Annotated in this window: 56 protein-coding genes (2 of these 56 running past the window's edge); 32 read left to right on the forward strand and 24 right to left on the reverse strand. The window is 54.5% G+C overall.

The features are described from left to right. Both ybiB and AC1RKG_RS04875 read left to right on the forward strand, forming a co-directional pair. Nucleotides 1-762: the 3' portion of a DNA-binding protein YbiB gene (gene ybiB / locus AC1RKG_RS04870; protein WP_493182245.1), read on the forward strand. Its footprint begins 198 nt before the window's first position; the window shows 762 of its 960 coding nt (coding positions 199-960); the start codon falls outside the window, past its left edge; its stop codon occupies nucleotides 760-762. Nucleotides 763-811: 49 nt separating this feature from the next. After that, a complete protein-coding gene (locus tag AC1RKG_RS04875) occupies nucleotides 812-2668 on the forward strand; it encodes a M3 family metallopeptidase (protein WP_130015993.1) in 1857 nt (618 codons plus the stop codon). A 62-nt stretch (nucleotides 2669-2730) separates the two neighbouring features. Here the strand turns inward: AC1RKG_RS04875 and bhsA are convergent, their stop codons facing one another. Then, nucleotides 2731-2991 carry a multiple stress resistance protein BhsA gene (gene bhsA / locus AC1RKG_RS04880; RefSeq protein WP_020825899.1) on the reverse strand — a complete coding sequence of 87 codons (261 nt, stop codon included), beginning with the start codon at nucleotides 2989-2991 and terminating at the stop codon, nucleotides 2731-2733. A 165-nt stretch (nucleotides 2992-3156) separates the two neighbouring features. After that, entirely contained in the window at nucleotides 3157-3795 is a 639-nt protein-coding gene (locus AC1RKG_RS04885; protein ID WP_046374129.1) for a flavin reductase family protein, read from the reverse strand. Between the two features lie 119 nt (nucleotides 3796-3914). On the opposite strand from AC1RKG_RS04885, the gene rlmF reads away from it, so the two are divergent. Together rlmF and AC1RKG_RS04895 are read left to right on the forward strand one after the other, a co-directional pair. Then, entirely contained in the window at nucleotides 3915-4880 is a 966-nt protein-coding gene (rlmF, locus tag AC1RKG_RS04890) for a 23S rRNA (adenine(1618)-N(6))-methyltransferase RlmF (protein ID WP_493182247.1), read from the forward strand. 305 nt (nucleotides 4881-5185) lie between these two features. Then, nucleotides 5186-6490 carry a methyl-accepting chemotaxis protein gene (locus AC1RKG_RS04895; RefSeq protein WP_493182249.1) on the forward strand — a complete coding sequence of 435 codons (1305 nt, stop codon included), beginning with the start codon at nucleotides 5186-5188 and terminating at the stop codon, nucleotides 6488-6490. Nucleotides 6491-6563: 73 nt separating this feature from the next. Here AC1RKG_RS04895 and AC1RKG_RS04900 read toward each other — a convergent pair whose 3' ends face one another. Next, entirely contained in the window at nucleotides 6564-6845 is a 282-nt protein-coding gene (locus tag AC1RKG_RS04900) for a FaeA/PapI family transcriptional regulator (protein ID WP_493182251.1), read from the reverse strand. A gap of 676 nt (nucleotides 6846-7521) precedes the next feature. On the opposite strand from AC1RKG_RS04900, the gene fimA reads away from it, so the two are divergent. The 8 genes from fimA to AC1RKG_RS04940 all read left to right on the forward strand — a co-directional run bounded on the left by fimA (nucleotide 7522) and on the right by AC1RKG_RS04940 (nucleotide 14705). Continuing rightward, on the forward strand, nucleotides 7522-8070 hold the full coding sequence (fimA, locus tag AC1RKG_RS04905; RefSeq protein ID WP_493182253.1) for a type 1 fimbrial major subunit FimA: 549 nt from the start codon (nucleotides 7522-7524) through the stop codon (nucleotides 8068-8070). A 69-nt stretch (nucleotides 8071-8139) separates the two neighbouring features. After that, on the forward strand, nucleotides 8140-8679 hold the full coding sequence (fimI, locus tag AC1RKG_RS04910; protein ID WP_493182254.1) for a type 1 fimbrial minor subunit FimI: 540 nt from the start codon (nucleotides 8140-8142) through the stop codon (nucleotides 8677-8679). A 117-nt stretch (nucleotides 8680-8796) separates the two neighbouring features. Next, on the forward strand, nucleotides 8797-9468 hold the full coding sequence (locus tag AC1RKG_RS04915; RefSeq protein WP_493182562.1) for a fimbria/pilus periplasmic chaperone: 672 nt from the start codon (nucleotides 8797-8799) through the stop codon (nucleotides 9466-9468). 119 nt (nucleotides 9469-9587) lie between these two features. Further along, nucleotides 9588-12179 carry a fimbrial biogenesis usher protein gene (locus AC1RKG_RS04920; RefSeq protein ID WP_493182564.1) on the forward strand — a complete coding sequence of 864 codons (2592 nt, stop codon included), beginning with the start codon at nucleotides 9588-9590 and terminating at the stop codon, nucleotides 12177-12179. Between the two features lie 21 nt (nucleotides 12180-12200). Then, on the forward strand, nucleotides 12201-12725 hold the full coding sequence (gene fimF / locus AC1RKG_RS04925; protein WP_493182256.1) for a type 1 fimbrial adaptor subunit FimF: 525 nt from the start codon (nucleotides 12201-12203) through the stop codon (nucleotides 12723-12725). A gap of 33 nt (nucleotides 12726-12758) precedes the next feature. Then, on the forward strand, nucleotides 12759-13241 hold the full coding sequence (gene fimG, locus AC1RKG_RS04930; RefSeq protein ID WP_493182565.1) for a type 1 fimbrial minor subunit FimG: 483 nt from the start codon (nucleotides 12759-12761) through the stop codon (nucleotides 13239-13241). A 17-nt stretch (nucleotides 13242-13258) separates the two neighbouring features. Continuing rightward, nucleotides 13259-14221 (forward strand): fimbrial protein, encoded by a 963-nt coding sequence (locus tag AC1RKG_RS04935; protein ID WP_493182258.1) that lies wholly within the window; start codon nucleotides 13259-13261, stop codon nucleotides 14219-14221. Nucleotides 14222-14564: 343 nt separating this feature from the next. Next, on the forward strand, nucleotides 14565-14705 hold the full coding sequence (locus AC1RKG_RS04940) for a hypothetical protein (protein ID WP_493182260.1): 141 nt from the start codon (nucleotides 14565-14567) through the stop codon (nucleotides 14703-14705). A 3-nt stretch (nucleotides 14706-14708) separates the two neighbouring features. Here AC1RKG_RS04940 and ybiO read toward each other — a convergent pair whose 3' ends face one another. The 6 genes from ybiO to dps all read right to left on the reverse strand — a co-directional run bounded on the left by ybiO (nucleotide 14709) and on the right by dps (nucleotide 20608). Then, on the reverse strand, nucleotides 14709-16922 hold the full coding sequence (gene ybiO / locus AC1RKG_RS04945) for a mechanosensitive channel protein (RefSeq protein ID WP_262259272.1): 2214 nt from the start codon (nucleotides 16920-16922) through the stop codon (nucleotides 14709-14711). Between the two features lie 160 nt (nucleotides 16923-17082). Continuing rightward, nucleotides 17083-17805: a glutamine ABC transporter ATP-binding protein GlnQ gene (gene glnQ, locus AC1RKG_RS04950; RefSeq protein ID WP_020825913.1), complete on the reverse strand. Its 723-nt coding sequence runs from the start codon at nucleotides 17803-17805 to the stop codon at nucleotides 17083-17085. After that, a complete protein-coding gene (gene glnP, locus AC1RKG_RS04955) occupies nucleotides 17802-18461 on the reverse strand; it encodes a glutamine ABC transporter permease GlnP (protein ID WP_020825914.1) in 660 nt (219 codons plus the stop codon). The genes glnQ and glnP overlap by 4 nt, the downstream gene beginning before the upstream one ends. A 105-nt stretch (nucleotides 18462-18566) precedes the next feature. Continuing rightward, nucleotides 18567-19310 carry a glutamine ABC transporter substrate-binding protein GlnH gene (gene glnH, locus AC1RKG_RS04960; protein ID WP_046374121.1) on the reverse strand — a complete coding sequence of 248 codons (744 nt, stop codon included), beginning with the start codon at nucleotides 19308-19310 and terminating at the stop codon, nucleotides 18567-18569. 357 nt (nucleotides 19311-19667) lie between these two features. Next, a complete protein-coding gene (locus tag AC1RKG_RS04965) occupies nucleotides 19668-19934 on the reverse strand; it encodes a DksA/TraR family C4-type zinc finger protein (RefSeq protein WP_020825917.1) in 267 nt (88 codons plus the stop codon). Nucleotides 19935-20104: 170 nt separating this feature from the next. After that, nucleotides 20105-20608: a DNA starvation/stationary phase protection protein Dps gene (gene dps, locus AC1RKG_RS04970; RefSeq protein ID WP_020825918.1), complete on the reverse strand. Its 504-nt coding sequence runs from the start codon at nucleotides 20606-20608 to the stop codon at nucleotides 20105-20107. A 393-nt stretch (nucleotides 20609-21001) separates the two neighbouring features. On the opposite strand from dps, the gene AC1RKG_RS04975 reads away from it, so the two are divergent. After that, on the forward strand, nucleotides 21002-21541 hold the full coding sequence (locus AC1RKG_RS04975; protein ID WP_122077820.1) for a P-loop NTPase family protein: 540 nt from the start codon (nucleotides 21002-21004) through the stop codon (nucleotides 21539-21541). A 61-nt stretch (nucleotides 21542-21602) separates the two neighbouring features. On the opposite strand, the gene nanQ is transcribed toward AC1RKG_RS04975, so the two are convergent. Then, on the reverse strand, nucleotides 21603-22070 hold the full coding sequence (gene nanQ, locus AC1RKG_RS04980) for an N-acetylneuraminate anomerase (protein WP_493182262.1): 468 nt from the start codon (nucleotides 22068-22070) through the stop codon (nucleotides 21603-21605). A gap of 145 nt (nucleotides 22071-22215) precedes the next feature. After that, nucleotides 22216-23103, reverse strand: coding sequence for a threonine/homoserine exporter RhtA (gene rhtA / locus AC1RKG_RS04985; protein WP_201895581.1), 888 nt, complete (start codon nucleotides 23101-23103; stop codon nucleotides 22216-22218). A gap of 396 nt (nucleotides 23104-23499) precedes the next feature. Between rhtA and ompX the strand changes: the two genes are divergently transcribed. Continuing rightward, a complete protein-coding gene (gene ompX, locus AC1RKG_RS04990; RefSeq protein ID WP_020825922.1) occupies nucleotides 23500-24018 on the forward strand; it encodes an outer membrane protein OmpX in 519 nt (172 codons plus the stop codon). Between the two features lie 101 nt (nucleotides 24019-24119). Here the strand turns inward: ompX and AC1RKG_RS04995 are convergent, their stop codons facing one another. Beyond that, nucleotides 24120-25103, reverse strand: a complete 984-nt coding sequence (locus AC1RKG_RS04995; protein WP_020825923.1) for a nitrilase family protein — start codon at nucleotides 25101-25103, stop codon at nucleotides 24120-24122. A 94-nt stretch (nucleotides 25104-25197) separates the two neighbouring features. Here AC1RKG_RS04995 and AC1RKG_RS05000 point away from each other — a divergent pair, with 94 nt between their 5' ends. Continuing rightward, the gene (locus tag AC1RKG_RS05000) at nucleotides 25198-26085 is read left to right on the forward strand and encodes a LysR family transcriptional regulator (RefSeq protein WP_128864010.1); all 888 of its coding nucleotides are present in this window, start codon (nucleotides 25198-25200) and stop codon (nucleotides 26083-26085) included. Here the strand turns inward: AC1RKG_RS05000 and AC1RKG_RS05005 are convergent. The 6 genes from AC1RKG_RS05005 to ltnD all read right to left on the reverse strand — a co-directional run bounded on the left by AC1RKG_RS05005 (nucleotide 26080) and on the right by ltnD (nucleotide 31724). Continuing rightward, a complete protein-coding gene (locus tag AC1RKG_RS05005; RefSeq protein ID WP_020825925.1) occupies nucleotides 26080-26610 on the reverse strand; it encodes a GNAT family N-acetyltransferase in 531 nt (176 codons plus the stop codon). The genes AC1RKG_RS05000 and AC1RKG_RS05005 overlap by 6 nt on opposite strands. A 52-nt stretch (nucleotides 26611-26662) precedes the next feature. Beyond that, on the reverse strand, nucleotides 26663-28033 hold the full coding sequence (locus tag AC1RKG_RS05010) for a GntP family transporter (RefSeq protein ID WP_493182264.1): 1371 nt from the start codon (nucleotides 28031-28033) through the stop codon (nucleotides 26663-26665). Between the two features lie 105 nt (nucleotides 28034-28138). Beyond that, a complete protein-coding gene (locus AC1RKG_RS05015; RefSeq protein WP_122077828.1) occupies nucleotides 28139-28915 on the reverse strand; it encodes an HPr family phosphocarrier protein in 777 nt (258 codons plus the stop codon). Nucleotides 28916-28918: 3 nt separating this feature from the next. Then, nucleotides 28919-29551 carry a 3-oxo-tetronate 4-phosphate decarboxylase gene (otnC, locus tag AC1RKG_RS05020; protein ID WP_122077830.1) on the reverse strand — a complete coding sequence of 211 codons (633 nt, stop codon included), beginning with the start codon at nucleotides 29549-29551 and terminating at the stop codon, nucleotides 28919-28921. Next, nucleotides 29548-30810: a 3-oxo-tetronate kinase gene (otnK, locus tag AC1RKG_RS05025; protein ID WP_493182267.1), complete on the reverse strand. Its 1263-nt coding sequence runs from the start codon at nucleotides 30808-30810 to the stop codon at nucleotides 29548-29550. The genes otnC and otnK overlap by 4 nt, the downstream gene beginning before the upstream one ends. Further along, a complete protein-coding gene (gene ltnD / locus AC1RKG_RS05030) occupies nucleotides 30810-31724 on the reverse strand; it encodes an L-threonate dehydrogenase (RefSeq protein WP_041414346.1) in 915 nt (304 codons plus the stop codon). Before ltnD ends, otnK begins: the two co-directional genes overlap by 1 nt. A 285-nt stretch (nucleotides 31725-32009) precedes the next feature. Between ltnD and ygbI the strand changes: the two genes are divergently transcribed. Continuing rightward, nucleotides 32010-32780: a DNA-binding transcriptional repressor YgbI gene (ygbI, locus tag AC1RKG_RS05035; protein ID WP_020825931.1), complete on the forward strand. Its 771-nt coding sequence runs from the start codon at nucleotides 32010-32012 to the stop codon at nucleotides 32778-32780. 77 nt (nucleotides 32781-32857) lie between these two features. On the opposite strand, the gene AC1RKG_RS05040 is transcribed toward ygbI, so the two are convergent. Genes AC1RKG_RS05040 through AC1RKG_RS05050 form a run of 3 tightly spaced genes read right to left on the reverse strand, consistent with a single transcriptional unit; the run spans nucleotide 32858 to nucleotide 34864 of the window. After that, nucleotides 32858-33625 (reverse strand): molybdopterin-dependent oxidoreductase, encoded by a 768-nt coding sequence (locus tag AC1RKG_RS05040; RefSeq protein ID WP_020825932.1) that lies wholly within the window; start codon nucleotides 33623-33625, stop codon nucleotides 32858-32860. Next, complete coding sequence (locus AC1RKG_RS05045) at nucleotides 33615-34223, reverse strand: cytochrome b/b6 domain-containing protein (RefSeq protein WP_020825933.1); 609 nt, start codon at nucleotides 34221-34223, stop codon at nucleotides 33615-33617. Before AC1RKG_RS05045 ends, AC1RKG_RS05040 begins: the two co-directional genes overlap by 11 nt. A 14-nt stretch (nucleotides 34224-34237) precedes the next feature. Continuing rightward, complete coding sequence (locus tag AC1RKG_RS05050) at nucleotides 34238-34864, reverse strand: hypothetical protein (protein ID WP_493182269.1); 627 nt, start codon at nucleotides 34862-34864, stop codon at nucleotides 34238-34240. A 140-nt stretch (nucleotides 34865-35004) separates the two neighbouring features. On the opposite strand from AC1RKG_RS05050, the gene AC1RKG_RS05055 reads away from it, so the two are divergent. The 9 genes from AC1RKG_RS05055 (at nucleotide 35005) to AC1RKG_RS05095 (ending at nucleotide 46011) form a co-directional block, all read left to right on the forward strand. Next, nucleotides 35005-35676, forward strand: coding sequence for a heavy metal response regulator transcription factor (locus tag AC1RKG_RS05055; RefSeq protein ID WP_020825935.1), 672 nt, complete (start codon nucleotides 35005-35007; stop codon nucleotides 35674-35676). Further along, nucleotides 35673-37097, forward strand: coding sequence for a heavy metal sensor histidine kinase (locus tag AC1RKG_RS05060; protein ID WP_130015999.1), 1425 nt, complete (start codon nucleotides 35673-35675; stop codon nucleotides 37095-37097). Before AC1RKG_RS05055 ends, AC1RKG_RS05060 begins: the two co-directional genes overlap by 4 nt. A 531-nt stretch (nucleotides 37098-37628) precedes the next feature. Then, nucleotides 37629-38468 (forward strand): winged helix-turn-helix domain-containing protein, encoded by an 840-nt coding sequence (locus AC1RKG_RS05065; RefSeq protein ID WP_142815646.1) that lies wholly within the window; start codon nucleotides 37629-37631, stop codon nucleotides 38466-38468. Nucleotides 38469-38672: 204 nt separating this feature from the next. Next, nucleotides 38673-39302, forward strand: coding sequence for a LuxR C-terminal-related transcriptional regulator (locus tag AC1RKG_RS05070; protein ID WP_493182271.1), 630 nt, complete (start codon nucleotides 38673-38675; stop codon nucleotides 39300-39302). A gap of 468 nt (nucleotides 39303-39770) precedes the next feature. Then, entirely contained in the window at nucleotides 39771-40358 is a 588-nt protein-coding gene (gene ecpA, locus AC1RKG_RS05075) for a common pilus major fimbrillin subunit EcpA (protein ID WP_020825939.1), read from the forward strand. A 79-nt stretch (nucleotides 40359-40437) separates the two neighbouring features. Further along, a complete protein-coding gene (locus tag AC1RKG_RS05080; protein ID WP_493182272.1) occupies nucleotides 40438-41106 on the forward strand; it encodes an EcpB family pilus assembly chaperone in 669 nt (222 codons plus the stop codon). A gap of 79 nt (nucleotides 41107-41185) precedes the next feature. After that, nucleotides 41186-43711, forward strand: a complete 2526-nt coding sequence (locus AC1RKG_RS05085; RefSeq protein WP_493182566.1) for a CS1-pili formation C-terminal domain-containing protein — start codon at nucleotides 41186-41188, stop codon at nucleotides 43709-43711. Continuing rightward, nucleotides 43701-45335: a fimbrial adhesin EcpD gene (gene ecpD / locus AC1RKG_RS05090; protein ID WP_115059434.1), complete on the forward strand. Its 1635-nt coding sequence runs from the start codon at nucleotides 43701-43703 to the stop codon at nucleotides 45333-45335. Before AC1RKG_RS05085 ends, ecpD begins: the two co-directional genes overlap by 11 nt. A gap of 10 nt (nucleotides 45336-45345) precedes the next feature. Beyond that, on the forward strand, nucleotides 45346-46011 hold the full coding sequence (locus AC1RKG_RS05095) for a fimbria/pilus periplasmic chaperone (RefSeq protein WP_041414348.1): 666 nt from the start codon (nucleotides 45346-45348) through the stop codon (nucleotides 46009-46011). 7 nt (nucleotides 46012-46018) lie between these two features. Here the strand turns inward: AC1RKG_RS05095 and AC1RKG_RS05100 are convergent, their stop codons facing one another. After that, nucleotides 46019-47485: a sensor histidine kinase gene (locus tag AC1RKG_RS05100; RefSeq protein WP_020825944.1), complete on the reverse strand. Its 1467-nt coding sequence runs from the start codon at nucleotides 47483-47485 to the stop codon at nucleotides 46019-46021. Nucleotides 47486-47488: 3 nt separating this feature from the next. After that, complete coding sequence (locus tag AC1RKG_RS05105; protein WP_020825945.1) at nucleotides 47489-48202, reverse strand: response regulator transcription factor; 714 nt, start codon at nucleotides 48200-48202, stop codon at nucleotides 47489-47491. Between the two features lie 150 nt (nucleotides 48203-48352). On the opposite strand from AC1RKG_RS05105, the gene AC1RKG_RS05110 reads away from it, so the two are divergent. The 4 genes from AC1RKG_RS05110 to AC1RKG_RS05125 all read left to right on the forward strand — a co-directional run bounded on the left by AC1RKG_RS05110 (nucleotide 48353) and on the right by AC1RKG_RS05125 (nucleotide 50683). Then, nucleotides 48353-48964, forward strand: a complete 612-nt coding sequence (locus AC1RKG_RS05110; protein ID WP_493182275.1) for a cytochrome b/b6 domain-containing protein — start codon at nucleotides 48353-48355, stop codon at nucleotides 48962-48964. A 10-nt stretch (nucleotides 48965-48974) separates the two neighbouring features. Then, on the forward strand, nucleotides 48975-49763 hold the full coding sequence (locus AC1RKG_RS05115; RefSeq protein ID WP_020825947.1) for a molybdopterin-dependent oxidoreductase: 789 nt from the start codon (nucleotides 48975-48977) through the stop codon (nucleotides 49761-49763). Nucleotides 49764-49821: 58 nt separating this feature from the next. Continuing rightward, nucleotides 49822-50142, forward strand: a complete 321-nt coding sequence (locus AC1RKG_RS05120) for a pentapeptide MXKDX repeat protein (RefSeq protein ID WP_142815641.1) — start codon at nucleotides 49822-49824, stop codon at nucleotides 50140-50142. A gap of 70 nt (nucleotides 50143-50212) precedes the next feature. Continuing rightward, nucleotides 50213-50683, forward strand: coding sequence for a YkgB family protein (locus tag AC1RKG_RS05125; RefSeq protein WP_493182277.1), 471 nt, complete (start codon nucleotides 50213-50215; stop codon nucleotides 50681-50683). A gap of 47 nt (nucleotides 50684-50730) precedes the next feature. On the opposite strand, the gene AC1RKG_RS05130 is transcribed toward AC1RKG_RS05125, so the two are convergent. Continuing rightward, nucleotides 50731-52770 carry a choline transporter gene (locus AC1RKG_RS05130; protein ID WP_020825950.1) on the reverse strand — a complete coding sequence of 680 codons (2040 nt, stop codon included), beginning with the start codon at nucleotides 52768-52770 and terminating at the stop codon, nucleotides 50731-50733. A 413-nt stretch (nucleotides 52771-53183) separates the two neighbouring features. On the opposite strand from AC1RKG_RS05130, the gene betI reads away from it, so the two are divergent. The 3 genes from betI to betA form a co-directional block, all read left to right on the forward strand. After that, nucleotides 53184-53780 carry a transcriptional regulator BetI gene (gene betI / locus AC1RKG_RS05135; protein WP_493182278.1) on the forward strand — a complete coding sequence of 199 codons (597 nt, stop codon included), beginning with the start codon at nucleotides 53184-53186 and terminating at the stop codon, nucleotides 53778-53780. Nucleotides 53781-53800: 20 nt separating this feature from the next. After that, nucleotides 53801-55273: a betaine-aldehyde dehydrogenase gene (betB, locus tag AC1RKG_RS05140; RefSeq protein ID WP_020825952.1), complete on the forward strand. Its 1473-nt coding sequence runs from the start codon at nucleotides 53801-53803 to the stop codon at nucleotides 55271-55273. 219 nt (nucleotides 55274-55492) lie between these two features. Continuing rightward, nucleotides 55493-56927: the 5' portion of a choline dehydrogenase gene (betA, locus tag AC1RKG_RS05145; RefSeq protein WP_197820385.1), read on the forward strand. The gene runs 233 nt beyond the window's last position; 1435 of the gene's 1668 nt are visible here — the first part of the coding sequence; its start codon is at nucleotides 55493-55495; its stop codon lies off the right edge, out of view.

The following is a 56927-nucleotide window of genomic DNA, read 5'->3' on the forward strand; positions in this document are numbered from 1 at the left end:
CAGCAACAGGTGATGCGTCTGCAGGTGCCGCAGGGGCGGCCGATGCCGGTGGTGCTGCCAAGCTATAACGGAGCGCGCAAGCAGGCGAATCTGACACCGCTGTTGGCGTTGTTGCTGACGCGCGTCGGGTTGCCGGTAGTGGTGCACGGCGTGCTGGACGACAGTACCCGGGTTACCAGCGCGGAAACTTTTCAGGCGCTGGGCCTGCCCTGGTCGCAAGATGCTGCCCATGCCCAACGGCGTTTGGATAACGGCGAAACGGTGTTTATCCCTGTCTCGGCGCTGTCTGCCCCTTTGGATCTGCAACTTGGCCTGCGCTGGCGCATGGGGGTACGTAACAGCGCCCATACGCTGGCCAAACTGGCAACGCCGTTTGGTGAACAGGATGTGTTGCGCATTGCCAGCGTGTCGCATCCGGAATACGTCGGTCGGGTGGCTTCTTTCTTCCGTCAAATTGGCGCCCGTGGCTTGCTGATGCACGGCACCGAAGGGGAGGCGTACGCCAATCCTCAGCGCTGCCCGCAGATCCATTACATCGTTAACGGCGAGCAGCAAGTGTTGCTGGAGCGTCCGGAGCAGGATCCCACGCCGGAGCTGCCGGCAGCCAAGGATGCAGAAACCACCGCTCGCTGGACTGAGCGTTGCCTGGCGGGGGACGTGGCGATCCCGCTGGCGATCCAACGCCAGATCGCCTGCTGCCTGTTGGCCGCCGGTGAAGTCGACACCCTGGAACAGGGACTTGAACGTTTACGCAGCGCGTAAAACCCTTGGCTATACTGGAATATTTCGCTAATCGGCTGAAAGGATGGTTATGCAACAGGCTCTCGATTACTTCAATCAATTGAATCAGGACTATCTTGAGGTGCACCGCACCAAAGAAGATTTGTTTTGGCAAAACTATATGGGCATTGGCGGTGAGGGCGTTTCGGCCCGCTTCTCGGCGGCGGAAAGCGCCTATAAGCGTTTTATCGCCGAGCCGCGTCGGTTAGCGGAAATTCGTCAACTGTTGGCCGGGCTGGAGGCCCTGCCGCAGGATGCTCAGCGAGATGCGCTGCAGCACGGGCTGAACGGTTGGCTACGCTTTTTTGATTGCAACGCGATTGAAGATGCCGAGGCTCAAACGCTGTTGGATCAAATCATCAGCGCTGAGGCGGATCTTTATACCCGCCGCAAGGCTAACCCGGTCAGCCATCTGAATGCCGCCGGGCAGCGGGTAAATGCCTCGCTCGGCGAGCTGTTGACCAATCAGGCGACCAATGAAAATGAAGAGTATCGCCGCAGCTCGCAGAACGCGCTGCGTGAACTGGAGCAGTGGCTGTTGCATAACGGCCTGCCGGAGCTGATTAGCCTGCGAAACCGTTTTGCTCGCCAGATGGGCTTTCGTAACTATTTTGACTACAAGGTGAACAAAACCGAGCGTATGACGCCGGAACAGCTGTTCGCCATCCTTGATCGCTTCGAGCAGCAAACTCGCGAAGCCAACTCACGCAGCCTGCAGCAGTTGGCGGCGGAGAAGGGTGAACAGGCGCTGGAACCCTGGAACGTACGTTTTGCCAGCGCCGGTGATGTGACCCGCCAACTGGATCCATACTTCCCGTTTGCCCAGTCGCTGGAGCGTTGGATCAACAGCTTTAAACGGCTGCATATCGGATTTCGCGGTGCGCAGATGGATCTCGATCTGCTGGTGCGCGAGGGCAAGTATGAAAACGGGTTTATGCATGGGCCAGTGCCGCCGTTTATCCAGCAGGGAAAATGGTTACCGGCACGCATTAACTTTACCAGCCTGGCGCAGCCGGATCAGGTCGGCAGCGGGGCTCATGGTTTAAATACCTTGTTCCACGAAGGCGGTCACGCCGCGCACTTTGCCAATATCTGCCAGAATGCGCCCTGTTTTTCGCAGGAATTCCCCCCGACCTCGATGGCCTACGCCGAAACCCAGTCGATGTTCTGTGACAGCCTGCTGGACGACGCCGATTGGTTGAAACGCTATGCGAAAAACGCGGCGGGTGAGGCCGTGCCGGATACGTTGATCGAGGCCAGCATCGCTGCGCGTCAGCCGATGCGTGCGTTCAACGAACGTCATATTTTACTGGTGCCTTACTTTGAGTGGGCGTTGTATCAGTGGGATGACGAACAGCGCACCCCGGAAGCGATAACCGCACTGGCACGTGAAGTTGAGCAAAAAATATTGGGCATCAGCGGCAGCCCGCGGCCGACGCTGGCGATCCCGCATTTGCTGTCGCTGGAATCGGCCTGCTCATATCAGGGCTATCTGCTGGCGCTGATGGCAGTTGAGCAGACGCGACACTTCTTCTTGCAGCGCGACGGTTACCTTACCGATAACCCGGCAATTGGTCCGGATCTGGCGCGTCATTACTGGCTGCCGGGTAACGGTGTCAGCCACGATGACACGCTGCGTAGCTTGACCGGTGAAGGTTTCAACCCGGACTATCTGGCGCAGGCCTGCAACCAGACGGTGGCGCAGGCCTGGCAGGCTGCACAGCAAACCATAGCGGCTGCGGTTGCCCGGCCACAGCCGGCGGCAGACTTCGATTTGGCGGCACATATCCGCGTGGTGGATGGCGATCGCGTGCTGGCCGATAACGCCGAAGGCGATGAAAAGATGTGCCGTGATTTCGCCGCGGCGATTAATGCCCGCCTGAATTAAATAGCCATAAAAAAGCCCGCCGATAGCGCGTATCGGCGGGCTTTTTCATTGTAATCCGTTAATTACTTGTAGATTACCGCGGTGCCGTGCATCAGGTTGTTGCCGCCAGCGGAGGTAATGGTGAACGCTTTGGCACCGGCCGCATCGGCTTTGGCGGACAGTTGCGCTTTCAGGCTGCTCAGGTCGGTCGCGCCACTGGCAGAGATCACACCGGCCTTCTCAAACTGTGTGGCATCTTGTGCGCTGACGTAGTCGGCAGCAAAAGAAGTGAAAGAGACGGCGCTCAGAGCGATAGCAGCAGCAAAAGTTTTGATGTTTTTCATGATGGTCATTCCTGTCTGGTTTTTAAGGGAGAAAGGCGCTTGCCTTTCGATGGAGTGATTATTGCGCAGTGACAGGAAGGATGAAATCGGAGAGTATTGATAATATCATTCAATTTATTTGATTATTAATTGCACCCTCCCTTCAGAGGAAGAAAGGGCCGTTTATTATCGTTTTTGCGCATCCGGGCGAACCAGATCGAAACGGTGTTGCTCCGAGATGCCATAGTAGGCCGTCGGCCCGCCGGCGCGCAGGATAGGCTCGGCAGCAGCGGTTTGATAAACGCCGTGTTGGTCCAGCAGTGACGAATCGATATGTACCGCGACCACTTCTCCCAGTACCAGCCAGGTATCCACCTTTTCCCCGGCGGCGCTTTGCAACTGAATGCACTGTGACAGGCGGCATTCAAAGTTCACCGGGCTTTCCGCCACCCTTTCCGCTTTCACCCGACGGCTGGGCAGCGGCGTCACGCCGGCAAAGGCAAATTCATCTTCACCGCGGGCCAGGCTGGCCGAGCTGTTGTTCATGGCATCGGCCAGCGGGCGCGTCGCCAGATTCCAGACAAACTCCCCGGTTTCGACGATGTTTGCCACGCTGTCTTTCCAACCGCTGCTGGCGAAACCGATGATCGGCGGGCGGTAGTTGAAGCAGTTGAAAAAGCTGTAGGGGGCCAGATTGCGCTGGCCGCTCGCGCTGACCGATGAGATCCACCCGATGGGGCGTGGGCCGATGATGGCGTTCAGGGGATCGTGCGGCAGACCATGGCCTGTCGCGGGTTCGTAGTAATATCGGGACTGACTGCTCATAAGTGACCTGGGGTGGCTAAACGGAACTTTTATTCTGACGGGTTTCCCGTCGGCTGCAAGTTTGCCGCTGCTTTATGGTATCTTACGCGCCAGAAATACCTTTAAGAGAGCCCGTCACGGTGGAAAAAAAGAAAACCTTCCCGCAGCAGAAAAGCGGCCTGCACCCGCGTAACCGTCATCGCTCGCGCTATGATTTCCCGGCGCTGATCGCCAGCTGCCCTGCGCTGGAGCCGTTCGTCAAGCCGAATGCCTGGGGCGATATTTCGGTAGATTTTGCCGATCCGGCGGCGGTTAAAATGCTCAACCGTGCGTTGTTGCAACATTTTTATGGTATCGAACATTGGGATATCCCCGCCGATTATCTGTGTCCGCCGATCCCAGGGCGCGCCGACTATTTGCACCACCTGGCCGACTTGTTGGCGACCAGCAACGGCGGCGAGATACCGCGTGGTAAAGGCGTGGCGATCCTCGACGTAGGCATTGGCGCCAACTGCATTTACCCGATCGTCGGCCTGCGTGAATACGGCTGGCGCTTTACCGGTTCAGAGATCGACCCGGTGTCGCTCAATTCGGCCAAAATGATTGTCGAGATGAACCCGACACTGAGAAACAGCGTACGTTTACGTTTGCAAAAACAGCCTGAGTTTATCTTTAACGGCATCATTGGCGTGGCGGAGAAGTTCGACGCCACGTTGTGTAACCCACCGTTCCACGGTTCAGAGCAGGAAGCGCAGGCCAGTACCCGCCGCAAACTGCATAAGCTGGGCAAGGGTGAGGTGGCGGATAAGCCGGTACAGAACTTTGGCGGCAAAAATAACGAGCTGTGGTGCGAAGGCGGCGAAGAAGCCTTCGTGCGTAAAATGGTAGAGGAAAGCGTGAGTAAGGCGCAAAACTGCCTGTGGTTCACCTCGCTTATCTCCAAAAACACCACTTTGCCATCGATTTACCACGCGCTGAAGCTAGCCGGCGCCGCCGAAGTGCGCACCATTGAGATGGCGCAGGGGCAAAAGATCAGCCGTTTTGTAGCCTGGACCTTCCACGACGCGGAACAGCAGGCTGACTGGGCGGCAGAACGCTGGCGTTAACTCCCCCTGGGTGCCGGTTATTTGACCGGCACCTATAAATCTTCGCGTTTCCCTTTCAATTTCCGCATGTTGCGTTATTCTCAATACGTCGTCCAATACTAAAAATCTTAAATAAGTTATTTATTCAAAACACAATAGTTACCTTACTTAATTGATATTTTAATCCGGTGAGTTTTATCTGCCAGGAGAATTAGGCCTGCCTGTTTCTCAGGGTGATGCACGTCTGCGTGTGGGCGCGGCGTGCAGAAAAAATAAAATGAAAAGCACTTGTCTGCTAAATCATCTGCCAGAAGGATTTTAACCCTATGCTGTTACGATTCAGTCAGTTAAACACCCACAGCCGTGCCGAGTTGAGCGCGATAGAAAATGCCGTTGCCATGATCGTATTTAAACCCGATGGCACCGTGCTGCGCGCTAACGATTTATTTCTAAAAACGATGGGATTTCAACGACAGGAAGTTATCGGCCAGCATCACCGCCTCTTTTGTTCCCCGGAATATGTCGTCAGCCCGGCATATCGCAAACACTGGGATATGTTAAATAACGGCAAGCCCATTACCGATAATATAAAACGCATTCGCAAAGACGGAGAGGCCGTGTGGCTGCAGGGCACCTATACCCCGGTGATGAATAAACAGGGGCGGGTGGTGGAGATCGTCAAGATCGCCAGCGTTGTGACGGAGCGCATCACCCAGGCGCAGGAGCATCAGAGCCTGCTGTCGGCGCTAAACCGTTCGATGGCAATGATCACCTTTGACGCGCACGGCAAGATCCTTGCCGCCAACGACAATATGCTGAAATTGATGGGCTACCGAATCGAGGAGGCGCGGGGACAGGCGCATGCGGTGCTCTGCCCACCTGAGTTTGCCCATTCTGACGATTACCGCCAGCATTGGCGACGTCTCGCACGCGGCGAGTTTATCACCGGGCGTTTTGAACGGGTGAACCGACGCGGAGAGCGGGTATGGCTGGAGGCCAGTTACAATCCGATTCTTGATGATGATGGGCAAGTGGTCAAAGTGGTGAAAATTGCTCAAGATATCACCCGGCAAATGATCCAACAGCAGCACGAAGAAGAAATGGTGCGTAATGCCCACCATTTATCACTGGATACTGACCGGACCGCTGCACAAGGGGCCGTGATCGTCCAGCAGGCGGTCGCAGGCATGCAACAGGTTGAAGCGGCCGCGCGCGATACTTCCGCGGTGGTCAGTGAGCTGGGCATTGGTTCACAGCAGATAGGCACTATGGTGGAGGCAATCCGTAAAATCGCCTCTCAAACCAACCTGTTGGCGATTAATGCCTCGATTGAGGCAGCGCATGCGGGTGAGCATGGGCGCGGATTTGCCGTTGTCGCTAATGAAGTACGTACTCTGGCGGAACAGTCTCGCCAGGCGGCGACTGAAATTGAACGTATCACCAAATCTATTCAGCAGGGAGTGGCGGCGGCCATAGCCGGCATGGCGGTCTGTGTGGAACAGGCTGGCGGTGGCGTGGCGTTGACGCACGATGCCGGTGAAGTGATTAATCGGGTGAATATAGGTATGCAGGATGTGGTCAAACTGATGCAGACGTTTACCACGGTCAAGCAGGAGGAAACAACCCACTGAGGCTAATAGGCGCTAACCTACAAGAGGGTCGGTTAGCGCCTCTTCTTTTCAATAGGAGCCGGTTTATTATTGGCTACTCGCTGGCCGGGTAATATGAATGATCCGTTATTCGCCATCTTAATGCGTTATTCACAGATCCTGACGTCGTTACCACTAAATTCTCTTCTGCCAGTTGTAATAAGAAATAGCGGGCCTGATAAATACCCAATTGACATTGATCGGCCACTTCTCGAGTGCTCAGCCATTTCTCCGGCGGTGTTTCCGGTGAGATGCACTTGACTGCGCAGAGCTCAGATAAAGAGTTCATGAGCTGTTTTTTAATTATTTTCTTCTTTTCTGTTTCACTGGATTTCATGCTTTGGTGTCCCTCTCTTCAGCAAGGAAAAATGTCAGGCCCCTGTTATCCTTCACAAGAATAGGCGGGTGGTTTGCTTTGCACAACGGGATTTGTACTGCATTTCCCCGTTTTGTATGGGGCCTATTTGTTACGACAATTGCTGCATTATATCGAAAAAATATTATTTTAAGATATAAAATAACGCCATGCTTTGACATTTGGTTTTTTTTTGTGAAAAGCTGGGTTTTTTAGGCATAAAGATCGTGAAACCTTTCTTTGTAATACAAGTGTGGATAAATCTGGCGTAATGAAAGCATGATGTAAATTTTATTTTTAACCATGAAAGTGTTTTGTCATACTTCTCCACGACAACAGTGCGGCGGATTAAATTAATTTGGTTTTTTTAATATTTATTTTACACATGTTTACTATGTCTTTTTTAGATGGGTTAAATTTCCGCTCAGTGATGAATTTTTGTCGATTAAATTAAATATAACGTCTATTTAATGGAATGGGCACGTACGCCTTTTGGCTGTGGGGTATCTGCTTTTTTAAGAATGAAGATGTCCAGAACGGTACTGAAAATACTGTTTTTTTGTCTGGCAAATGAAAAGTGAACCAGAAATAGGGAATTATGGTAGGAAAATTTTCCCGTATGTTGTTTGTATTTTTTTACCAAAAAAGGAGTAATAAAATGCGTAGTACTAAATATATCAAAAGCCTGATCGCAGCATCTTTGCTGACTGCAGGGATGACTCATGCAGCTACAACCACTGTTAATGGTGGCACTATTCACTTTAAAGGTGAAGTTGTTAACGCAGCCTGCGCTGTTGATGCCGGTTCGGTAGATCAAACCGTTCAGTTGGGGCAGGTTAAAACTGCCACTCTGAGCGAGGCGGGTAAAACCAGTTCTTCAGTAGGTTTCAACATTCAGCTGAACGATTGCGATACCACTGTTGCAACCAAAGCGGCCATCGCATTCTCTGGTGTTGCTGTCAATGCTACGAACCTAACCGCTCTGGCTCTGGAAGGCTCTGCAGCCGGTGGTGCAACCAATGTTGGTATTCAGGTTCTGGACAGTACAGGTAAAGCGCTAGCATTCGATGGTGCTACCTACAGCACTGCCGCCACTCTGAGCGACGGCAATAACACCCTGCCATTCCAGGCGCGTTACATCGCCACCGGTGCTGCCACCCCAGGTACTGCCAACGCGAACGCCAATTTTAAAGTTCAGTACCAGTAATACCGGTCTGCAAGGATGCTTAATCAGGCCAGGATGGCCTGCTTTCGGCCATCGAAAAGGGAATAAGCGATGATCAAAATCATACTGGGACTCTTCCTGCTTTTTATTGCTCCCCTATCCATCGCCGGTAATAAGTGGAACGTCACGCTTCCCGGGGGACAGATGCGCTTTCAGGGGGAGCTCATCGCCGAAGCCTGTACGGTAGAGGCTGGTGACAGGCAGCTGGTTGTTCGCATGGGGCAGGTCAGCAGCAATCGGTTCAAGGAGGCAGGGGACGACACCGAACCGGTGCCGTTCAGTTTGCACCTTCAGGATTGTAATACCAACGTCAGCGATCGCGTCGGCATCGTCTTTCATGGCGTAGCTGATGGCAAAAACCCTGATGTGCTGTCTATCGGCGAAGGCGAGGGGATTGCGTCAGGCGTCGGCATAGCGCTGTTCGATGACCAGGGGCAACTCATCCCGATCAATTCTGAACCCCAGTCATGGAAACCTCTGACCAAAGGAACGCGTGTTTTGCAGTTTGTTGCCAAATACCGGGCAACCGGCAATACGGTCATAGGTGGCGCCGCGAATGCTCAGGCCTGGTTCTCTTTGACATACCAATGACTCGCTTTCGAGGTTGGCGTATTTATCTCCGGCGAGATAAACGCGCGCAAAATGATAAAACGGCGGTTATCCGCCCAAGAGGTTAACGTGATTAAAAAGAAAACGACCGGAAACGTCATGGGTTCGCTGCTGGCTTTGGCAGTCTTATTTTGCACTCCGCATGCTGAAGCAGGCGTAGCTCTTGGGGCAACGCGCGTTATTTACCCGGCAGATCAGAAACAGGTCACTCTAGGTGTGAGCAATAACAATGATAAAGACACATTTCTTATTCAATCCTGGGTCGAGAACAATGACGGCCAAAAAGAGGGTCGGTTCGTTATTACTCCCCCCTTGTTCCTCATGCAGGGGAAAAAAGAAAATACGCTGCGCATTATTGATGCAACCAATAACGCCTTGCCTAAAGACAGAGAGAGTCTTTTCTGGGTGAACGTCAAAGCCATTCCCTCTCTGGACAAGGCTAAACAGAAAGAAAATACGCTTCAACTGGCGATCACCAGCCGAATCAAATTGTTGTATCGCCCACAAAATCTCAGCATGGCGCCTGACCAGGCACCCGCGAAACTGACGTTTAAACGCGATGCGAACACATTGGTACTTAATAATCCAACCCCCTATTTTCTGACTGTCACGGAATTGAATGCCGGTACACGCATTTTAGCTAATGTCATGGTTCCCCCTCTGGGGGCCGCGACGATAAAACTGCCGGGCGATGCCGGCAGTGTAATCACGTATCGCACGATTAACGATTACGGTGCGCTCACGCCAGTGATTAAAGGCACTTGGCAGTGATGACTGGTGTCATTCACCCAACAATGGACTTTAACAACGCAGGTAACGGAGCACCGGCATTGAAAATGGCATGTGGGGGCGACCATGTCTACCTGGTTTATGGAGCAGGCACGGATAACATGAATAAACACCACATCCGGGAACGGACGCTAAACAAAGCAATGCTTACGCAACTGGCATTGCTCTTGGTTGCCTCGACATTTTCCGCGCGAGCAGACAATTACTTCAATCCCCGTTTTCTGGCGGATGACCCGGCATCCGTTGCCGACCTGTCCAGTTTCGAAAAGGGACTTGATGCACCGCCAGGTACCTATCGTGTCGACATTTACATGAACGAGGGTTACGTGACGACGCGAGATATCACCTTTGATAAAAGTGATGACGACCCCAAGCTGGAGCCGTGCCTTACACGCTCACAGCTGGCTTCACTTGGCGTCAATACCCTGACAATTCCGGGTATTGCCGTAATGAAGAGCACGGTCTGCGTGCCCTTTACACGGCTTATTGCTGATGCCGCAAGTTCATTCGATGTTGGTCGCCAGCGTCTTTCGATCAGTATTCCTCAGGCTTTTATGGGGAATCAGGCGAGAGGCTACATCGCCCCTGAGCTTTGGGACAATGGCATCCCGGCCGGTTTGCTCAATTATAATTATACCGGTAGTGAAGTGCGCAGTCATAACGGGGAAACCCGCAACTACTCCTATCTCAATCTGCAAACGGGTCTCAACCTGGGGGCGTGGCGCCTACGGGATAACACCACCTGGAGCTACAGCAGTGGCATGGGATATAACGAAAACCGCTGGCAACATGTCAATACTTGGCTTGAGCGTGACATTGTGCCCTGGCGCAGCCGGCTGACGATGGGGGACGGCTTTACGGCAGGTGACATCTTTGACGGCATTAACTTTCGCGGCGTTCAGGTTGCCACAGACGATAATATGCTGCCCGACAGTCAACGCGGTTTTGCGCCCGTTATACATGGAATAGCGCGGGGCACTGCACGCGTATCGGTCAAGCAGAACGGATATGAGATATATCAGACCACGGTACCCGCCGGTGCATTCATTATCGACGACTTGTACGCAGCGGGAAACAGTGGCGATCTGCAGGTTACCGTGAAAGAGGCTGATGGCTCCGTTCAGGCCTTTACCGTACCTTTCTCATCCGTGCCGATGTTGCAGCGTGAAGGACAGGTGAAATACGCGATGACTGCGGGGCAATTTCGCAGTGGCAATGAACAGCAAGACAAGCCGAAATTTTTCCAGGGAACGGTGCTTTGGGGATTACCCGAAGGCTGGACGGTCTATGGCGGAACACGTGCCTCGAGTGACTATCGTGCTTTCAACCTCGGGGTGGGGAAAAATCTGGGCTACTTCGGGGCGGTATCTACCGATATTACACAGGCGGATGCCACCCTGCCTGACGGCAGTAAACATCAGGGACAATCTCTACGTTTTCTTTACAACAAATCCCTCAATGAGTTAGGGACCAATTTCCAATTGGTCGGATACCGTTATTCTACCAAGGGCTTCTATTCTCTGGCTGATACCGCATGGCGGCGTATGAGCGGCTATTCCGTGATTAGTGAAGACAGGATCTTGAATATCGAGCCAAAACTGACTGACTATTACAATCTGAACTACAGCAAACGCGGCCGCCTGCAGGCGACGATGACGCAACAGGTTGGCCGGACATCAACGATATATCTGACCGGCAGTCATCAAAACTACTGGAATACCAGCCGCTCGGACGAGCAACTCCAAATCGGTTATAACAGCACCATTCAGGATATTAGCTGGAGTCTGAGTTACAGCCTGTCCAAAAATGCCTGGTCCGACGATAAAGACCAACTGCTCGCTTTCAACATCAATATCCCGTTCAGCCATTGGATGCGCTCGGATACCCAGTCAGTGTTCCGAAATGCCAATGCCAGTTACAACACGTCGACAGACCTCAAGGGACGTACGACTAATACGGCCGGTCTTTACGGGACGCTTCTGGAAGACAATAACCTGAGTTATAGCGTGCAATCCGGCTATAACAGCGGCGGTAATGGCTATACCGGCGCAACGGGCAATGCCGCGCTGAACTACCGTGGTGCTTACGGTAACGGCAACGTCGGTTACAGCCACAGCGGTGACTATAAGCAGGTCTACTATGGTGTCAGTGGTGGCGTGCTTGCGCATGAAAATGGTGTCACCTTCAGCCAGCCGCTCAATGACACCATGGTGCTTATCAAGGCGCCTGGAGCGGAACACGTTTCTGTCGATAATCAGACAGGGGTGCGTACGGATTGGCGCGGTTATGCCGTTCTCCCCTATGCGATGGATTACCGCGAGAATCGGATATCGCTGAACACGAACACGTTGGCGAACAACGTCGAGCTGGAAGAGCCGGTATTAAGCGTAGTCCCTACTCGGGGGGCCGTAGTGCGTGCAGATTTCAAGGCCAAAGTCGGGCTGAAGGTTCTCATGACATTGACAAATAACGGCAAGCCTGTCCCGTTCGGTTCTGTGGTCTCTTACGGAGATGGTCAGTCAGGCAGTATCGTGGCAGACGGCGGGCAGGTTTACCTTACTGGTCTTGCGCCAAAAGGAACCGTCAACGTGAAGTGGGGCAACGGTGATAATGAGCGTTGCACAGCGACTTACAGTTTGCCGACTGACAGTCAAAATCAGGCTTTGAGCTATGCCTCTGCCATTTGCCGGTGATAAGCAGGAGATGATGACGCAATGAGAAAATACCTTTCAATCCTGTGTTTGCTGCCGTTGGTTACGGGGTATGCCCATGCCGCGGACAGTACGATCACCATCACAGGTTATCTAAAAGACAATGCCTGCTCGGTCTCGGTTGACTCCCAGGACTTTACTGTGGATTTGCTGAGCAATGCAGCCAAGCAATTCAATCGTGTGGGGGCCGTTACGCCTGCGATACCCTTCAAGATTGTCTTCGACAAGTGCGGCAGTTCCGCGGCGGCAGTACGAGTGGGGTACCTCGGGGCTTCTGACAGCGACAACACCACCCTGTTGAAGATTGATGCTGGAACAAATGCGGCAAGCGGTATAGGGGTGCAGATTTTGGATCGTGACAAGACCCCGATCCCGCTAAATGCGGCTCAGGACTCCCTGAAGTGGACGACGTTGATGGCGGGCCAGCCCAACACGCTGGGTTTTTATGCACGTTTGATGGCAACGCGCGCTCCCGTGACTGCAGGGACAGTGACAGCGACGGCCAATTTCACCCTAGAGTTTCAGTAAGGAAGCCTGAAGATGACCAATATCAAGAACATTATGCTGACGGGGATGTTGTTTTTTACTACGACACTCACCGCGCATGCAGCTGATGTCACCATTACGGTCAACGGACGCGTGGTGGCCAAGCCCTGCACCGTATCAACGCCATCGACGACGGTAGACTTGGGTGACTTGTTCACATTTAATTACGTACAGGCTGGCTCGGACTCGGGCTGGCATCCCATCACGCTGAATTTGACCAATTGTCCGATAGGCACTTCGAGGGTCACTGCAACATTCACCGGTACAACCGATAGCACGGGATATTACAAAAACCAGGGTGGAGCGACCAATCTTCAATTGGAGCTGCAGGACACCAGTGGCAATAACCTGAACAACGGCAAAACCAAGGCGGTTCAGGTCGATGACGCCACGCAGTCAGCGAGTTTGCCATTACAGGTTCGCGCGTTATCAGTTAACGGCAACGCCAAACAAGGCAGCATTCAGGCCGTGATTAATGTCACGTACACCTACGCCTAAATTGAAGGAGTCACTTAATGACACTGGTTTCAAAACTAACAACGGCGCTGAAGAAAAAAGAGGTTGCAGTCATCGTGGCTTCTGTATGCCTGATGGCATATTCATCCGGAGCTAATGCATTTACGTGTCGAGATTCTCGAGGGAATACGGTGAATAGCGGCGGTGGAACTGGTTCACTAGACGTCTACGCAAATCTAACGCCCAGCGTACAACCCGGACAGGTTTTGGTCGTAGATCTATCTCAATCTATTACCTGCAGAAATGACCAACCTAACAGTAGAAACGATGTGGTTAGCTTATTGTCTGGCTCTGCTTATAGTGGTTTTTTGCAGAATTTCAGTGGCACCGTTAAGTATTATGGTAGTAGCTATCTTTTCCCTACAACATCTGAAACAAAACAAGTCAATAATAGGTCTGGCTCTTTTGTTCCGTGGGACACGCAATTGTTCCTTTCACCAGTGTCCACGGCCGGTGGGGTCGTTGTGACTCAGGGTAACCTTATTGCACGATTAGTCATGAGACAAATCGGCACTGATATTTCTACTGGTTGGCATCCCCATATAGCAACGTTCACATGGAATGTTTACGCAAACAATAATGTTGTAGTCCCTACTGGCGGTTGCGACGTGTCATCGCGCAACGTGACGGTTACCCTGCCTGATTATCCCGGCACGGCTGCAGTGCCGCTTACTGTACATTGTGGACAAAACCAACAGTTGGCTTATTACCTGACTGGTACAACGGCGGATACCGCAAGCACCATATTTACCAACACCTCATCATCCAATCCTGCAACCGGCGTTGGTGTGCAGTTGTCTAACCGCAATGGGGTAGTTGCCACGAATAAAAATGTTTCGCTCGGAACTGTCGGAACCAGTCCGATCAGTCTGGGCCTGACGGCTTCCTATGCACGAACGACGGGTCAGGTTGTAGCAGGTAACATCCAGTCGATTATCGGGATGACCTTCGTTTACGAGTAGCGCCGTCTAATCTGCGGCTGGCGAATAAACCAAATCCGCGTTTATCAGGTCCATGACCATCATATAATGCCCGTTGGATGCATGCATGGTCATAAGTGCCGGCTATTATCTGGACATTACGATTTTGAAAAATATAAAAAAAGAGAAATGTTGTAGTGAAGGACCCGGTGACATCTCATCGAGAAAGCGGAGTTTACATCCAGCATGGATACCAGGCTGACAGTGTCAACATAACTGATGTTGTCTTCAGTCTCTCCGAGATAGTGCGCCTAATGTGTTGAAAGGTCCTGCCGATTTTTATGTAATGGAAGCTTAGGGTCCAAATGAGCCTGCCGATCATAAGATGTTAAAACCGCTGTTTACACGCCACCCACTACTGATAAAGGTGATTGGCCTGTTCGCTCCTCGCTCCGTGCAGGACGAAGCCTATCTGCAAGACATTGCGGCCTTCCTTGGCGCTCAGTCTTGTAGCCATGGACAATAATCGTTATTGGGCTGCGGGTGGTTCACCATTGTCCGGCGCATAAGAAAGTTGAATGGCCTGTTGCGGCATGGCGATACCGGCTTGATCAAAGTGTATTTTGACCAGACGGTCGAGGGCATACTGCACCACCCACTGCTTTAACGCCTGGGTGCGTACGGTCACCCGGGTGGTGAAGGAGCGATCGCCCAGCGCCACTACGCCGTTGAACACCGGTTCGCCCACCAAAAAGCTCTTCACCTGTTCGTCTTGTTTCAACGCGGCGACGGCTTGATGCAGCACCTCATGGACATGATCGATATCTTCGTCACGGCTAACGCTGTAGTTGGCGCGGTACACGCCAAATTCACGGGCGTAATTCGCCAGCGTCGTGATCGAAGAAAAGGGGACGATATGATAGACGCCGTAATCGTCCCGTAGGCCAATCGACCGGATGGTCATGCGCTCAACCGTACCGGTAATGCCGCTGACGGTGACGTACTCGCCGGTATTCATGCCGTTCTCAAACTGGATGAATACGCCGGTGATCACGTCCTTTACCAGCGTTTGCGCGCCAAAACTGATGGCCAGCCCCAACGCCCCGGCCCCGGCCAGCAGCGGGGCAATATTAATCCCCACCTGCGACAGCACAATCATAATGGTAATGGTGCTGATAACGATGGCCAGCACGTTACGAAACAGCGTCAGCAGCGTGCGTTCACGCGCGCTGGGACGGATGCCGTTGCTCAACTCCAGCGCCAGTCGATGTTCGATAACGCTGGCCATCAGCGTCCAACTGATAACCGCAATCACCAGAATCAGCAGGATATGTACCAGTCCGCCGACGATTTTTTCCCCGTTTTCGCTGCTTGCCCACTGGTAAAGGTTGATCAGATGCCAGGCGTCAAACAGCAGCAGCGTGACCGTCAGTACCACCATCACCCGCAATATTTTCAACCCATTGGGAATATAGGAATTAATACGACGTTCCAGCATCGGATAGCGTCGGTTGACATCATCCGGCAGCGAAATACGGCGGAAAATCCAGCGGGTCAGTTGGCCGGAGATCAACGCCCCGACGCCGATAACCACCAGGCTTTTTACCGTTGCGGTCATCATAAAGTTCAGGCTGTTGCCAATATCGAACTGCGACAGGACAAACAGCACCAGGAAATAAGCGATCGCCAGCAGGTGCCAGACATGGCCCAAACCGCGCAGAATGATGCTGAAGAACGCCATCGATCGTTCGGCCAGCAGGTTAATCTGGAGCTGTATCGGCTTGCGGTTACGCAGGATCAACGCCAGTGCGTATAGCGTCAGTGCCAGCATGATGACCAGATTGGCTGCGGCGGCTGCGGGGTAACTGATCTGTGTCGCCACCACCGGTACCACCACCATCAGGCCGTAGCCGATCAGGCCACTCAGCCAGGCAAGGCGCGTATTCCAGTAATGGGCGACGGCATCGGAGAACGCAAAAGGACGCAGGTAATCGAAATTGGGTGCAAAAATCAGCCGCAGCACCGCCTTGAAGAATTCGATCACCGCGAAGGCGCTAAGAAACAGGGTTTGCAGCCGCAATATGGTGGCGTTGTCGGCGTGGACATGACGGGCAAACAGATTACCGGCAGTCAGTGCCAGCAACAACACCAGCAAATCGATAGCGAAGGCGCCGAGGATCGCCGTTGGCAGTTTGTACCACGAGTCATGCTGAAGTTTGGCGTTGTGTCCCCAGTTGCCGATGCGTTTGTATAGCGGGCGGATTATCCGGCGGATCAGATGGAAGAGGGCAAAGGTCAGCGCAACCGTCAGCAGAAAATAGCCCAAAGCCCGAAAAAAAACGTCCGGATGGAAAGTGCGTTTTGGCCCAGAGTCGATCAGTTTTTGCCTCGAGTTTAACTTCTTGTCGAGGGTGCTAAGGCTGTCTTGCGCCAAACTGGTCAGGCTTTCGCTCAGCGAGTCTGACGGCTCGGGCGTTGCTGACTTGGGCTGCGCTGCGGCTGGTTGATCCGCAGCCTGTCTCAGATGGTTAATCAGTTCGGCACGGGCTTTGTCGTCTTGCAGAATATCTGCGAGCGCCGCGTAGGAGGTTTTTTGCTGCTCGGTTTGGCCACTGGGCGCGGGATCCTGTGCGGGCTGCGCCGTTGCCAGTGGAGAAACTGCATAAGTGATCAGCAGCAGCAACAGGGGAAACAGCTGTTCTCGCAGATGAGAACCGAATCGGGAGTATGCGGTTGCGGGCATGTATCCTCTCTTGGGGCTCTGTAAATCGGCGGATTAATTACAAATGTTAAGAAAAACAAAGAATATAGTAGAAAATGAAGAGGCGCAGGGAGTGATAACGCGTGCTATTGCCATATAGAAACGGCGGGCCCGGAACAGGCCCACCGCTGGGTAGGGTAAGTCAGGATACGTGCTGCAAGAACTCCTGCAAGCGCGGGCTTGGCGGGTGGTTGATCAGGTCATGCGGGTTGCCGTCTTCCGCAATCCGGCCTTTATCAATAAAGATCAGTCGCGAAGCCACTTTTTCGGCAAAGCCGACTTCGTGGGTGACGATGACCATGGTCATGCCTTCTTCCGCCAGATCCTGCATAACCTTCAGCACTTCATGGCGCAGTTCCGGATCAAGTGCGGAGGTCGGTTCATCAAACAGCATCATTTTCGGTTTTACCGCCAGCGCACGGGCGATGGCCACGCGCTGCTGTTGGCCGCCGGAAAGCTCGGAAGGGTAGTGATGTGCACGCTCCGCCAGGCCGACTTTGGCCAGCAGTTCGCGCGCCAGTTTTTCCGCGTCCGACTTTTTCAAACCGCGTACGCGGATCGGGCCGAAGGCAACGTTTTCCAGTGCGGTCAGGTGTGGGAACAGGTAAAACTGTTGGAATACCATGCCGGCTTCCTGACGGATCAGACGATCGTCAACCTTGGGATCGTTGGCTTTCAGACCGTCGACGATCAGATCGCCGCTGGTGATCTCTTCCAATTTGTTGATGCAACGCAGCAGAGTGGATTTGCCGGAGCCGGAAGGCCCGATAATCACCACCACTTCACCCTGATTAATTTTCAGGTCGATATTGTGCAGCACCTGGGTTTGCCCAAAGTGCTTGGAGACGTTTTTAAATTCAATCACAGGATTTTCATCCTTCTTTCCAGACGACGCAGCACGAAGCTCAGCACCAGGGTAATAATCAGATAAATAACCGCCACGGCGCTCCAGATTTCCAGCGCGCGGAAGTTGCCGGCAATAATTTCCTGGCCCTGACGGGTCAGTTCCGCCACGCCGATCACGATAAACAGCGAGGTGTCTTTAATGCTGATGATCCACTGGTTACCCAGCGGCGGCAGCATGCGACGCAGCGCCAGCGGCATAATGACATAACGGATGGTTTCGCGGCGCGACAGGCCCAACGCCAGACCTGCTTCACGGAAGCCGCTGTGGATCGACAATACGGCGCCGCGAGTGATTTCCGCAATGTAGGCGCCGGAGTTGATCATGATGGTGACCACCGCCGCGCTAAAGGGATCGATGCGCAAATCGCTGAACGCCATCGGCAGGGCGAAGTAGATAAACATCACCTGCACCACGATAGGCGTGCCGCGAATAACTTCGATGAATACCAGGGCGATGTGGTTGGCAATCCAACCGCCGTAGGTACGGGCAAAACCGGCAACGAGGCCGATGATCAGGCCGCCAATCAGACCGAGGACCGAAATCCACAGGGTCATTTTGGCGCCTTCTAACAGGATAGGGATGGCGGGCCAGATGGCGCTCCAGTCGAACTGCATGGTGTTTTCTCCCGGTGATCCCAAACGTGGGAATCAGATACAACAAAGCGCAGGGGCTAAGGCACCACCCCTGTGCTTAAGTGAATCAGTGACTGACTTCATCCGTTATTTAGGTTCGGTACCGAACCATTTTTTGTAGATTTCGTTGTAGGTGCCGTTGTCGCGCAGCGTTTTCAGCGCGCCATTCACCTTCACGCGCAGTTCGTCACTGCCTTTAGGGAAGGCGATGCCGTATTGCTGTGCTTCCAGCGAGTCGCCAACGGTTTTGAACTTGCCGGCGCCGGCGGTTTTAATGAAGTACAGAATGTTTGGCGTGTCGTGCAGCACCGCGTCAGCGCGTTTGGTGCCCAGTTCCATATAGGCGTTATCGATGTTCGGGAACTGACGCAGGTCTTTGGTTTTGATGTGCTGCTTGGCGTAATCCACGGAGCCGGTGCCACTCTTCACCGCCACCACTTTGCCGTTCAGATCGTCAATGCCCTTGATGCTGTTATCGTTGGCGTTAACCATCACCAGCAGGCCGCTTTTGTAGTAGCCGTCAGAGAATTCGATGGCTTTTTTACGTTCTTCGGTAATGGTGATGCCAGCCAGCGCCAGATCGATATTTTTGGTTTGCAGTGCCGGGATGATGCCGCTGAAATCCATAGGCTTCAGGGTGTAATCCAGTTTCAGTTCTTTGGCGATAGCGGCCCACAGGTCGATATCGAAACCAACGTATTTATCGCCTTGTTTGAATTCAAAAGGAACGAAGGCGGTATCGGTGGCGACGACCAGTTTGTCTGCTGCGTGGGAGCTTACGGCAAAGGCCAGCGAAAGTGCGGCCAGGGAGACTTTAAAAATTGACTTCATGAGAGGAATTTCCTGTACAGGTTGCGGATTACCCATTTTTTATATTGCAGTTGGTGCCATGAAAAAATCGTGCCATGTTTTCAACTACTATAAAAACAAAGAGTTGCGGTGTGATGTTGGCTCTGAAGGTCGAATTATTATTTTTATGCACCAAATTGAGGCCCCAAAATGGTGCTTTTGGCGACCTGTTGGTGCATGGGTCTATCATTAACCAAATAATGGGGTTGAAACAACCGATAGTTAACGGTTTTGCTTCAATATTGATAACTAACTCTAACTTTTATGCCGCAAGCTTGTTGCATTTGGTGCAGGAGTGTTCTGTCAGAGAGGCCGGGGGGATATTTTGCGTCGATAAGCTCAACGCAGCTGGCTGTCTTTACTGCCGCGACGGTTATATAAACTGCTTGCCGCCTGCTTTTTATCCAACTCGGTTTGGCAGGCCAGGCAATAACGCACGCCTTTCAGCGCCTGCCGACGCGCCAGAGGGATTTCCTCTCCGCATTCCTGACAGTAATGTTCGCTTTCGCCCTGTCCCAGCGCCTGTCTGGCACGCTGTACGGCATCATCGACGGTAGAGTCGATTTGATCTTGTACGGCACCGTCTGCCGCCCATCCGCTTGCCATGATCACCTCGCTAGTGCTGAGTCTTCATCAGTTCGTTTTATCTACTATTTATCTACTATGGGCTGTTTTTTGAGCAATTCAAGCGGCGTAAAAGAAAAACAGGCCGGGGCAAAGCCCGCAGCCTGTTCAATCCCGCAATGCGGAACGCTTTGATTGTTTGTCGCGCAGATTTATTCGATGTTGGACTCGATAAACCACAGGAACTTGTCCAGATCGCGTGACGCAGCGGTAAACATATCCGCGGTATCTTCATCAGCGACTTCTGTGATGGCCTTGCGAATGTCGTTCGCAGCCACACCGTAGCGATCGGCCAGCGCTTTCAGGTGTTCCTGCACGCTGTGGATGTTGGTCGGATAGCTTTTCAGCGGGGTCTTGTCATTCACGACCTGCACGGTACCCAACGCCACGCCGCCCAACTGCACCACGCGCTCGGCAAAAGTGTCCAGGTGATCGATAATGGCGGTACGGAACCCGTCCAGCATTTCATGCACGGCAATGAAGTTGGCGCCACGCATGTTCCAGTGCGCCTGCTTGGTGATCAACGACAGATCGGTAAATTGAACCACCTGATGGTTCAACGCCTTGATGGCTTCCAGTTTGGTTTTTTCGTCCATGTCATTACGAGTGTAAAGCAGCTCAGAAGATTTCGTTTTCACCAGTTTAGCGGTACTCATATCAGATATCCTCTCGTTAGTTCGTTGTCCTATTTTTGTCACGGGAGTAATTATAGCAGCGATATAGCATTTTGCAGGCCGAAAATGGCTATTGGATAAATAGGTTCTAACGAATTGAAAATTAACTCCAGTAAGGGTAAGGTTATGGGGATATATTTATTTTTTTACTAATGGTTTGAGTTGTAATGATATTATTTCGTCTTCTCTCGTGAGGGTGGTTCCGCAGGGTAATAATTTCAGGAAGGCGTTTAATAACCATTTTCATTTATATTTTCATCAAAATTCGTCATTCTAAATCATTTTTATTTCATTTTATTAATTGCCTGTTAATTCATATTGATAGACGAATAACATCCCGCTAAGCTATTTCCCTCCATCTCAGAATTCGCTCCCATGAAAATTAACGTCGTTGGAACCAGTGGCAGTGGCAAAAGCACGGTGGCGCGCCAGCTAGCGGAAAAGTTTGCGCTGCCTCATATTGAGCTGGACAAGCTGTTTTGGCGTCCGCAATGGCAGGGTACACCCGATGACGAGTTTTTGGCGCAGGTCGCGCAGGCGCTGGCCAAGGCGGAGTCCGGCTGGGTGCTTGACGGCAATTACAGCCGGACCAAAACGATTAAATGGGAAAGCGTTGATTGGGTGGTATGGGTAGATTACGGCTTTTGTCGTACGCTGTTTCAGGCGGTGCGTCGTGCCGCTACACGCGCATGGCAAGGTACCGAGTTGTGGCCCGGCACCGGTAACCGCGAGAGCTTCCGCCGTTCCTTTTTCAGCCGTGATTCCATCGTTTTATGGACCATCAAAACCTACCGTAAAAACCGGGCCGGCTACCTTGCGGATATGAACGATGCCCGGTATCGCCATATCCGCTTTATCCAACTGCGCTCTCCGGCGCAGACGGCGAGGTTTATACGCGCTTTGCCCCAGTATTGATCAGGGCGGCTTTCGCTCAGCGCGATGGGAGGTCGGTCATCCAGACAGACCGGCTGGCCAATTACAGCAGCAGGGTGTAATGCACCTTTATCACCGCTTTTTTGATTGGCATCGATACATTAAGTTGGCAAGCGACTTTGTGCGGCTCATGAGGTAAAAATATGGCGTACATACCGGGAAACATCGCCAGCGTCTGGCGGTGGCGTATGATATCCAGCAGTTGTACATCTCGTGCATCGTCATAAGGCAACTCACTTTGCCAATCCCCCGGCAAACCATAATCAATGCGTTCTTCACCGCCGAGGAGCAGATGAATGGCGGCATATTCCTGATGCAGCTCTGCACGTCGGGTTTCCGCTAGCCCGGTGGTTAGCGTCATCACTTCCATAAAGATCTTCTCACCCTTTATCTCATGCCGCCCCTGAGCCAGCTCGGCGAGATCGTATTGACGCACAGCGGTGATAGTTTCGACCAGTGTCGGTGACAGCCCACGGCCATAGCGTGGGTTAAACAGCGTGTTATAAATCACTTTGATTCTCCATGTGGTTAACCCTATCGGGTTTATTTCCATAACTACCTGGGGGGACTGCGGGGAAAAGTATGCCTGTTTGCCAGCGTGAAAACAGTTAACCCGCCTGCATTCCGCTTTGGGCAAATGCAGGCGTAGCCAACACTCAGGACAGGTTTTCGATTTGCGGTTTGGGTTTGATGGTCAGGGTCGCCCCCATGGAGGCGGTAATGATCGCAGCCAGCGCCAACCATTGCACCGTCGTCAGGTGTTCATTCAGGAACAGCATGCCCGAAAGCGCAGCCAGTGCCGGTTCCAGGCTCATCAATGTGCCGAAAGTCCGCGCCGGTATTTTTGGCAACGCAATAATTTCCAGCGAATAGGGCAGCGCGGTAGAGAGAATAGCTACGGCCAGGGCGACCGGCAGGATATCAATGTTCAGCAGTGCGCTGCCGGCTTGCCAGGCGCCAATCGGGCAAAACACCACGGCGGCAATCAGTGAACCCACCGCAACGGTTCCCGGCCCGTGGTCGCCACCGGCTTTCTGGCCGCAGATAATGTAGACCGCCCAACAGGCACCGGCACCCAGCGCACAGGCGGCGCCGAAGGGATCGATGCTGCCCATGTCATGGCCCAACGGCAGCAGGAACCAGAGTCCGGCGATCGCCAGTGCCACCCACAAAAAGTCAATCGCACGGCGTGAAGAGAACATGGCGACCGCCAGCGGGCCGGTGAACTCCAATGCCACGGCGATACCGAGCGGCAGAGTGCGCAGGGAAAGATAGAACAGGTAATTCATCGCGCCCAGCGCCAGACCGTAAATGAACAACGGTAGTCGACTGCCGGCGGCAAATCGCATGCGCCACGGGCGGAAGATAATAAAGAGGATCAGCGTGCCGATACTCAAACGCAGCGTGGTGATGCCTTCTGCGCCGACCAACGGGAACAGGCTTTTGGCCAGGGAGGCACCACTTTGGATGGAGACCATAGCGATGACCAACAGGCAGATTGGCAGCAGCGTAGAAGACGCTTTTGCGGTTGCAGACGAAGACATCCTTTAGAGCCTTTTATGCATTTCCCACGATCTGGGAAGAGGTCGATGTTTGGATGACGGCAGTGTAAATGAATTGCGGTAAATGTGTCTGAGAAAAGCATTTTCAACGAAAAAAAGCGCTGGCTCCCGGCGCCAGAACAGCTTTTATGGTCAAAAAGTGCTCTTTTTTTAAGAATTGTCTGGATATTAAATAGGTGATTCTTATCACAGAAACGCGTAGAATGCGGCTCGAAAATAGAGCGAAATGAAGTAGATACACTGTTCTTGAAATCTAATGTTACACGATATAAAGCATTAGACACTCATTTTAAGGCAGAGTTTCACGCTAATTTTTGTTATATTTTCAATGCATGAACAAATGGATTTACTTAAAAATATAACGCGTTTGAGGTGGTTATGAAAAAAATTGCATGTCTTTCCGCAGTAGCAGCCTGTGTATTAGCAGTAACCGCAGGTACCGCATTCGCTGGTCAGAGCACCGTATCCGCTGGCTATGCGCAGGGTGATCTCCAAGGCGTTGCTAACAAAGCCGACGGTTTCAACCTGAAATACCGTTACGAGTTCGACAACAACCCACTGGGTGTTATCGGTTCCTTTACCCACGTAGAGAAGAACGGTTCTGAGAACGGTTACTACGGTAAAGCTCAGTACAACTCTATCACTGCCGGTCCAGCTTACCGCTTCAACGACTGGGCAAGCATCTACGGTGTAGTGGGTGTTGGTTACGGTAAAAACATCGACAACGCTCAAAACGGTACTGACCGTAACGGCAGCAGCGACTACGGCTTCACCTACGGTGCTGGCCTGCAGTTCAACCCAATCCAGGACGTAGCACTGGACGTTGGTTACGAGCAGAGCCGTATCCGCAGTGTTGACGTTGGTATCTGGAGCGTTGGCGTAGGCTACCGTTTCTAAGATTTCTCCATGCCTGCGGGCATGAGCATGTGGCGCAGTTGGCCGCATCAGATAAAAATCCGCCTTCGGGCGGATTTTTTTTGCCTGTCATTCGGCGTCGGTCACTTGCCCAATTTTTGCGCCGGTTCCGTTGAAAACCGCGCGCTGCGGGCATCTCGCTCATAGCCTTGCGGCTGCGTAAGAATGTCGTACAGTGCCGGTCGACGACCGTGGATCCAGCGGCGGCCCGTGCTGAGCGGGATCAGCGACAGATCAAGGTTGGCCGTGACCATCTGATCTTCTGCCGCCCAGGTTTCCGCCAGAATGCGGCCATAAGGGTCGAGGATCATCGCATTGCCGGTACGCACTTCGTCATCGTCACGTCCCACTCCGTTGCTGAATAACACAAACAAACCGTTGTCATGGGCACGTGCCGGGAGCCAGCGCATCAGCCAGCCACGCCCGTGTTCGCCACGAAACGCCGCCTCTATCGCCGCCGGATCCTCCTGCCGCCGTTGCCAAATTTCCAGTGGGATCGGCTTCATGCCGTGCGGGCTACGCGAATGCGTGCCGCCGGTCTGATGCGGTGCCAACAGCACCTCTGCCCCCAGCAATGCGGTCGCGCGGACATTCTCAACCAAGTTATTGTCCCAACAGATCAGCACCCCCATTCGGATACCCCATGGGGTGTCGAACACGGTGAAACTGTCGCCGCTGGCGATTGCCGGGTGTTCAAAGGCATGCAGTTTACGGTGAACGTGAAGCTTGCCGTCGGGCAGGCAGACGGCGTAGGCATTGTAATATTTGCCATCATCGCCCAGTTCAATCAGTCCGACGCCGATCGCCATGTTATAGCGTTCGGCCAGCGGGCGAATGCGCGCCAGCGAAGGGCTGTCGGCGATGGGCTCCGCCAGTGCACCAATTTCACCGGCGCTGAGGTGGCGTACGTGCCAATAGCCGGTGATGCACATTTCCGGGAAGGTCAGCAGCTGGATCTGTTCGGCGGCGGCGCGGGTGATAAAGCCCTCGATAACCGACAGGTTGTAGTTTTTATCATTGGCGCGATGCTGAAACTGCACCGTCGCGGCGCGTAAAGAGTTTGTCATAGGATTACCTTTTGGCTGTTATCTGGCGTTGATTACAGCAAAGCCTTTGATTACTGTATAATCAATTAAATTCCTTTTTTGATAACCTAACGGAATGGATATACGACAACTCCGCGCCTTCGTGGTGCTGGCCGAACAGGGCAATTATCGCTTGGCGGCAGAGCGGCTGTGCATCACCCAGCCGGCGCTGAGCAAACAGATCCAGGCGTTGGAAACGCTGCTGGGTGCCCGCTTGTTTAACCGTGGCCGTCAGGGGGCGCAACTGACCGCCAGCGGCCAACGGCTCTATCCTGAAGCTCAAACGTTAGTCGCTCAGCATCTGCAGTTTCAGCAGCGAGCCGTGCAGGTGGTACGGGGGGAGGCGGGGCGTTTGGCAATCGGCTTTGGCCTGTCCAGCTTTCATCTGGCGCCGCAGTTGGTGGCCGCTTTCCGTCATCGCTTTCCCGAGGTTGCCGTGGGGTTGGAAGACTTGCCTTCAGAACGGCAATATCAGTTGCTATTGCAGGGGGAGCTGCAGGTGGGATTTGTGCGATTACCTGTCAGTACGCCGTTGCGCGCCAGTGCGTTGCTGAGTGACCGATTGGTGCTGGCGGCGCCTTCGGCGCTGGCGCTGCGGGCGGACACCCTGATGGAGCAATTCAATACCTTGCCGTTGTTACAGTTGACGCCCAAGCGTGGACGCGGGCTGAGCGACCAGTCGCTGCGTTTTATTGCCGCCCATCAACTGGCACCTAACGTGGTACAGCAGGCCGGTGATATTCAAACCTTGCTGGCACTGGTTGCCGCCGGCATTGGCGTTGCTCTGCTGCCGCATAGCGTCACGCATATTGCGCCGGCGGGCATCGATATTCTGCCGCTGAGCGGCGAACAGACCCAATGGCAAGTCGGTATCGCCTGGAACCCGCAGCAGCCTGATGCGCTACGGGATAACTTTGTCCAGGTCGCTTTGGCTACCGCGTCGGGTCAGGTTGCCGGCTTATAGCGGGCAGTGCATCACCAGAATTGGGCTTTGGTGGTACTCGCTGCGATGACTTTCGCTGAAACCGACTTTCTTCGCCAATGCCAATGAGGGCTGATTTTCCGGGGAGATAATGCATACCGCCTTATCGCCCGGTAAATGGTCTTTTCCCCAGGCCAAAGCCGCGCGCAGCGCTTCGGTGGCATAGCCTTTACCCTGTGCCGAGGTCACCAGCGTCCAGCCCATTTCGGGGGCATCAAGCGCCGGATGGATATTGCGCTGGAAGTCGGAAAAACCGATGCCGCCAAGGTAAGCGCCGCTGACTTTATCGCGCACGGCCCAGTAGCCATAACCCAGCAACGCCCAGTGGCCGACGTAGCGCATCAGGCGGCCCCAGGAATCCTCACGATCCCTCGGCGTGCCGCCGATATAACGAACCACTTCAGGATCGGCCCACATGGCGGCCAGCGAGTCAAAGTCGTCCAGCGTATGTGCATCAAGGCGTAAACGTTCGGTAAGCAACAGCGGTGCGGTAGTGATAAGAGGCATTATTTTTTTCCTGCACAGAGCCAGAGGCGGTCTGTGCAGTATGCCAGAGAAATTACACCGCCAGCCACAGTAACCAGGTGAACAGGAAACCGCTCAGGCCAAGGATCGTCGTCAGTACCGTCCAGGTTTTCAGGCCATCGGCGACCGAAAGCCCGAGGTATTTGGTGACGATCCAAAAGCCGGAGTCATTTACGTGCGATAAGCCCAGCCCGCCGAAGCAGGTGGCGAGAGTGACCAGTACCAATTGCAGCTGATTAAGCCCGCTAACCGCTTCCGATAACAGGCCACCGGTCGTGAGTATCGCTACAGTAGCGGACCCCTGAGAGGCGCGCAGCGCCAGCGAAATGATAAAAGCTGCCGGGATCAACGGCAGGCCGATGGTGGTCAGCACGTCTGCCAATGCCTTGCCCACGCCTGACTCCACCAGGACTTTGCCGAATACGCCACCGGCACCGGTAACCAGGATCACCACCGCGGCGGTCGGCAGAGCGCCCCCCATGACGTCGCTGGTGTGTTGCAGGCTCCAGCCGCGACGAATTGCCAGGAAGTAGAATGCCAGCAAGAGGGCAATCATCAGCGCTACCGCCGGTGAGCCGAGCAACGAAAGCGTGTCACGCAGTGCTGAACCCGGCTCGAGCAGCGTGGCCGAAACGGTGCCCAGCATGATAATCGCGATAGGAATGACGATCAGCGCGGCCACCAACCCGGCGCCAGGCGGATTGATGCGGTCGCTCAATGGTGCTTTGCCTTCCGGCGCCGGTTCGGGCGCTGCCAGCTGCAGCTGTTCCAGTACCTCAATCGACAGTGGATAAGTTTTACGATTCAAATGCTTGGCTGTGAAATAACCGATCACGCCTACCGGAATACAAATCGTGAGACCGATAATAGTCAACCAGCCAATATCGGCGTTCAGCAGCCCGGCTGCGGCGACCGGGCCTGGATGTGGCGGCAGGGCGACGTGAACCGTCAGCATTACGCCGGCCATCGGCAGGCCGAACTTCAGCGGCGAAACTTTAGCGACCTTGGCAAAACCGTAGATGATCGGCGCCAGGATGATAAAGCCGACGTCGAAAAAGACCGGAATGCCGAGAATAAATGCGGCGATGGTCAGGGCGGCCACGGTATGTTTCGGCCCCAAAGCTTTGCTGAAGCGCTGGGCCAGCGATTCGGCACCGCCAGAATGTTCGATCATACGGCCGAGCATCGCGCCCAGGCCGATGATAATGGTCACCGAACCCAGTACGCCGCCCATACCTGCGGTCATCACTTTCATCACTTCGCCGGTAGGAATGCCGCTGGCCAACGCCACCAACAGACTGACCACCAGCAAGGCGACAAAGGGCTGGATCTTGGCCTTGATGACCATCAGCAAGAGCAGTACCACACCTAATACGGCAATCATCAAAAGCATAGAGGTAGACATGAAATAGCCTTTAATCGGGTAAGAGTCAGGCACCGCGATCGCCGGTTGGCGATACGGGTGCGTTTAATTTTTATGTTTTGGAAATCCCTGGGTTGGCGCAGTGCCTTACTGGTAAGGTCTTAGCCAATCAAGCCCGACGGTGGTATCGCCACGCGGCCGGTATTCACAACCGATCCAACCTTGATAGCCGATGGCGTCCAGTTGATCGAACAGCCATGGGTAATTCAGTTCGCCGTCGTCCGGTTCATGACGATCCGGCACCGAGGCAATCTGAATATGGGCGTAGCGGCCGGCCAGCGAATGCATCAGCCCGCTGATGTTGCCGTCCACCAACTGAGCATGGAAAAAGTCGAACTGTACGAAGACGTTCGAGCGATCGATGGCCTCGACCAGTTCGGCTGCCTGGTGCTGGCTGGAAAACAGATAATGCGGCTTAACCTGTGGGCTGAGCGCTTCAATCAGCACCTTGATGCCGTGCTGGGCGAAGCGGTCTGCGGCATAGCGAATATTATCGATAAAGGTATCGCGATAGCGCTGCCAGTCCGCTCCAGGAGGAACGACGCCGGCCATCACGTGCACGTTGGGGCAGTTCAGCGCAATGGCGTAAGCCAGGGCGCGATCGATATCCGCACGCGCATCTTGCTCGCGGCCCGGCACCGCCGCCAGCCCCCATTCGCCGGCTTCGGCATTGCCCGGCGCGGTATTAAACAGCACCTGCTGCAAACCGTTGCTGCGCAGTTGTTCCGTCAGCAATTCGGCCGGATAGTCATAGGGAAACAGGAACTCGACTGCCGTGAAACCTTCGGCTGCGGCAGCCTCGAACCTTTCCAGGAATGGCAGTTCGTTAAACATCATCGATAAATTGGCGGCAAACTTAGGCATGGTTCAGCTCCGTAGCTCGGTAATTTCATCATCGGTCAAATAGCGTATTGGGCGGTCGCCGAGGGTGAAAATCAGCCTGGCGGCATCTTCCATCTCTTCAGTATTATCCGCTGCCGCCCGCAGATCCTTGCCCGTAACCACCGGGCCGTGATTGGCCAGCAAAAAGGCACGGTGGGTCGGTGCCAGTTTGGCCAGGTCTTCCGCCAGCCGTAAATCACCTGGGCGGTAGTACGGCACCACCGGCACCTTGCCGACCCGCATCACCACATAAGGGGTGAAGGGTTTTATGGCATTCTCCACGTCCAACCCTTGCAGGCACGATAACGCGGTGAGGTAGGTACAGTGCAGGTGCACCACCGCTTTGCACTCTGGGTTATTCAGATACAGCGCACGATGAAAGCTGATCTCTTTCGAGGGTTTGTCGCCGGACAGCCATTCGCCGTTCAGGCTGACTTTCGACAGCCGCTCGGCCTGCAGTTCGCCCAGGCAGGATCCTGTCGGGGTTGCCAGCAGCGTGCCATCCGCCAGCAACAACGAAAGGTTACCGGCGGAGCCCGTGGCGTAGCCGCGTTGGAAGAACGAGGCTCCGAGGCGCACCATCTCTTCGCGTGCCTGTTGTTCGGTCGTCATTGTCATAATGGGAATTCCGTTTGTGCCCGGGCGAAAAAGTTATCATCGCCAAAATTGCCCGATTTAAGGGCCAGTGAAACCGGTTGTTCGATGGCGCGAACCCAGGGTACGCCGGGAGAGATGCAGGGGCCTATGTGGAAGCCGCGAATGCCCAGCGCCTGCGTCACTACGCCAGAGGTTTCGCCGCCGGCAACGATAAAGCGACGGTACCCTGATTGTTGGAGCTGTTTAACCACTCCGGCAAACAGTGACTCCACTGCCTGACTGGCTGCAGCCATGCCATATTGTTGCTGAACCTGCTGCAGTTTCTCCGGTTCGGCGGTGGCATACAGCAGCGGGGCCAGCGGGGCATTTTCCTGCCGCTGTACCCAGTCGGCCAGTTCTGTGACATAGGCCGCGCGGTCAGCTTCGCTAAGGCAACGCGCCACGTCGATAGCCATGGCCGGGGCCTGTTGACGATATCGAGCGACCTGTCGATTGGTCATGACGGAGCAGGAGCCGGACAGGACCACCGCTTTCTCCCCCTGTGGGGCTCCCGCGGCCTGCGGACGACCTTGTCCCGGCTGAGCCCATTGCCGTGCGAGGCCGATGGCCAGGCCCGATCCACCGGTCACCAGCTTCATATTTTTCAGCGCTTCGCCCTGGGTCAGCAAGTGCTGCTCATTGAGCGTATCCAGCACCGCATATCGCACGCCTTGCTGCGCCAGCTGTTGCAGCTTTTCCACCACCGCGCCGGCACCGCAATCCATCTCTGCGGCCGTTACCAGTCCGCAGCGTCCCTGAGCCTGTGCTTCCATCAAGCGCAGCAGATTGCTGTCGGTCATCGGCGTCACCGGGTGATGGCGCATGCCGGACTCCGACAGCAGTTGATCCAACACAAACAGATAGCCCTGATACACCGTCCGGCCGTTGACCGGCAGCGCCGGGGAAATCACCGTTTGGTTTTCGCCCAGTGCATCAAGCAGCGCATCGGTCACCGGGCCGATGTTACCCTGCGCAGTGCTGTCGAAGGTTGAGCAATATTTGAAGTAAAATTGCCGGCAGCCCTGGCGCTGCAGCCAGGCCAGCGCCTGCAAAGATTGTTCAACTGCCTGCGAAGCTGGGCAGGATCTTGATTTCAGGCTGATAACGACCGCTTGCGCTTCAATCGGCATTTCATCATGCGGTACGCCATTTAACTGCACCGTCGACAGGCCGTTTTCCACCAGAAAGCTGGCAATGTCGGTCGCGCCGGTAAAATCATCTGCAATTACGCCGAGCAGCATTATGCGTTCTCCTTCTTTTGCGGCAGGTCGATGCCGGAGAAGATTTTGATCACTGCGCTGTCATCCTCTTTGCCGAAACCGGCATTGCTGGCGGCGGTAAACATATTAAAAGCGGTAGATGCCAGCGGCAGCGGGAAATGCAGTGCTTTGGCGGTATCCGCCACCAGCCCCAGATCCTTCACGAAGATATCCACCGCCGATTTGGGCGCATAGTCGCCGTCAACCACGTGACGCATACGGTTCTCGAACATCCAGGAATTGCCGGCCGCGTGGGTGACGACGTCGTACATGACATCCAGAGGAATACCGGCGCGGGCAGCCAGCGCCATGGCCTCGGCTCCGGCGGCGATGTGCACCCCGGCCAGCAATTGGTGGATGATTTTCACCGTGGCACCCAGGCCAATCTCTTCACCAATGCGATAGACCTTGCCGGCAATGGCGTCCAGCACCGGCTGCAATTGTTGGAATGTAGATTCTGCGCCGGATGCCATCACCGTCATTTGGCCTTCAGCCGCCTTGGCTGCGCCACCTGAAACCGGAGCGTCAAGCATGTTCAGGCCAAGCGCCAGCAGTTGTTGTTCTATCTGCCTGGCATCGGCAGCGGAGATGGTGGAAGAGACCATGACTGGCGTATTGGGCTTCAGCTTCGCCGCCAGGCCGTTTTCGCCGAACAGGATCTGCTTGACCTGAGCAGCGTTAACCACCAGCAGCAATAACGCATCCAACTCAGAGGCGAATCCATCTGCGCTGGTGGCAGCCTGTTTGGCCCCGGCCTGCTGCAATGTGGCCAGCGCCAGTGGGTTAAGATCGACACCATAAGTCGTCAGCCCGGCATTAATGCACGACTTCGCCGCCCCCATTCCCATGGAACCTAACCCTACGATGCAAACTGCAAAATCCCCTGGCTGTGTCATTTGGCACCTCGTGTTAATTTTAGTGATAATTTGTTTTGTTGTGTTAAATGTAAGCGCATTGATGCGCTGAGTCAGCGATCGATATCACAATTATTAACATTGAGTGGAGCCTTAATAGATGCGCTTAAAAAGGTTGGTGTCGAGTTATCTCACTGTTTTAAAAATATTTAAAATAAGTCATCGATACCATGAGCGATCTCACGACCTGCAAAATGGCTGCTTTCATCGAACGAAAATTGACGTAAAATCACAATTATTATCACTGCGGTTAAAAGAGAGGGAACCGTGATACCTGTAGAACGCCATCAGCAAATTTTAGCGCTGGTATCAGAACGCGGGGTGGTCAGTATTGCCGAATTGACCGAGCGGCTGGGAGTGTCGCATATGACGATTCGCCGCGATCTGCAAAAACTGGAAGAGCAGGGCGCGGTACTGGCAGTGTCAGGCGGGGTGCAATCTGCTGAACGGGTGGCGATTGAACCTTCTCATCAGGATAAGGAAGGGATGTACAGCCAACAGAAAGCGGCCATCGGTCAGTTGGCTGCCCGGCAGGTCCCGCCCAACAGCTGCATTTATCTGGATGCGGGCACCACTACGCTGGCATTGGCAAAGCACCTCAGTGAGCGCGAAGATCTGACGGTGGTCACCAATGATTTTGTGATTGCGGGCTACCTGATAGAACACAGCCAGTGCAAGATCATTCACACCGGCGGCACCGTCTGTCGCGAGAACCGTTCCTGCGTTGGTGAAGCGGCGGCTCAGGCGCTACGTGGGTTGTTTATCGACCTGGCGTTTATTTCCGCCTCATCATGGAGCATGCGCGGCCTGTCGACGCCCAATGAAGATAAGGTGATGGTGAAGAAAGCCATCGTTGACGCCAGTCGCCGCTGTATCCTGCTCAGCGATACCTCAAAATACGGTAAAATAGCCACCTATCTGGCGTTGCCGATTGCGGTATTTGACGCGATTATTACCGATGATAATCTGCCCGCCGCAGCGCGAGAGGCGATCCTGCAGGCGGATATCACGCTGATGACGACCGGGGAGAAAAGCTGAACATAGCCTCGTATTAACAGCGTCGGAATAAATGCACCAGCGGGGGGGGGAGCTCTCTGCGCAGCGCTACGCAGAAATTAAATGCCGCTGAACCAGTTATAGCCCTGATCTTCCCAGTAACCGCCAGGATTGGTATCGCTGACGAAAATGGCGGCGATATGTTTGGCGTTCTTGAAGCCCAGCTTGGTCGGCACCCGCAGCCGCAGCGGATAACCGTAATCGGCCGGCAGCGCCTTGCCGCCGAAATCCAGCGCCAGAATGGTTTGTGGATGCAGGGCGGTGGCCATATCGATGCTGGAATAGTAACGATCCGCGCATTTGAATCCGACGTAACGGGCGTTCAGATCCGCCCCGATGTGCTGCAGGAAATTGCGCAGCGGCACGCCACCCCATTGGCCAATGGCGCTCCAGCCCTCGATGCAGATTAACCGGGTTATCTGGCTTTGCTGCGGCAGGCGTTGCAGTTGCTCCAGCGTCCAGGGGGCCTTTTTTTCTACTTTACCGGAGACTTCCAGCCGGTAGCTGGCGAGATCCACTTCCGGAACGTTGTATTCCGGGTAATACGCGTTGAACGGGAACGGATGGGTAATCTGATCCGAACGGTAGGTCTGCGCCAGCTTTTGGCCGTTGAACAGCCAGGCTTGCACCCGATCGTTCCAGCGGGACATTGCCCACAGCACTTTATCCACCTGGTCACCGTCCTGCAGGTTGCAGCCGGTCAGCATGGCAACGCCACCCAGCGTCAGGCCGGAGCGAAGCATCAGGCGGCGCTGCAAATTAACCAGCTGTTTCTTTTGTGCCGGTTCCAGCCCCGGTGCCATGGGGCGCTGTTTTTTATCCGTCATGTTTGCCACCCGTTATCATTGCCCACAGCGTGCGCGGCACGATAATCACCATCAGCAGGTGAATCACCACAAATAAGCCAATGCCTGCCATGGCGAAAAAATGTACGTAACGCGCAATGTCAAAGCCGCCGAACAGGCTAACCAAACCTTGTAACTGCACCGGTTTCCAAATGGCTAGTCCGGAGAGCACCAGCAGCAGCCCCAGAAGCAGTACGCCGAGGTACATCAGTTTTTGAATGGCGTTGTAATGACCATGCTGATGTTTGAGCCGCAGCGTCACGGCTTGCCAGATATCGCGCCGCAGCGCGCCGAGGCCAAGCGGCAGCAGATCGCGCCGCAAGTGGCCGCTGAACAGGCTCCACAAGACATAACACAGCGCGTTGCAGGCCAGCAGCCACATCACCGCCAGATGCCAGCCGATCGCGCCGCCCAGCCAGCCGCCGAGCGTGACTTGCGGCGGAAAGCGGAAGCCGAACAGCGGCGAAGCGTTATAGATTTCCCAGCCGCTCATGAACATGCAGACCATGGCGAACAGGTTAATCCAATGGGTCAGGCGGACCGGCCAGCGATGCACCGGCCGCGGCGCGTTGCTTTTCATCATGCACTCCTGAATTACATCGGTGGAACGGTACCGTCTTTGCCGGCAGAAATGCGGGTAGCAACGCGTTCGCCCTTATCGTCCATGGCGGAGAACAACACGATATGCGCGCCCGGTTTCAACAGGCTGCGGTCACCGGGATCCAGGGTAACGATCGGCACATCTTCCGGCACGTTAACGGTTTTCTGCTGGTTACCGTAGGTCACGGTCAGGGTGCGGCCGTTGGACTTCACCAGTTTGCCCACGGTGCCGTTGGTCATGGTGTCGACCTTACCGTCGGCGGATTCCCAGGCCGAGTGGCCTTCGCCGGTGCCACGCAGGCTGGCTGCGAACACGTGCACTTCCAACGCTTTCAAAGAGCCGTCCGGCTGCGGTACGGCAGCGGTGCCGATAAAGCTGTCCGGCTTGATATCATCCAGCGTGCCCTTCGACACGCTCAGCACTCGGGTCTGGTCATTGAGCTTGACGCTGACCTTTTCCCCTTTGCGATCGGTGACCTGCAGGCTGGTGTCGCTCACCTGATCGATAACGCCACGCAGCGGGGCAATCACCTTGCCTGGGGTTTGCGCTGCGGCGGCCGCACCGCTGCACAGCATGAGAGTGGAAAGCAGTAAACCGGCAAAACGATGACGGGTAATCATAAAGTTCTCCTTTGTTTAGGTTGCCGGTTAAGCATGGTTGAACACCGGGGACAGCACCATGTCCGTTTGATGACATTAATGTCATCAAGAATGTCCGCCAGAACTGCTAGTATTTCCGCAAGAGTCATGAGGTGGCGATAATGCGAATACTGGTGGTTGAAGACGACATCAGCACGGGTGATTACCTGAAAAAGGGGCTGGGAGAGGCGGGGTACAGCGTCGATTTGGCACGTAACGGCACCGACGGCCTGTTTCGGGCACTGGAACACGGCTATGACGCTATCGTGCTGGACGTAATGTTGCCGGGGCTGGACGGCTGGCAGATTATCGAGGTACTGCGCAAGAAAAGTGATGTGCCCATTCTATTTCTGACCGCGCGAGATGGGGTGCAGGATCGCATTCATGGCCTCGAACTGGGTGCCGATGATTACCTGATTAAGCCCTTCTCCTTTACGGAACTGGTGTTGCGTCTGCGCACTTTGCTGCGGCGTGGCACGGTACGTGAAGCCGATCACTATGTAATAGCCGACCTGCAGCTCGACGTGCTGCGCCGTAAAGCGGTGCGGCAGGAGCAGGTGATCGCGCTGACCAATAAAGAATTTATGTTGTTGCATCTTCTGGTACGACGTGAGGGGGAGGTATTGTCACGCACCATGATCGCCTCCCAGGTTTGGGACATGAACTTTGACAGCGATACCAACGTGGTGGATGTCGCCATCAAGCGGCTGCGTGCCAAGATTGACCGGCCGTTCGAGGTCAAGCTGATCCACAGCGTGCGTGGTATCGGCTACGTTTGCGAACCGCGTTCATGAAGGCCGTGATCCAGCGTTGGCGCGTCTTGTCACTGACGTTGCGCAGCGCCATGTTGTTTGCGCTGGTGGCGGCTCTGGTGGTTAGCGGCGCGGGCGGCTACCTGTACGGTGCAATGCGTCAGGAGATGACTACCCGTAGCGATTTGCAGGTTACCGGCCGGGTGGAGTATTACCGCAATTTGCTGAGTCAGCGTTTTCCGTTGGAGCGTCTGACGGCGAATACCGGCCTGTTCGAAAATATGCTGGGTAACGAACAGGACGTGCTGATTTTTCAGCAGCCGGGGAAAAAACCGTTAATCAACGTGAATCCGGCGAGGTTGATCCTGCCACCGGTGATCCCGACGCCGGTCGGCACGCCGCAGCGCTTGAGCGCGGTTCAAGGCGGAATGACCGCTCAAGGAGTGCCATTGCGTGCTGCATCGGCACTGGTCAGGCTGGAGGACGGTAACCTGCTGCAAATTTCGGCTGCCCATGTGATGGTCAATGAGCAGAAGATGCTGGCGCGTTATCTCTGGCGGATCGTCGCCGCCGTCGCGGTGGCATTTATTCTGATTGCATTGCTGGGGTACTGGGTGATGCGCCGCGGGCTGCAGCCACTGTGGCGAATGGCGGCGCAGGCGGCGGTGATCACCCCGAACACGCTGTCGACTCGCCTGAGCGAGCACGGGGTACCGAAGGAATTGCAGCAACTGACCCGTTCGTTCAACGCCATGTTGGATCGCCTGAATGAAGGTTATCTGCGCCTGACGCAATTCTCCGCCGATTTGGCCCATGAAATCCGCACGCCGGTAGGGGCACTGATGGGGCACTGTCAGGTAGCGCTGTATCAGGCGCGCAGTGTGGAAGAGTATGAAACCTTGTTGTCGAACAACATGGAGGAGCTGGAGCGTATTTCCCGTATGGTGGAAAATATTCTATTTCTGGCGCGCGCCGGCGAAGGGCAAGCGGTGTTGAACCCTCAGCGGCTTGATGTGGCGCAAGAGCTGCAACGGGTGGCTGACTACTTCGAAGGTTTGGCGGAAGAACGCGGCATTACGTTGGTCTGCCAGGGAGAAGGGCAATGGATGGCGGATGCCATGCTGTTTCAGCGCGCATTGAGTAACCTGGTCTCCAACGCGGTACGCTATGCCGATGAAAACAGTCAGGTACAGCTGCAGGCTGTCAGTCAGGCCGATGGTGGGCTGGCGATACTGGTTATCAATCAGGGCCCGCCGATCTCCCCGGCGCATCTGAACAAATTGTTCGACCGCTTCTATCGTGCCGATGCCGCCCGCAGTTCCGGCAGCCATGCCAGCGGACTGGGGCTGGCGATCGTCCGTGCGATAATGACACTGCATGGCGGCACAGCGCACGCCCATTGTGTTGTCGAAGAAAATACTGCTCGCATCACCTTCAGCCTGATATTCCCCGCGCAAGAATAGCCTATTTCCCACGCCGGATTTGATTGGCTGGGTCGGCCAAATCCGTTTATCCGGCCTGGTCGAAACTCTTTACTTTCATTTACCGCTGGGCTAACCCAATCACCTCCGGATCAAAAAATTAATTCTGACCAGAATTAGGGCAATGTTGTGGCCTAAGCCCGGTTTTTTGGCGGCGACCCCTTTTGGCAAAATTCACCCATCGTTACGTTGTTATTAAAATTGCTTGCATTAAAGGAATGACGAGAATTTTCAGCTTAAAGGCGGTAATTTACAAAACAAAAAACTAACTTTAAGATCTTTTACATATAAATATATCAATGATGTGGATGTTTGTATAATCTTTGGTTATGACATATGAGAAAATTCTTATATCAAAAATGATAAGGTGAGAAATATTTACTTTGTGGCGTTAATTGATTTTCAGAAGGGTCAGTGGCTAAGGTTGGCTAATTAACCTGATTAAATATTGCTTAATATTCTATTAACATTTAACGCCGGCGATAAATAATCCTAGAGTGAAACCTGTGAAAAATGAAATATAGAATTAATGACCACATCATTTTTGACGTGGATACGGGAACCATGAGCCTGACAGAGTTTCCTGACGATCCCATCTCTATTTCCAATCCGTCGAAGCGGTTACTGCTGCTATTGATTACGCATCATGGCGAGCCAGTGGGGCGGGAGGTAATATTCAAGAAGGTTTGGGATGATTATGGCATGGTGTCAGGCAACAATAATCTTAACCAATGTGTGAGTAAATTACGTCGGGTTATTAAAAATCTGGGCATTGAGGACGAGGTGATTGTCACCGTCCCCAAGGTCGGTTTTATGCTGCGATATGAAATTAGGGTGGAGTCTTGCGAAGGGCCGGAAGATCGTTTCGTAAATGGAGATATAAATTCCCCTCCACCGGCGCCGGTTCAAGCGGAAATCGCGCCTTCGTCAGGCTCTTCAGCCGCAGCCGAAGCGGTTTATACCGGGTATTCCCGGCGCTGGTGGGCGATAGTCAGCGTAGTGGCATTGGGGGTAATTATGCTGGCGGTTGGCATTACCACCTATCTCACCGGTTCGGTTTCCCGGCAAGAAATCTATCTGGGCAAAGTCAGCAGTTGTAAGGTGTTTATGTCGATGCCGGGCGCCTCAGCTGCCGTCAGTGCTGCTCTAAGTCGCGACATTCTGGCCTATGCGGGCCCGCAAACGGCAGAGTGCAGCGGTGACGAATTCCTGTTGGTAGTACGCAGCAATCAGGTACGTTCTTACATTTCGGGCATTTCCCGACTGTTTTTTCTGCGCTGTCGCATTTTACGCGAACATCGGGTAGAGATTTGCTCTGGACTCGAAAGCGATAACGCCGCAATTCTTAATTAATCATCAATCGGTGTCAGGATGAACGCCACCCCGGGGAAAGGAATATGCCACCAATCTTTATTGTCTTGATATTAAATACTTAATTTTCACCGCCTGGTTAATAATGCAGCATTTGTTTGATGCAAGCCTTATATTTTGCTCGCCGGCGCTGCCTTGCATTTCCGCGCCAACCGCTTTTGTGATACCTAATTATGGTAATAGATTATGAAAAATATCTCTTTCAGGGAGGACATTCTCTTTTTCGAACCCAACCCCTGGGTGAGAAAAGGATTACGGGCACTTATTGGAACCGAACCCATACACTACCAATTTGTGCACAGCATCAGGGCAGTGGAGGCAGGGTTAAAGGAGAATGAGAAACAAATCCTCATAATGGAGCTGTATAATGAAAGTGAGAGTTTGTATGATGTATTACATTTCATCCTGACGATAAAGGATATTTGGCCCAAGACGCCACTGATCATATTTACTGACGTGACCAATGCCAGCATATTGACCATTCTGGCTGCTCAAACGCATTTATCCCTGGTGGCCAAAGACGATCCCTTGGATTGCCTGTATCAGGCCATTGACGCTGTCGGCACGGGGGTAAGTTACCGTAGTCCGGCGATTCAGGCAGCGTTGATATCCGCGGTAGAGCCCTTGTCCCGTAGCGAATGGCAAATATTGGCGATGATGATCGCCGGCGCCAATCCGCGACATATCGCCAGTATTACCCATCGCAGTTGTAAAACGGTCAGTAGCCATAAGCTGAATATCATGCGTAAGCTGAGGCTTAATCAAGCAGGGTTTATGCGCCTGATTTTGGCCTTCAGGACTCAACACCCGGCCTAAAAATTCGCCGTCGGTTGTAATGGCACACGCCGCGCCGGCGGTTTAATACTTTCTCGTTCCAAGCGCTTATCCCCCCTTTATTTCCTGCCAGCCACCCAGATGAATTGATCTGCATCAAATTAAACATCCTACAAAAATAAACCTGTCGCCCTTATTTATGCGCTGACGCAATAGTGCGTTTTATATACCGTTAACGTGGTTTTAGAGGGGATGAAAACAATAGGTGTTTTGTTCCCTGCAGCATCATTACATGGCCCTTTTAACTTACCGGAAGCAAAATAAACATTAAAGTAAGAATAAAAATCTAAATATTTGACCATTGGTAGTTAATGGTTCTTTTTTTGATTTGATGCGGTTACTCTTTTCTCCGTCAAGCAGACTGGCTAAAAGCACTCATGCAAGTGACTGATTAAGGCACGTCAGGCTAATGGACGCACAATCATATTTAAAGTTGAAGGGAGTTTTACCATGAAGAAAATTACACTGGCTCTGGCAATCATTTCCGCCTTCGCTGCGGTCAGCACTGCTCAAGCCGCCGACGTTACCGCTCAGGCGCTGGCTACCTGGTCTGCTACCGCGAAGAAAGACACCACCAGCAAACTGGTTGTTACCCCAATCGGCAGCCTGTCTTTCAACTATGCGGAAGGCATCAAGGGTTTCAACAGCCAGAAAGGTCTGTTTGACGTGACCGTAGAAGGGGATGCCACTGCAACTGCCTTCAAACTGACTTCTAAACTGGTTTCAAACACCCTGACTCAGCTGGATACCTCTGGCTCAACCCTGAATGTCGGCGTGAACTACAACGGCGCAGCGGTAGAGAAAACGGCGGAAACCACCATGATCGACACCTCTGCCGGCATTTTGGGCGGCAACCTGAGCGCGTTATCCAACGCTTACAATCAGGCTGTCCGCACCAGCGCACAAGATCAGTTCACTTTCACCATTATTGGCGCCACCTCTGACGGCACCACTGCGGTCACCGACTTCAGCACCCTGCCGGAAGGTATCTGGAGCGGTGACGTGAGCGTGGAATTCAACGCCACCTGGACTGCGTAATCCCCGAGTTGCTGGTTTAGAGCAGGGGGCAATCCCCTGCTTATTCCACCCCGCTGAAGAACGTCACTGGAATACCGTTATGAAACTACTCTCTCTCGCCACCTGCCTGTTGCTATCGCTGTCTCAACCTGTTTTCGCGCTCGACGTCGGTGAGATCAGCTCGTTCATGCACAGCGATAGCGCGCGTCTGAGTAAAGAAATCAAGAACACCACCGACAGCGGTCGTCTGGTGAATATCAAGATCGAGCGAATTTCCAGCCCGCTGGAGTCCGGCACGGTGCTCCCGATGGGCAGTAAAGATGAAATGTTGCTGTCGCCGGCCAGCCTGATATTACCGGCCAATGCCAGCGACGTGATCCGTTTCTATTACAAAGGCCCCAGCGACAACCAGGAACGGTATTACCGCATTGTCTGGTTCGATCAGGCGTTGAGCGATGTGGGGAAAAACTCGGCTAAACGCAACGCGGTTGCCACCACATCGGCACGTATCGGCACCATTTTGGTGGTGGCGCCACGGCAGGACCAATTCGACTATCAGTTTGCCGACGGCCAGATCAAAAACACCGGCAACGCCACCTTTAAGGTGGTGGCCTACGGTAATTGCCGCGACAAGAAAGAGGGGAGTGACTGCAAGGAAAACTATTTCGTCATGCCGGGCAAGGCTCGAGCTTTCAGCAAGGTGGACGTCCGCGACAAGAAGGGTCGCGTTGCGCTGTGGCATGGCGACCAGTTTATCCCGGTGAAATAACGGACTGCGTAACCCACGGCAAAGCCTATACGGAATGGAACTCATAACAAGAATTCAAGGAGTGGATGTGAAAGGTGCGCTGGATGATGTGTTGTTGAAAACCCTGCTTGCCGCCGGCGCGCTTGTGCTTCCTGCCGTGCTGTTGCCGGGTCAGACGACGATGGCTGCCGGACTGACCCAGATTGATGGCGTTTTGATCCCCCAGACCTTCAGCCTGGCGTTGCGCGAAGGCATGAGCATCCCCCTGCTGTTGCACTTTGAAAAAAACAGCGGTGTAAAAGACGACCGCCGTATTGGCCATGCCTTTTTGTACCTCGAAAACGACCAACTAAAAATTCGCCAAATTACCCTGGAAGATGGCGACGAGGGGACACCGCTGACTGCGGAAACCATCAAACAGCTGCAGGCGCTGCAGGAGGCCGCATTTGATCGGCAGCAGCGTATTGCGCTGACGCCCGACGCCTGGCTGGCGCTGGATTTCCGTCAGCTCAATTTACAGCTGGTGGTGAAAGCGTCCGCGATGGGAACCCTGCTCCGCGCGCGCTCCAGCGACATTGGCGCGTCGAGCGTCAATGCCGTCAGCAGCACGCTGGACTATAACCTTGGTATTTACGATAACCGCACCCGTGCCAGCGAGGGCAACACTTCCAGTTACCTGTCACTCAACAGCGTTACCGCTCTGCGCGAGCACCACGTGGAAGTGAACGGTTCGATTTACGGCATCGGCAGCGGCGACGAAAACGCTACGCTGTATAAGGCGATGTACGAGCGCGATTTTGCCGGCCGCCGCTTTGCCGCCGGTATGCTCGACAGCTGGAACCTGCAGTCGCTGGGACCGGTCACCACCATCAACTCCAGCAAGATCTACGGCCTGTCCTACGGTAACCGTGCCAACTCTACCGTTTTTGATAACAGCCAGTCGCTGACGCCGATCGTGGCATTTTTCCCATCGGCGGGGGAAGTGCACTTGTCGCGTGAAGGGCGGCTGCTCAGCGTACAAAATTTTGCCATGGGTAACCATGAAGTGGATACCGGTAACTTGCCTTACGGCATTTATGACGTCGAAGTCGAAGTGGTGGTCAACGGCAAGGTGGTAGATAAGCGCATGCAGCGGGTGAACAAACTGTTCAGCCCCAATCGTGGTGCCAATGCGCCGCTGGCCTGGCAGTTTTGGGGCGGAATGATCCGTATGGACGACTGGCGCGGCGATAACCAACGTCAGCGACCGGCGAAAGATTCTTATCTGCTGGGTGCCTCTGCTACCGGCAACGTAAACAGGCTCAACTGGGCGCTGTCCGGCTATTCGTTTGACAGCAACGCGGTCGGTGAAAGCCGCATCAGCGTACCGCTCACCGAGTCGATTCAGTTCAACCTGCAGAACATGGCGGCCTCCGACAGCTCATGGAGCCTGGTTAACAGCGTCAGCGCAGCACTGCCTGGCGGTTTCAGCAGTTTGTGGATCAATCAGGAAAAAACCTCGATTGGCGACAAACTGCTGCAAAACGATGCATATAACCGTGCCATCGGCGGCACGATGAATTTTGGTGCGCTATGGTCGCCGTTGGGCAGTCTGAGTCTCAGTTACAACGACGATAAGAAGAACAACAGTCATTACTACAACGCCGATTATTATCAAAATGTGTTTACTGGCCGTTTTGGCACGCTGGGCGTACGCGCCGGCATACAGCGCTATAACAACGGTGGCTACAGCGCAAATACCGGTAAATATATTGCGCTGGACTTCTCTTTGCCGATGGGCAATTGGCTCAGCGCCGGAGTTTCCAATCAAAACGGCTATACCACGGCTAACCTGGCGGCGCGCAAGGATATTCAAAACGGGCCGATCCGCACCCTCGGCGCCAACCTGTCGCGGGCGATATCCGGCGACACTAACGGCGATAACAGCCTTAACGGCGGTGCATACGCGCGCTTTGATACCAAATATTCCGCCGGTACGGTCAACGTCAGCAGCTCCGCCGACGGTTACGTCAACTCGAGCCTGTCCGCCAGCGGCAGCGTGGGTTGGCAGGGGCGTGATATTGCGGCCAGCGGCCGAAGCGAAGGGAATGCGGGCATCATCTTTAATACCGGTATTGAAAACGACGGCATGCTGACCGCCCGGGTCGACGGACGGACGGTCAAGCTGACTGGCAATAAAAACTATGTGCCGTTGTCGCCGTACGGTCAGTACGAAGTGGAGTTGATGAACAATAAAAACTCGGCGGAAAGCTTCGATATCGTCACCAAACGCAAGAGCAAGCTGACGCTGTATCCGGGTAACGTGGCGGTGATCACGCCAGAAATCAAACAGATGGTGACGGTGTTTGGTCGCATCAAGGCTGAAGACGGCACGCTGCTGGCCAACGCCTATATCAAAAACCATATCGGGCGCACCCGCACCGATGACAAAGGCGAATTCATTATGGACGTCGATAAGAAATTCCCGGTTATCGACTTTACGCATAGCGGTAACCAGAGCTGCGAAGTGGATCTGGATCTGAGCAAGGCTCAGGGCGCCGTGTGGGTCGGTGACGTGGTCTGTACCGGGCTGAAAACCTATGCCGGCAACAATATGCAGGCAGGAGAAACGATCAATGAAGGCTAAAATTGCGCTGCTGCTTATGCTGTGGGTGGCCCTGCCGTTGCGTGCGGCGGTTACCGTTACCAACTGGCCAAACGCCGCGACCGTGAAGTTCGTGTTCGTTGAAAACAACGCCGACGACAACTTTTTCGTTACGCCGTCCGGGGTGCTGGATCCGCGCATGACCGGTGCGAATAAATGGACCGGCCTGAAATACGGCGGCTCCGGCACCATTTATCAGCAGAGCCTGGGCTATGTGGACAATGGTTATAACACCGGCCTGTCGGCGAACAACCGCTTTGACATGTGGCTGGAAAATGCCCCGATAAAAAATCCGTTCCTCGGCCTGCGCTGCATTAACTGGTATGCGGGCTGTAATATGGACACCAGCCTGATCCTGCCGCAAAGCACCGATGAAAAAGGGTTTTATGGTGCGGTGGTGACGCCGGGCGGCGCAAAATGGATGCACGGCATGATGTCGCCGAGTTTCTACCAATATTTGCAGCAGATGGCCCCCGGCGATGCATTCAGTATGCAGATTAACAGCTGCCAGACCTCGGCCACTTATGATGCCGGCGCTGGGGGACGGTGCCAGAACCAGGCCAGCGGTAATTGGTATAAACGCACCGTGACCCACAGCAAGGCCGCGCATCTGCGCTTTATCAACACCAACGCGGTATCGGAAGTGTTTGTTAACAGCGACGGCGTGCCGATCATCGGTGAGGGGAATGCCGACTGTAAAAACCAGACTATCGGTGCGCGCGCCGGCATCATGTGCAAAATGGTCAGCTACGATCTGCAGACCGATGGCAGCGTCAGCAATACCTCGATTCACGTGTTCCCGGCCATTAACCATGCGGCGCTGTCCTCGGCGGTTAACGCCGCCGACCTGCAGTTCAGTCTGAACGGCAACACCTGGAAAAACACTTCCGGTACCGGCAGCTATTACACCTTTAACGAGCTGAAAAGCAGCAATGCCATCTACGTCTTTTTCGCCAGCAACTTCTTTAAGCAGATGGTGAAGCTGGGGATCTCCGACAGTGGCACTCGCGACCTGATTAACTTCCGCTTCCAGAACACCACGTCGCCGGAGTCCGGCTGGTATGAGTTTTCCACCTCAAACCAGCTGATTATTAAACCGCGCGATTTCAGCATTAGCATTATTTCTGACGACTATGACAATACCCCTCATCGTGAAGGTTACGTTGGACCGGGTGAGCCACCGCTGGAGTTTACTTATATTGTTACCACCAGTGGTAAAACCGCTGCCGATGAGGTGAGAGTCATGGCCACCGGCCCGACACAGGCCCTCAGCGGCAGAAGCTACTGCATTTTTTCCTCGGCGGATAACAGCACCAAAGTACCGTTCCCGGCGACGCTGAGCATCACTACCAGCACCAACGGGCAGCAGGATTATGACGCCGGCTGCGACGGGCAGTGGCATGACATGACGAATGCGTTATGGAGCAGTACGCCGTGGAATGACATTTCCGGCGAGGTAGGGGTGTTAAACAAAACACGGGTGAAATTCAGTATTCCGATGAATAACCCGATTTCACTGAGGACGATTGAAGGTAATGGTTGGTACGGCGACGTTAGCGCCGCCGGTGAGATCCATGTTGAAGCCACCTGGCGCAACATTAACTAGGGGAAAGGCTGTGAGAAGCTTGCTGCTCGGGCTATTGTGCCTGCCATTTTATGCCAGCGCGATTAACGTTGGCACCCTGACGTTCGCCATGGATCAGGACCAATCCTTCACCGCCAAGCGGGTGCTGAACAATAACCGCAGCGCGCGTATTTATCAGGTGACGCTGCGGGCCATTGATCGACCGGGTGATAGCGAAACGCGGAGCAAACCGGCCGATGGCGAACTGCTGTTTGCCCCTCGTCAACTCCAGCTGCAGGCGGGACAGAGCGAATATTACAAGTTCTTTTACCGCGGGCCGCAGGATAACCGCGAACGCTATTACCGGGTATCGTTCCGAGAAATTCCGACCCGTTTATTCGATCCCGCAGGGCAAAAGGCGACTGGCGTGACGCTGGAGCCAATCGTGGTAATGGACACCATTTTGGTGGTGCGGCCGCGTCAGACCAATTTTGCCTATCGGCTCGATTCACAGCGCGGCACCGTCACCAATACCGGCAACACCTACTTCAAGCTGTTGATCAAGCCCGGTTGCGACAGTACCGACGAAGAAGGGGTAACCGAATACCTGCGTCCTGGCGATACTTTGACTCATGCCGGTATTCGCCAGAAAGGGCAGAAATTTATTATCTATAACGACAAATTTATCAGCATCGATAAAAGCTGCCTCAACGAATAATAACGCGCTAACGCAGCGGGATTGAGAAGCGGAAGCAGGCACCGCGTTGCGGTTGTTCGATCAGTTGGATATCGCTGTCGTGCAGCAACAAAATGCGCCGCACGATCATCAATCCCAGCCCGCTGGCGTGGCGACGCGCGCTGCTCAGAATAGAAGGGCGAACGAACAGATCGGCGCGCAGCTCCTGTGGGATACCGGGGCCACTGTCGTTAAGTTGAACCAGCACCTTGCCTGCCTGCTGCCAGAGCCGCACTTCAATCTCGCCCCCCTGTGGCGTGTGACGAATAGCGTTGTCCAGCAGGTTGGTCAACACGCGTTCAATCATGCTGACATCGGCGAACACCAATGGAATGCCCGGGGCGATATCAGCCAGCAGCCGTTGCTGGCGAGCCTCGGCTGCCAGCTCGAACTTCTGGAACACATCCTGCACCAGCTCGCTGAGCGAGAACGGCTCTTTCTGCGGTTTCACCACGCCATACTCCAGCCGTGCCAGCTCGAACAGCTCCTGCGCCAGCCGACCGACCTTGCGGCTCTGCGCCAGCGCGATCTCCAGATAGCGTTGGCGATCGTTTTCACTCAGGCTGGCGGATTTTACCGACAGCGTTTCCAGGTAGCCGTGCAGCGAAGTCAGCGGGGTACGCAGGTCGTGCGAGATATTGGCGATAAACTCGCGGCGCTGTTGGTCCTGCTGTGAAAGCGACTGCCACTGTAAGGCGATGCGTTGCGCCATGCTGTTGAAGGCTTGCTGCAGTCGGCTGACCTCGTCGCGTCCGGCGGCGTCGACCGGCAGCGCGGCATAGGCCTGTACCGCAGCGATGCCGCCGCTGTCCAGCTCGCTGACCTGACGCGTAAGACGACGGATTGGCCGGGTGACCCAATAGAACGCGAATCCGCCGGCCAACAGGCTGAACAGCACCATCAGGCCCGATGACCACAGCGCCATGGAAACCGCAGAGCTAAACAGCGCGTTGCTGGCCAGCGCGTCGTAGTCTTCGCCCAGCAGCACCACGTACAAATAGCCTTCAACCTGACCATTGACCTTCAGCGGTGCGGCGCTGAACACTTTTCTGGCATTCGGGTTGCGCGGGTCATCGCCGTAAACCGGCATGCTGGCGCCATCGAACAAGGCCTGCAACGGCAGCAAATCCACTTTCTGGCGTTTCAGGTGGCCGGCCGGCGCGGCGTTGCCAATGATATTGCCCTGTTTGTCGAGCAGGTAGACCTCAACGCTGGGGTTTACCGCCATCAGTTGATCGAACAGGCTGTGAACCGAGGGGGCGTTCAGCCCGTTTTGCCCCAACAGCGGGTTACTGTCGGCAATGTGCTGCGCCAGATTACCGGACAACCGCTGGATCACCGCCTGGCTATACTGGGTACTGCTGCGCACCTGCATCCAGCCGGATATGGCGCAGCTGACCACCATCAGCAGTGCGAAGATCAGGGTCAGACGTTGCGTTAACGTAAGGTTTTTCATGATTCACTCTTGCGGCGCTGCCGCGAATTTGTAGCCCATACCCCACACGGTGAGGATGCGCTCGGGTTCCGCCGGGTTGCTTTCAATTTTGATGCGCAGCCGGTTGATATGGGTATTCACGGTGTGCTCATAGCCTTCGTGCTGATATCCCCACACCTGGTTGAGCAGGCTCAAGCGGGAAAAGACCTTGCCGGGGTGTTTGGCAAAAAAATACAGCAGGTCGAATTCACGCGGCGTCAGGTCGATGGCTTGATGATTCAACAGCACTTCACGCGCAATCGGATCGATGGTCAGGCCGTCAAAGCTCAAGGTGCCGGCGTCCATTTTCAGGTTGCGGCTCATGGCTTCCTGACGGCGAAACAGTGCCTTAACCCTGGCCACCAGTTCCAGCATCGAAAAGGGTTTGGCGAGGTAGTCGTCGGCACCGAGCTCCAACCCCAGCACGCGATGTACCTCGCTGGATCGCGCGCTGGTGATGATGATCGGCGTGTAGCGCGTCATGTTGCGCGCACGGCGGCAGATCTCCAGCCCATCGATCCCCGGCAGCATCAAATCAAGGATCAGCGCGTCCCAGCCGCCCTGTTCCAGCATCGCCATCCCCAGATTGCCATCGGCGGCATGGCTGATGTCATAACCCTCGTCGCGCAGATGTAACTGCAGCAGCTCCGCGATATTGCCGTCATCCTCGACGATTAAAATTTTCTTTGGCTTTTCCATTCTCTCACCGCTGATTGCCAGGCCTTAATGAAGTCTACACAACCGCCGAAGCCGGAGTTATCACATTTTATTTAACTTTGCGTGAGGTCTTGGGGAACAAATCGGACGGATACTCAGCCCATCGAAACCGCCACCGTCAGGAGAGACGTCATGGCCATGTCCATTACGCCGGAGAAACCCGCACTGATCCACCCGCTGTGGCTGCGCCTGACGCATTGGCTGAATGCGTTGGCGATGCTGATCATGGTCACCAGCGGGTGGCGCATCTACAACGCTTCCCCGCTGTTCAACTTCAGTTTTATCAATGAGCTGACGCTAGGCGGTTGGTTGGGTGGGGCGCTCCAATGGCACTTCGCCGGCATGTGGCTGTTTGGGGTCAACGGGTTGTGTTATCTGCTGATCAATCTGTTCAGCGGCCGTTTGAAACGCAAATTTTGGCCGCTCAGCCCAAAAGCCTTGTTGAGCGATCTGCTGGCGGCGCTACGGGGCAAACTCGGTCATAGCGATTTGCGTCATTACAACATGGTACAGCGAGCTGCTTATCTGTTTGTGATGGTGGCAGGCGTAGTGATGGTGATATCTGGCCTGGTGTTGTGGAAGTCGGTGCAATTTCCGCTGCTGCGCGAATTGCTCGGCGGCTATGAAGCGGCACGTTATATCCACTTTTACGCCATGTCGGCGCTGGTGGGGTTTGTAGTAGTGCACCTGGTCATGGTGGCGCTGGTACCACGCACGCTGTTGGCCATGCTGCGTGGACGTTAAGGAGAACCCGATGAAAACAGATAAACCCCTTATCAGCCTGAGTGAAGGCCGGGAGATTGTCAGGGAGGCACAGCAGTTGTTGGCGCGTCAGTTGACCTCCTCTTCACGCCGCCGTTTTCTGCGTAACGGGTTGACGCTGGGTGGCATTGCGATGCTCACCGGCTGTGACCTTAGCGACAACACCCATGTGGAGCAGGCGTTGAGCCGTATCTCGCGCTTTAACGATCGGGTGCAGGGGTGGCTGTTTAACGCCGACCATTTGGCACCGGTGTATGCCGAGTCGCAGATTACTCGTCCGTTCCCGTTCAACGCGTTTTACGCCGAAGAAGAAGCGCCGGATATCAATGGCGAGGATTATCGGCTGGAGGTCAGTGGGTTAGTGCTGAATAAGCAGCCGTGGACCTTGCCGCAATTGCACAGCATGACGCAAATCAGCCAGGTGACGCGCCATATCTGCGTTGAGGGTTGGAGTGCCATCGGTAAGTGGGGGGGCGTACCCTTTGCGCAATTTTTGCAGGCGATCGGCGCGGACCTGAGCGCCAACTATGTCAGCTTCAAATGCGCCGACGACTACTACACCAGCATCGACATGGCCACGGCGCTGCATCCGCAAACCATTATGGCGCTGACTTACGATGGCCAGATCCTGCCGCGTAAATACGGCTATCCGATGAAGCTGCGCATGCCGACCAAGCTCGGCTACAAGAACCCGAAACATATTCAGGTCATAGAGATCACCAACCGCTTTCCCGGCGGCTACTGGGAAGATCAAGGTTACAACTGGTTTGGCGGCAGCTAACGACGGCCCCAACTATCCCCGGCACACAGGTGCTTTTTAAATGAGAAAAGGAAATACCATGAAAAAGTTATTCGCAGTAATGATGTGTAGCGCGTTGATGTTAGGTTCCCTCGGTGCCAATGCCGCCGACAGCATGGGCAAAGACGCGATGAAAAAAGACGGCATGAGCCAGATGTCGCACGAGGGTATGGCCAAAGACGGCATGAAAAAAGAGTGTATGGGCAAGGATTGCATGAAGAAAGACGGCATGGGCAAAGATGCCATGAAACATGATGGCATGAAGAAAGACAGCATGGGTAAAGACGCCATGAAGCATGACGGCATGAAGAAAGACAGTATGAGCAAAGACGCTATGCAAAAAGACGCTATGGGGCAGTAAGCCGCCGCGTCCCGCAGCCGGATGGACGCTGGTTTAATCCCGGCTGCGGGCAAGTACAACGGGAGGGACGATGGTTCAGACAATATGGCTGCAGCGCTTTAAGCGCTCGAACTGGGACGTGGCCTTTATGCGGCTGGCGCTGGTGGTGATCTTCGCCGCTTTCGGCTATGCCAAGTGGTTTGATTATGAAGCGCAGGGGCTGGTGCCTCTGATTGGTAATAGCCCGCTGCTGGCCTGGATGCACGATGTGTTTGGCATTCGCGGTGCCAGTTATGCGTTAGGGGTTGCCGAGTGGAGCTTTGGTCTTTTGCTGCTGGCCGGTTTTTGGTCGCGACGTTTGGGGTTATTGGGGGCGGTGGGATCGACGCTGACTTATCTGACGACCCTGACGCTGATCTTCTCCACACCGGGTGCCTGGGAAGCTTCGGCCGGTGGCTTTCCGGCGATGGGGGGGGCCACCAGCTTTCTGCTAAAGGATCTGGTGTTATTGGCGGGTTCGATACTGCTGCTAAAAGCCGACTTGCCTGACGATATACCGTAAAAAAAGGCGCAGTTTTTAAACTGCGCCTTTTGGCCATGATGAACGGATTACATATCCGGGAAGGTCAGGGTATTGCCCGGTGCCTCACGGTGGATATGCACAAAGTTCAGGTGTTTCTCATACTGATCGAGAATATCGCCGATCACCTGCTCTTTGCTGTAATCCATCAGGTCATTGCCCTGGGTGCCTTCCATCAGGAATGTTTCCAACCGGTAGTAATGCGACTTACCGGAGCGAGCACGATAGGTAAAGCCCGGCACCGAATAACGCTGTGGCCAGATCTGGTAGATGAAGTTCTGCTCTTCGCCCAGATGCACCAGCAGCTCCAGATGGCTCAAACGTTCATCTTCGGTCGGCGGTACCTCACTGAATTCCACTTTGGCACCGCGCAGTTCCAGCTCACGCGCCACTTCTTGCATCGCCGGTCGGCAACGGGTATCCAGCATTTTCTGCGTGTACTGCGTGCCAGGATAATTCATTACGCGCGACAGGCGCTGTTTCCAGTTGAGCACGTCATTGCTGGACACCGGCATTGGCGCACTGGTGTTCAGCGCGCTGGCTTTGCGGTAATCCTCTACCCGCAATGATTTATACAATCCGGCCATCACGAAGAAGATCACAAAGCTGAACGGCAGGCCCATGATCACCGTGGTTTTTTGCAACGCGGGCACGCCGTCGGTCATCAGCATGCCGATGGTCAGCAGGCCAATGGTTATCGACCAAAAAATACGTAGCCAGTTGGGCGCATCGTTGTTGATGTCGCTCAGGCGCGAGGTGAAGTTACCCAAAACCAGTGAACCTGAATCCGCCGAGGTGACGTAGAACAGCAGGCCAGTGATGGTTGCCACCGAGGCGCTGAAGGTGAAGCCCGGATACTGAGCCAGCAGGCTGTAAAAACCGCGTTCCGGATACTGCATTACTTCCTGCGCGAAAGCGGCGTTACCGTGAATGATCTGATACAGCGCGCTGTTGCCGAAAATCGACAGCCACAGCAGGGTGAACACGAAAGGAATAATCAGCGTACCGACTACAAATTGGCGGATGGTGCGCCCACGCGAAATACGCGCCAGGAACAGGCCGACAAACGGCGCCCAGGCCACCCACCAGGCCCAGAAGAACAGGGTCCAGTTGTTCATCCATTCTACCGGACGATCGAAGGCGAAGCTGTTAAGGGTCATTCCCATAAAGCGGTTAACGTAGTCGCCAACGTTGAGCACCAGCGCATTGAGCAGGAATTCGGTATCCCCGAAGAACAGCACGAACATGATCAGCCCTAACGCCAACAGCACGTTGAGTTCGGACAGAATGCGGATGCCCTTGTTAACGCCTGAGGTCACCGAAATGGTCGCCATGATCACCGAAAGCAGGATCAGCGCGGCCTGAACCGTCAGGTTTTCCGGAATGTGGAACAGAACTTTCAGCCCGTAGTTCAACTGCACTACGCCAATACCCAGCGTGGTGGCGATGCCGAAGATAGTGCCCAGCACGGCCGCTATGTCTACGCTGTGGCCGATCGGGCCGTTGATGCGTTTACCGAAAATCGGGTAGAGCGCCGAACGGATGGTCAACGGCAGGTTATAGCGGTAGCTGAAGTAGCCGAGGGCGATGCCCATCAGCGCATACATCGACCAGCCGGTCAGCCCGTAGTGGAACAGTGTCCACACCATGGCCTGGCGGGCGGCTTCCATCGTCTGGCCCTGGCCTTCCGGTGGCATCATATATTGCGTCACCGGTTCGGCGACCGAGAAGAACATCAGATCGATGCCGATGCCGGCGGCGAACAGCATCGCTGCCCAACTCATCAGGCTGAATTCGGGTTTCGACTGTTCTGGCCCGAGCTTGATCGAACCGAAGCGCGACGCGGCGATAAACACCACAAATACGATGTACAGAGTAGCGGCCAGCAGGTAATACCAGCCGAAGGTGGTTGAAACCCAATTCAGGGTGCGGGTGATCCATCGCCCGGAGAAATCGGTAAAAAAGATGGTCATCAGCGAGAAGGCCAGAATCAGCCCCGCCGAGGTAAAGAAAACCACCGGATTAAGGCCATCCTTTTGTGGTTTTGAGGAGGTTTCGCGTGTTGTCATCGTCTTCCTCTGTTTTTTAACAACTGAGTAAAATCGTGCCCACACACCAGCCTGAACGGACGCATCGGCGCCGTCCGGAAAAGTGCGGATATAAAGCCGCGGCAATCGCTATTCTGCTTGCCAAAGATTGCCGCTTTGCTTGTTAACGAAACAGAAAATCGTTTCGTGGTGGGAACCGCTTACAGACACTGATTTTGGTCAGATTCGTTAAATACCTCACAAAAATCAGCCAGTTCCACAACCGAAAAGTACATATTTGTAACCAAGCGGTAATAAAATATATGCAATTTTTATTGAACGTTCAATCAAAAAAAAGTTTAATAGTGAGCATGAAGACCAAGTTCAGCAGGTGAAAAGGGCGTGAAGTCCCGCCGCTGAGACGAGGCCGAAGTCGGTTTTGTGAGAGTCGAATTATGCCAAAGGTAGGAATGCAGCCAATCAGAAGGCAGCAGTTGATAGATGCCACGCTGGCCGCGGTGAACGAAGTGGGAATGCATGACGCCACCATCGCGCAAATAGCGCGGCGGGCCGGAGTTTCCAACGGCATCATCAGCCATTATTTCAAGGACAAGAACGGCCTGCTGGAAGCCACTATGCGCTATTTGATTAGCCATTTGGGCGAGGCGGTGAAGCTGCGGCTACAGGCGTTAAGCGACCAGAGCCCGGCATCACGGCTGCAGGCGATCGTCGCCGGTAACTTCGACGACAGCCAGATCAACAGTGCAGCGATGAAAACCTGGCTGGCGTTTTGGGCCAGCAGCTTGCACCAGCCGCAGCTTAATCGGCTGCAACAGGTGAACGGCCGTCGGCTGTATTCCAACCTGTGTGCCGAATTTAGTCGCCAACTGCCCAAGGTGCAGGCGCGACTGGCAGCCAAAGGATTGGCAGCACTGATTGACGGCCTGTGGCTGCGCAGTGCGTTGCGCGGCGCGGCGTTCAACCAGACGCAGGCGATAGCGCTCACGACCGAATACATTACGTTTCAACTCCGGGGGCAAACGCCACCCTGAGGATAACCCAAGGAGAACCTATGTCCCGTTTTGGCTTACAGAAGCTCTATATTAATGGTGCCTATGTAGACAGTACCGATGGAAAAACTTTCAACGCGGTTAACCCGGCGAACGGTGAAGTGCTTGCCGAGATCCAGTCCGCCAGCGCTGAAGACGTCAACCGTGCGGTGGCCAGTGCAGCCAGCGGACAGAAAGTGTGGGCAGCGATGACGGCGATGGAACGTTCTCGTATTCTGCGCCGAGCGGTGGATATTCTGCGCGAACGCAACGACGAACTGGCCGCGCTGGAAACGTTGGATACCGGCAAGGCCATGTCGGAAACCACGGCGGTGGATATCGTTACCGGTGCCGACGTATTGGAATATTATGCGGGTCTGATCCCGGCGATCGAAGGCCAGCAGATCCCGCTGCGTGACAGCGCCTTTGTTTATACCCGTCGTGAGCCCCTGGGCGTGGTGGCCGGTATTGGCGCCTGGAACTACCCGATCCAGATTGCCCTGTGGAAATCCGCACCGGCACTGGCGGCAGGCAACGCGATGATCTTCAAACCCAGTGAAGTCACTTCCCTGACGGCGCTGAAGCTGGCGGAAATCTATACCGAAGCCGGTTTGCCGGACGGCGTATTCAACGTGGTCACCGGCAGCGGCGCAGAAGTCGGCCAGTACCTGACCGATCATCCCGGCATTGCCAAGGTGTCCTTCACCGGTGGTGTAAAAACCGGCAAGAAAGTGATGGCTAACGCCTCAGGTTCGACGCTGAAAGAAGTCACCATGGAGCTGGGTGGCAAATCCCCGCTGATTATTTTTGACGACGCCTGCCTGGATCGCGCCGCCGATATCGCCATGATGGCCAACTTCTACAGCTCCGGCCAGGTGTGCACCAACGGGACTCGAGTATTTGTCCCCGCAGCGTTGCAGGCCGAGTTCGAAGCCAAAATCCTCGAGCGCGTTAAGCGCATTCGCCTGGGGGATCCTACCGATCCACAAACCAACTTCGGCCCGCTGGTCAGCTTCGCGCATATGGAGTCGGTATTACGCTTCATCGAAAGCGGCAAGAAAAGCGGCGCTCGGCTGTTGTGCGGCGGCGAACGTGTGACTGAGGGGGAATACGCCAAAGGGGCTTATGTGGCGCCGACGGTATTTACCGACTGCGGTGACGAGATGGAGATCGTGCGCGAAGAGATCTTTGGGCCGGTAATGAGCATTCTCACTTACCACAGCGAAGAAGAAGTGGTACGCCGTGCGAACGACACCACCTTCGGCCTGGCTGCCGGTTTGGTGACGAACGATCTGACCCGGGCGCATCGGGTGATCCACCAGTTGGAGGCCGGCATTTGCTGGATCAACACCTGGGGTGAATCGGCGCCGGAAATGCCGGTCGGCGGGTACAAACAGTCTGGCGTCGGCCGTGAAAATGGCCTCAGTACGCTGGAACATTACACCCAGGTCAAATCGGTACAAGTCGAGCTGGGCGAATATATTTCCATCTTTTAAATATCCCCGTCGTCTTTCAAGCTACAGCGTTGTTGGCTGCGAACGCGGACCCCAGTCACTTACTTGACTCCTGGGGTTCCACGCCCTTGCCGCCTAGCTGTAACGCGAAATCCATAGGGGATAATCCTTTCTTGCATCCAAAACTGCCTGGATATATTCAGCATGCGATATTCAAGCCATTCGCATCATTCAGGCATACGAATATTTAGGAGATAATGTATGGAATACGATTACATCATTATCGGTGCCGGCTCAGCCGGTAACGTTTTAGCCACCCGTTTAACCGAAGACGCTGACGTTAGCGTATTGCTGCTGGAAGCCGGCGGCCCGGATTATCGGATGGATTTTCGCACCCAGATGCCGGCCGCGCTGGCATTCCCGCTGCAGGGCCGTCGTTACAACTGGGCGTATGAAACCGATCCTGAGCCGCACATGAACAACCGCCGCATGGAGTGTGGCCGGGGTAAAGGGCTGGGCGGCTCATCACTGATTAACGGCATGTGCTACATCCGCGGCAACGCGATGGACTTCGACAACTGGGCAAAAGCACCGGGGTTGGAGGACTGGAGTTATCTGGACTGCCTGCCATATTTCCGCAAGGCGGAAACCCGCGATATCGGGCCTAATGATTATCACGGTGGCGACGGCCCGGTCAGCGTGACCACGCCGAAAGCCGGTAATAACGAATTGTTCCACGCAATGGTGGAGGCCGGTGTGCAGGCGGGTTATCCGCGTACTGATGACCTGAACGGCTACCAGCAGGAAGGCTTTGGCCCGATGGATCGCACGGTCACGCCGAAAGGCCGTCGCGCCAGCACCGCTCGGGGTTATCTGGATCAGGCTCGTTCCCGTTCAAACCTGAAGATTGTCACTCACGCGTTGACCGACCGCATCCGCTTCGAGGGTAAGCGTGCGGTGGGCGTTGACTACTTGCAGGGCGAAAGTAACCAAATCAACAGTGCCCGAGCGCGTCGTGAAGTGTTGCTGTGTGCAGGCGCGATTGCCTCGCCGCAGATTTTGCAGCGTTCCGGCGTTGGTCCAGCGGCGCTGCTGAACCGCCTGGACATCGATCTGGTGCACGATCTGCCCGGCGTGGGCGAGAACTTGCAGGACCATCTGGAAATGTACCTGCAATACGCCTGTAAAAAGCCGGTGTCGTTGTACCCGGCATTGCAATGGTTCAACCAGCCGAAGATCGGCGCAGAGTGGCTGTTCAACGGCACCGGCGTGGGCGCCAGCAACCAGTTTGAAGCCGGTGGCTTTATCCGCAGCCGCGAAGAGTTCGCCTGGCCGAACATTCAGTACCATTTCTTGCCGGTGGCGATTAACTACAACGGCAGCAACGCGGTGAAAGAGCACGGTTTCCAGGCGCACGTCGGTTCAATGCGCTCCCCGAGCCGTGGCCGGGTGCAGGTGAAATCGAAGGATCCGCGCCAACATCCGAGCATCTTGTTCAACTATATGGCGACCGAACAGGACTGGCAGGAGTTCCGCGATGCCATTCGCATCACGCGCGAAATCATGGCGCAGCCTGCATTGGACGAATACCGCGGCCGTGAGATAAGCCCGGGGCCAGAAGTGCAGACCGACGAACAGCTGGACGCTTTTGTGCGTGAGCATGCCGAAACCGCCTTCCATCCTTCCTGCTCATGCA

The sequence above is a fragment of the Serratia sp. GW822-FHT06D09 genome (assembly GCF_058799515.1).

Bases quoted from the DNA above. Each gene is read 5' to 3' on its own strand.
- AC1RKG_RS04875 (WP_130015993.1), top strand. From the start codon at position 812: ATGCAACAGGCTCTCGATTACTTCAATCAATTGAATCAGGACTATCTT.
- bhsA (WP_020825899.1), bottom strand. From the start codon at position 2,991: ATGAAAAACATCAAAACTTTTGCTGCTGCTATCGCTCTGAGCGCCGTC.
- AC1RKG_RS04885 (WP_046374129.1), bottom strand. From the start codon at position 3,795: ATGAGCAGTCAGTCCCGATATTACTACGAACCCGCGACAGGCCATGGT.
- AC1RKG_RS04895 (WP_493182249.1), top strand. From the start codon at position 5,186: ATGCTGTTACGATTCAGTCAGTTAAACACCCACAGCCGTGCCGAGTTG.
- AC1RKG_RS04900 (WP_493182251.1), bottom strand. From the start codon at position 6,845: ATGAAATCCAGTGAAACAGAAAAGAAGAAAATAATTAAAAAACAGCTC.
- fimA (WP_493182253.1), top strand. From the start codon at position 7,522: ATGCGTAGTACTAAATATATCAAAAGCCTGATCGCAGCATCTTTGCTG.
- fimI (WP_493182254.1), top strand. From the start codon at position 8,140: ATGATCAAAATCATACTGGGACTCTTCCTGCTTTTTATTGCTCCCCTA.
- AC1RKG_RS04915 (WP_493182562.1), top strand. From the start codon at position 8,797: ATGGGTTCGCTGCTGGCTTTGGCAGTCTTATTTTGCACTCCGCATGCT.
- AC1RKG_RS04920 (WP_493182564.1), top strand. From the start codon at position 9,588: ATGAATAAACACCACATCCGGGAACGGACGCTAAACAAAGCAATGCTT.
- fimF (WP_493182256.1), top strand. From the start codon at position 12,201: ATGAGAAAATACCTTTCAATCCTGTGTTTGCTGCCGTTGGTTACGGGG.
- fimG (WP_493182565.1), top strand. From the start codon at position 12,759: ATGCTGACGGGGATGTTGTTTTTTACTACGACACTCACCGCGCATGCA.
- AC1RKG_RS04935 (WP_493182258.1), top strand. From the start codon at position 13,259: ATGACACTGGTTTCAAAACTAACAACGGCGCTGAAGAAAAAAGAGGTT.
- AC1RKG_RS04940 (WP_493182260.1), top strand. From the start codon at position 14,565: ATGTTAAAACCGCTGTTTACACGCCACCCACTACTGATAAAGGTGATT.
- ybiO (WP_262259272.1), bottom strand. From the start codon at position 16,922: ATGCCCGCAACCGCATACTCCCGATTCGGTTCTCATCTGCGAGAACAG.
- glnP (WP_020825914.1), bottom strand. From the start codon at position 18,461: ATGCAGTTCGACTGGAGCGCCATCTGGCCCGCCATCCCTATCCTGTTA.
- glnH (WP_046374121.1), bottom strand. From the start codon at position 19,310: ATGAAGTCAATTTTTAAAGTCTCCCTGGCCGCACTTTCGCTGGCCTTT.
- AC1RKG_RS04965 (WP_020825917.1), bottom strand. From the start codon at position 19,934: ATGGCAAGCGGATGGGCGGCAGACGGTGCCGTACAAGATCAAATCGAC.
- dps (WP_020825918.1), bottom strand. From the start codon at position 20,608: ATGAGTACCGCTAAACTGGTGAAAACGAAATCTTCTGAGCTGCTTTAC.
- AC1RKG_RS04975 (WP_122077820.1), top strand. From the start codon at position 21,002: ATGAAAATTAACGTCGTTGGAACCAGTGGCAGTGGCAAAAGCACGGTG.
- rhtA (WP_201895581.1), bottom strand. From the start codon at position 23,103: ATGTCTTCGTCTGCAACCGCAAAAGCGTCTTCTACGCTGCTGCCAATC.
- ompX (WP_020825922.1), top strand. From the start codon at position 23,500: ATGAAAAAAATTGCATGTCTTTCCGCAGTAGCAGCCTGTGTATTAGCA.
- AC1RKG_RS04995 (WP_020825923.1), bottom strand. From the start codon at position 25,103: ATGACAAACTCTTTACGCGCCGCGACGGTGCAGTTTCAGCATCGCGCC.
- AC1RKG_RS05000 (WP_128864010.1), top strand. From the start codon at position 25,198: ATGGATATACGACAACTCCGCGCCTTCGTGGTGCTGGCCGAACAGGGC.
- AC1RKG_RS05005 (WP_020825925.1), bottom strand. From the start codon at position 26,610: ATGCCTCTTATCACTACCGCACCGCTGTTGCTTACCGAACGTTTACGC.
- AC1RKG_RS05010 (WP_493182264.1), bottom strand. From the start codon at position 28,033: ATGTCTACCTCTATGCTTTTGATGATTGCCGTATTAGGTGTGGTACTG.
- AC1RKG_RS05015 (WP_122077828.1), bottom strand. From the start codon at position 28,915: ATGCCTAAGTTTGCCGCCAATTTATCGATGATGTTTAACGAACTGCCA.
- otnC (WP_122077830.1), bottom strand. From the start codon at position 29,551: ATGACAATGACGACCGAACAACAGGCACGCGAAGAGATGGTGCGCCTC.
- otnK (WP_493182267.1), bottom strand. From the start codon at position 30,810: ATGCTGCTCGGCGTAATTGCAGATGATTTTACCGGCGCGACCGACATT.
- ltnD (WP_041414346.1), bottom strand. From the start codon at position 31,724: ATGACACAGCCAGGGGATTTTGCAGTTTGCATCGTAGGGTTAGGTTCC.
- AC1RKG_RS05040 (WP_020825932.1), bottom strand. From the start codon at position 33,625: ATGACGGATAAAAAACAGCGCCCCATGGCACCGGGGCTGGAACCGGCA.
- AC1RKG_RS05045 (WP_020825933.1), bottom strand. From the start codon at position 34,223: ATGAAAAGCAACGCGCCGCGGCCGGTGCATCGCTGGCCGGTCCGCCTG.
- AC1RKG_RS05050 (WP_493182269.1), bottom strand. From the start codon at position 34,864: ATGATTACCCGTCATCGTTTTGCCGGTTTACTGCTTTCCACTCTCATG.
- AC1RKG_RS05055 (WP_020825935.1), top strand. From the start codon at position 35,005: ATGCGAATACTGGTGGTTGAAGACGACATCAGCACGGGTGATTACCTG.
- AC1RKG_RS05060 (WP_130015999.1), top strand. From the start codon at position 35,673: ATGAAGGCCGTGATCCAGCGTTGGCGCGTCTTGTCACTGACGTTGCGC.
- AC1RKG_RS05065 (WP_142815646.1), top strand. From the start codon at position 37,629: ATGAAATATAGAATTAATGACCACATCATTTTTGACGTGGATACGGGA.
- AC1RKG_RS05070 (WP_493182271.1), top strand. From the start codon at position 38,673: ATGAAAAATATCTCTTTCAGGGAGGACATTCTCTTTTTCGAACCCAAC.
- ecpA (WP_020825939.1), top strand. From the start codon at position 39,771: ATGAAGAAAATTACACTGGCTCTGGCAATCATTTCCGCCTTCGCTGCG.
- AC1RKG_RS05080 (WP_493182272.1), top strand. From the start codon at position 40,438: ATGAAACTACTCTCTCTCGCCACCTGCCTGTTGCTATCGCTGTCTCAA.
- ecpD (WP_115059434.1), top strand. From the start codon at position 43,701: ATGAAGGCTAAAATTGCGCTGCTGCTTATGCTGTGGGTGGCCCTGCCG.
- AC1RKG_RS05100 (WP_020825944.1), bottom strand. From the start codon at position 47,485: ATGAAAAACCTTACGTTAACGCAACGTCTGACCCTGATCTTCGCACTG.
- AC1RKG_RS05105 (WP_020825945.1), bottom strand. From the start codon at position 48,202: ATGGAAAAGCCAAAGAAAATTTTAATCGTCGAGGATGACGGCAATATC.
- AC1RKG_RS05110 (WP_493182275.1), top strand. From the start codon at position 48,353: ATGGCCATGTCCATTACGCCGGAGAAACCCGCACTGATCCACCCGCTG.
- AC1RKG_RS05115 (WP_020825947.1), top strand. From the start codon at position 48,975: ATGAAAACAGATAAACCCCTTATCAGCCTGAGTGAAGGCCGGGAGATT.
- AC1RKG_RS05120 (WP_142815641.1), top strand. From the start codon at position 49,822: ATGAAAAAGTTATTCGCAGTAATGATGTGTAGCGCGTTGATGTTAGGT.
- AC1RKG_RS05125 (WP_493182277.1), top strand. From the start codon at position 50,213: ATGGTTCAGACAATATGGCTGCAGCGCTTTAAGCGCTCGAACTGGGAC.
- AC1RKG_RS05130 (WP_020825950.1), bottom strand. From the start codon at position 52,770: ATGACAACACGCGAAACCTCCTCAAAACCACAAAAGGATGGCCTTAAT.
- betI (WP_493182278.1), top strand. From the start codon at position 53,184: ATGCCAAAGGTAGGAATGCAGCCAATCAGAAGGCAGCAGTTGATAGAT.
- betB (WP_020825952.1), top strand. From the start codon at position 53,801: ATGTCCCGTTTTGGCTTACAGAAGCTCTATATTAATGGTGCCTATGTA.